Source organism: Myxococcus vastator (assembly GCF_010894475.1).
GTDB classification, from domain to species: domain Bacteria; phylum Myxococcota; class Myxococcia; order Myxococcales; family Myxococcaceae; genus Myxococcus; species Myxococcus vastator.
Map to the genome: position 1 here is coordinate 1 of NZ_JAAIYB010000011.1, position 43,104 is coordinate 43,104.

Below are 43,104 nucleotides of genomic sequence, written 5' to 3' on the forward strand. Positions count from 1 at the left end.
CGAGACGGCTGCCTGGCGGCGCGACGTCAACCGCCAGCACCTGCGCTTCACCTGGCGCTTCACCTCGCGCAAGGCACGCGCGACGTTCCACTACTCACGCCGCGACATGCTGCGGTCGAAGGACTAGATTCCCGCCAGTGAGTGCCCCCCTGGACCTGGAGCGCGTCCGCCGCAAGGTGGAGGCGGGTGAGATTCTGAGCGACGCGGAGCTGGTCTTGCTCCGTGCCGAGGCGCAGCGTGGCGTCGGCTCCGCCTTGCGGTTGGCTCTGGCGCACGCCCTCATCAACGCTGGCGCTGAGCGCGAGGCGCTGCCCCTGCTGGAGACCCTGCGGCGGGACTTCCCTCGCGACCTGCCCGTGCGGCTTGGACTGGCGCGGGCCCTGCTCGGACTGGAGCGCCACGGCGACGCGGAGCGGCTGCTGACCGAAATCCTGGCCCAGTCTCCGGGAGACCCCGAGGTGCTCAAGGTTCTCGCGGTGCTGGGACTGCGGCGCGGTGAAGCGGACAAGGCGCGCGCCTACGTCGCGGATGCGCTGGCCCGCGACCCCTTCGACGCCGAGGCCCGGCTGCTGAAGGAGGAGCTGGAGTCCGTGGACCTGCTACCTCCGCCCGCTCCCCAGGAGCAGGTGCTGCGCCCGGAGTTCACCGCCGCGCTCACCGCCGCGCTGGGCCGCGCCCGGGTGGCGTTCCGGCGGCAGGGGAAGGACCTGCTCGTGAAGCTCGCCACGGGCGGCGTCGGGCGCGTGGACGTGGGCTCGCTGTACGCCGCCTACCAGGAGTCCTCGGGCACGCAGGGGCTCACCGTCTACGCGGAGGCCCTGGCGGCGCGGCTCGGCGGGTTGTCCTCGGGCTTGAGCGCGGAGGTCGCGGCGTTGGAAGCGCGGCTGCGTCCGGTGCTGCGCCCAGCGGACTTCGCGGCGCGCGCCGTGGGCGCCTTGCACCGGCCCGGCCCCGCGGGCCTGGACGTCTTCTACGTGCTGGAGGACGCGGAGTTCGTGCGCTACCTGCCCGAAGCCGCCCTGGCCCCCGCGGGACTCACGCCCGAGTCGGCGGACGCGGCGGCCTGGCGCAACCTCGCCTCGCGGCTGGCCCCCGTGCGGCCCGTGCTCGTCGACCAGGGGGAGGTCCGGCTGGCGGAGGCCTTCTCCGGACTCTGGGCCGTGGCGGAGGGGGATGGCCACGACGCCGCGCGGCTGCTCCTTCCTTCGCAGCGCAAGGAGCTGGCGCTGCTCGCGGGAGAGGGCCCCCTTCGCGTGGTCCTCGGACGGCGGGAATTGGCGCTGGTCTGCCGCGAGTCGGATGCCGCCGCGTGTGAGGCGCTGGCGCGGCTCGTGCCCTCGCCAGATGGAATCCCGGGCGCCTTCCGCCTGACGGAAGCGGGCCTGTCCGCGGTGTGAGCCGGTCTCAGCCCGCCGTGCCCGCGGGGAGCTGGTCCACGAACATTACCTCGCGGTAGCCCAGCGTGAGCAGCAGCGCCCGCAGCGAGCGCTCCGCCGACTCCCGCGCCCGCCGCTGGAGTCGTCCGTCCGCGCGGACCTCCTGTTCGAAGGCGACGCGCGCCTTCTCCAGCAGCTGCGCCGTCTGCTCGCTGTCCAGGTTGGAGTCGATGACCTCCGTCTCCCCCGGGCGCAGCGCCACCTTCACCTCCATGGGCGGCAGCACCACGTAGACGCGCGTGCCCATCACCTGGAGATGGGAGCGGTCGAAGCGCTGGAAGTCGAAGCCCAGGTGCGCGTTCGCGAAGACGATGGCGCGGCCCCGCGGGTTCTGGAGCGCGTAGCGCGCCCAGTTCAGCACGTCCTTCCAGAGCGCATCCGTGGCCTGGGGCTCCGGCGTGAAGGACACCTTCTTGTAGAGCGCGACCTCCAGCGTCTCCAGCCGGGCCACGTCCCGCATCTGCTGCACGACGGAAGGCGTGTCCGGCAGCGACGGCGACGCGGGCTTCATCAACACCCAGGCTCCCAGCGCGCCGAGCGCCGCGGCCAGGACGACGGTGAGGACTCGCGAGAGGTGCGCCATGGGCCCCAGTGTACCTCCCCGGGCGGGCGCTTCCGGCGCGCTCATATCGAGGGCGCCAGCAGGACGACCGAGTAACCCACGGCCGTCCGTGCTCCAGGATTCTCGTACGAGTGCTTCTGGTCCCCCCGGAAGACGACCACGTCCCCGGGCTGGAGGTGGAAGCGCTCCCCGCTGGCCACGAGCACCAGCTCCCCCGTCTCACACGTCAGGTACTCCCGGGTGCCGGGGGTGTGGGGGACGCCGGTGACGCGCACCTGCGGCGGCAGCTCCACGCGGTCGAACTCCATGCCAGGCAACGGGTCCGGCAACAGCTTGCGCATCATTCCGCCACCGCGCGTCCGGACGGGCAGGGAGGCGCGCGGGTAGTGCCGGGCGCTGGCGCGGGGCTTGGCGATGAGCTCCTCCAGCGACACCTGGAGCGCGGCGGCCACGCGGTGCAGCACGGACAGCGTCGGGTTGGCGGCCCCGGACTCCAGGTGGGCCCAGGTGGCGCGTGGCACGCCCGCCAGCCGCGACAGCTGCGCCTGTGTGGCGCCTCGCGTCTCGCGCAGGGAGCGGATGTTGCGGGCCAGCCTGCCAGGCAGGTCATCGTCGTTCATGGATTGGCAATCTGCCAAGCCCTTGGCCCGCGCGCCAACAGAATGGCGAACGGCGTGTATCTCCCGTTGCAAGGAGGACGCACGAATGAATCGCATCGACAAGAGCATCCTGATGACGGGCGCGAGCCGGGGGCTGGGGCTGGCGTTGATGAACGGCTTCGCTCGCCGAGGCGCGCGGGTGGTGGGCGTGGCGCGCCACGCCGCGGAGATGGAGGCCGCCGCGGCGGCGCTGCGAAAGGAGGGGCTGGAGGCCCACGCGCTGGCCTGCGACGTGGGGGACCAGGAGGCCATCTACCCGCTGGTGGGCGCGGCCACCGCGCTGGTGGGCCCGCTGGACGTGCTGGTCCACAACGCGAGCACGCTGGGCCCCACGCCGCTGCCGCTGCTGCTGGACACCGCCTGCGAGGACCTGCAGCGCGTGCTGGAGGTCAACCTGGTGGGCCCCTTCCGCCTCACCAAGGCGGTGGCCGGGAACATGGCGATGCGGGGCAAGGGGCTGGTCATGCACGTCACCTCGGACGCGGCGGTGTCGGCCTATCCGCGCTGGGGCGCGTATGGCGTGTCCAAGGCCGCGCTGGAGCACCTGGGCCGCGTCTGGGCCGCGGAGCTGGAGGGCACGGGCGTGCGCTTCGTCTCCGTGGACCCGGGGGAGATGGACACGCGGATGTACCGCGACGCGGTGCCGGATGGGGACTACTCGCAGTTGAGCCGCCCGGAGGCGGTGGCGGCCCGGCTCGTGGAGTGGGTGGCGCTGCGGTCGGAGTCGCTGCCCTCGGGAGCCCGCCTGGAGGCGGCGAAGTTGGAGGCCGCATGAAGCCCGCGCGCTGGCCCGCGGACCGCCCCGAGGAGGGGCGCCTGCTGCATGTGGAGCCGAGCGCCCGCCGCTACCGCGACGCCCACGTGGTGGACCTCCCGTCGCTGCTTCGCGCCGGGGACCTGCTGGTGGTGAACGACGCCGCCACGCTGCCCGCGTCCCTGGCGGGGCGCACGGCGTCCGGAGAGCGAATCGAGCTGCGCCTGTTGTCGCGCGAGCCGGACGGCACCTGGACTGGCGTGCTCTTCGGCGCGGGGGACTGGCGGCGGCGCACGGAGGACCGGCCACCGCCGCCGGTGCTGGCCGTGGGCGCGAGGCTCGTGGTGGGAGGCCTGAAGGCGCGGGTGGTGGCGGTGCTGCCCCCGTCTCCCCGGTTGCTGCGCGTGGCCTTCGACGTGACGGGGGCGGCGCTCTGGTCCAGCCTCTACCGGAGCGGGCGTCCGGTGCAGTACGCGTACACGGAGGCGCCGCTGTCGCTGTGGCACGTGCAGACGGCCTACGGCGCGCGGCCCTGGTCCGTGGAGGCGCCGTCCGCGGGATTGCCCCTCACCTGGAGCGTGCTGCTGACGCTGCGGAGGCAGGGCGTGCGGCTGGCCTCGCTCACCCACGCGGCGGGGCTGTCCTCCACGGGGGACGCGGCGCTGGACGCGGCGCTGCCCCGGCCCGAGCGCTCCGACATCCCCGCCGACACGGTGGAGGCCGTCCTGCACACGCGGGCTTCCGGGGGACGGGTGGTGGCGGTGGGCACCACCGTGGTGCGGGCCCTGGAGGGCCGCGCGGCGCGGCACGGCGGCGGGCTGGTGGCAGGGGAGGAGGTGACGGACCTGCTGCTGGGGCCGGGCTTCGTCCCTCGGCTGGTGCACGGGCTGCTCACCGGCGTGCATGCGCCGGGCAGCAGCCACCACGCGTTGCTCCAGGCCTTCGCGCCGCTGTCGCTGCTCCAGGAGGTGGCCGCGCACGCGGAGGCGCGCGGCTACCTGGGGCACGAGTTCGGAGACTCGTGTCTGCTGCTGGACGCGTGAGGCCTACTGGAGCTGCGTGGGCTCCAGCTCCACCTTCACCCAGCCGGGCTTGCGCACGTCGAAGTTGCGGTACGCGTCCAGGGCGCTGCTCATGGGCTCCACGTGGGACAGGATGGCGGTGGGGTCCACCACGCCGGTGCGCACCAGTTCCAGCAGCTTGGGGATGTATTTGCGGTGGTTGCAGTTGCCCATCTTCATCGTGAGGTTCTTGTTCATCGCCATGCCAATGGGGAACGTGCGCACCTGCGCCGGGTAGACGCCGATGATGGACAGGGTTCCGGCCTTGGCCAGCCCCTCCACGGCCCACATCAGGGCCTGCGCGGGCGCGTCGCCGGGCACCCAGTTGTCGCCCTTGGGGTTCGTCTTGGGGGCGGCCTCCTTCACCTCGCGTTTGAACTCGGCCTTCTCCTGGTGGGCCTTCTTCGCGCCGGGGCCGTGGTGCGGGTGCATGGCGTCCACGCCCACCGCGTCGATGGCGCGGTCCACGCCGATGCCGTTGGTGAGGCGCTTGAGCGTCTCGAGCGGGTCCTCCTCCTCGAAGTTGATGATTTCGGCGCCCTGGGCCCGCGCCAGCTCCAGCCGGTCCTCGTGGCAGTCGATGGCGAAGACGCGGCCTGCGCCCAGCAGCTTCGCGCTGACGATGGCGAAGAGGCCCACGGGTCCGCAGCCGAACACCGCCACGGTGTCACCGGGTTTGATTTCCGCCAGCTCCGCGCCCATGTAGCCGGTGGGGAAGATGTCGGAGATGAGGATGGCCTGCTCGTCGCTGACGCCCTCGGGAATGCGCACCAGTCCCACGTTGGCGAAGGGCACCCGCACCTTCTCCGCCTGCATGCCGGGGAAGGGCCCCGTCTCCTGGGGACCTCCGAAGAAGGCCGTGCCCGCGCTGGGGCCGTTGGGGTTGGCGTCATTGCACTGCGCGTAGTACCCGGCGCGGCAGTACGAGCAGTTGCCACAGGCGATGGTGGACGGGATGACCACCCGGTCGCCGATGTTGAGGTTGCGCACGTCATCGCCCAGCGCCTCGATGACGCCCACGCCTTCGTGGCCCAGGATGGTGCCCGGCTTCATGCCCGGCATGGTGCCGCGAATCATGTGGAGGTCCGTGCCACAGATGGCGCTCGCCGTCAGGCGGACGATGGCATCCGTCGGCTTCTCGATTCGCGGCTCCTCCACGTCGTCGAGCCGGATGTCCCCAATCCCATGGAAAACGACAGCCTTCATTGCGTGCGCTCCTGCCCCCTTGGGGCCCCAGGTCGGAAAGGGCCTGCGCGGACGCAGACCCGCGTGACTTGGAGCCTGGACATCACCCCGGGTGAGGGCAAAGCGAACGCCGCTCCCTCTTCCGCCGGGTGGCCAGGGGAGCGGGGGCTAACGGCTGCTGGAGGTGTGGTGGACGTGGAAGGTGAGCCGCTTGCCGAAGACGCGGCGGAAGTTCAGGACCTCTCGGTCCGCGTTCCATAGCTCCAGGTCCACGGGGTGCCGGGTGTGCAGGTGCAGCGCCACGCCCTCGCGGCCGTTGGTGGCCTTGAAGTCCTTGATGGGCTGGTGGTGGCTGACGTCCAGCGAGTTGGCCACGCGCAGCAGGGTGGCCAGCTTGCGCACCGTCCGCGCTTCGACGGGGCTGAGGCCCGCCATGCCGGAGTGGGCCAGCTCCGGCGGGCTGCGCCGGTGGTAGCGGGCGACGCGGGCCACCAGCTCCCGCTCGCGGTCGGCGAGGCCCGGCAGGTCGGCGTGGCGGATGAGGTAGTACGTGTGCTTGTGGTGCCGCTCGTAGCTGACGGCGTGGCCCACGTCGTGGAGGAGGGCGGCGACCTCCAGGTAGGGGCGCACCGACAAGGGCAGCTGGTGCAGGGCGGCCAGGTTGTCGAACAAGGCGAGCGACAGCCGGGCCACCTGGCGGGCGTGCTTCTCGTCGAAGTAGAAGCGCTGGCCCATGGCCAGGGCGGCGTCCGCGAGGCTGTGGTCCTCGCGGTGCTCGTCCTGCCGGTAGAGCAGGTCCACGAGGATGCCGTCGCGCAGGCCGCGGTTGACGACGCTGACGGACTCCACGCCCAGGTGTTTGGCCACGGCCTCCAGGATGACGGCGCCGGAGACGATGATGTCCGCGCGGCGCGGGTCGAAGCGCTTGCGGCGGCGCTCGGGAGGCATCTGCGCCAGGGTGTTCACCGTCTGCGTGAGCTGACGGACGGTGGCGTTGCCGCTGCTCTCCGCGGCGGCGAAGGACACCACGGCGCTGATGGTGCCGGACGAGCCGAGCGCCACGCGGGGGACGTTGGTCACCGTAGGGGGCAGCGTCTTCTGCAGCACGTCCGCGACGAAGCTGCGCATGAGGCGCAGTTGCTTGGGAGGCACGGTGCGCGAGGCGTCGAAGACCTCGGTGAGGCGCACCGAGCCCAGCGCGAGGCTCCAGAGGTTGTCGGGCTTCTCGCCCGTGGCGGTGGCGACCTCGGTGCTGCCGCCGCCAATGTCGATGAGCAGCGAGCGCGTGTGGGGCGGCTTGCGGTGGAGCACGCCCAGGCAGATGAGGCGGGCCTCTTCCTTGCCGCTGACGACCTCCAGGTTGAGGCCGGCCTCCTCGCGCACGCGGCGGACGATGTCGGCGCTGTTCTTGGCCTCGCGCAGGGCGCTGGTGGCCACGGCGCGCACTTGGGCCTTGTGGCGGCGGCAGAGGGCGGCGTAGCGGCGCAGGGTGGCCAGCAGGCGCTCGGCGGTCTCATCCGGCATGGAGCCGGTGGCGAAGACGCCCTCTCCCGGGCGGATGGCGTCGCGCTCCTGGTGCAGGGTTTCGAGCGCGCCGTCGGCGTCTGGCCGCGCCAGCTCCAGGCGGACGGCGTTGGTGCCCACGTCAATGGCGGCGAGGACGGGCTGAGGGGGGCGGCGAGGAGGCATGTGCGGTTCTGGCCGGAGTGTACGAGGCCCTGGCGGTAATCGCAGCGGGAACCTCACCGGCAGGCTGGCCCCTCGCTTCAGCGCGTGACAGCCCTGTATCAGTCGCTCAGTCGAGGAAGCGGCGCTCCCAGCGGCGCGCAGCTTCGGGGTCGAGCCCCAGGATGGACTCGCCCTCCCCCCACAGCGTCCAGGGCTCCAGAATGCGCGCCAATTCCCGATAACCGGACAGTTGCTCGCCGCGCTCGCCTTCGCCTGCGTCGGGTCCAGGGCCCAGGGTGACCACGGCGCGTTCCCCTCCCATCGGCTGAACGGTGGTGCGGGGCGCGTGGAGCCGCGAGCGGAGTGAGGCGGCGCCCCCAAGTTGGTTCAGCACGGGCGCTCTCAGGAAGGTGAGCCAGGAGGGCCCCCGGACACACGTGCCGATGCGAAGGGAGGTCATGCCGGGCCGGAGGACATCCAGCCCCGGGCATCGAAGGCAATCGCGACGTACTTGGCGGAGGATGGCCGCCACGTCGAGTGAGCCGCTGAATGCCAGACCCGCGTTGCCTGAGGCAAAGGGGAGAGGCTCGGCAATGGCCAACAAGAGGTCTCTGACCTGCTGGGGGCCGTGCTGTTCCAGGTACTTGGTTGAGAACCAGAACGACACGGCGCTGACTTCGCCGAGACCGTTCACGAAGGACGAGTCGACGCGTTCACGCCCCAGATAGTCGAATCGGAAGGGCGCCTCCAGGGAGCCACCGGAGAGATGGACGTTGGCCCATGGCGCATCCGTCATGCCTTGATGGACCTTCTCCCATCCCTGTGAATCCAGGGGCTGCCACTCGCCCTCCTCGTCCGCGTACGACGTCAGGACGTATGGGCCCACGGCACGTTGATAGACGTCCAGCGAATGCAGCACCGCGGTCGTCACGGAGGTATGGGCATGGGGCAGATAGAAGCTCGCATGGAGCCCCGTGGGCGCGCTCATGGCAGGACTCCCAGGCGCGGTGTGATTTGGAGGGGCGCCTGCTTGGGCTTCAGTGCCCGTTGGTACATCGCGTCCTGCTGTTGGCCCTCGTGGGGATGTCCTTTGGGGTACCGGGGCCAGCTTGAGGGACGCGTGGGCGTGACACAGGGGAACTTGAAGTCATAGATGGCCAGAACCTGCAGCTCCGACCCCGTATGGATGACGACGTCCGGGGCAAGTGACCCCTTGAGCTCACTGCCCCGGCCCTGTCTCAGCAGCGTGCGCACGTCCTCGTTCCGCATGGGTTCCCATCTGCCTGAGTCCGGGTTGTAGCGGTAGCGGGGTTCGAGGCGAAAGCCCCCTGGACGGAACTGGTTCAGCCATTCGTGGGCGCACGGAAGCGCGACCTTGTGCATCTCCGTGCCGAGCTTCATCGCCAGCGTGATGGGGCGACCCTGGGCATCCACCGCGACCGCCGCACGGCATTCCTCCGGAGTCGGGTTCCTGCCGTTGAGCAAAGCGAGGAGCACGGTCGAACGCGCATCGTCCGCGCAGGCTTCCAGCGCCTCCTCAATGGCATCCCGCTCCTCGGCCCTCAGCACCCGCAGCGCCGCGTCGCCCGCGGTGCCAATGGAGGCCGCCACGCGCATGGCCTGGGTGCCCGGGAGGACGGCCTCCTCGCCCGCCATTCGCGCACACGCCGCCGGGTTCCGCCGGCACGCGCTGGTCGCTGAATCGAAGCCGTAGCGCTCCGGGCGCGCCGCGCAGCCGGCGGCCAGGCCACTGAGCACCAGCGCCATCCATTGACGTCGCGGCATGTCCCCTCCCGTGCGTGGCCATGAGGGCCGCGCACACACGAGGAGACACGCTACCGCTTCCGCCGCCAGCCCATGAAGCTGGCGAAGCGCTCCGCGATGCGGGCGACGGTCAGCCCCACGATGTCCAGCAGCCACTGCTGGAGTCCGGAGCGCGCGCAGTCCTCCAGGTACACCCGCCGCGAGCCGAGCAGGTGCTTGTCGAGCCACCGCTGCGCCTGCGCCGCGACGCCGGGCTCCTCCACCTCCACCAGCGTCTCCAGGTTCACCAGCGACAGCGGATCCAGATTGAAGCTGCCCACCAGCAGCTTCCTCCCGTCCACCAGCGCCGCCTTCGCGTGCAGCGTGGAGTCGGTCCACTCGTGGATGCTCACCCCGGCGCGCAGGAAGTCGCGGTACAGCCGCATGGTCGCCGCGCGCGCGAACACCACGTCGCTGCGCCCGGGCAGCAACAGTCGCACCGTCACGCCCCGCCGCGAGGCGCGCTTGAGCGACCGGATGAGGCCCTTGTCCGGCAGGAAGTAGGCGTGCGCCAGCACCACCTCGTGCTTCGCGCCGTCAATCGCCTGGAGGTACCGCTTGCGCAGCCGGTGTCCTCCCGCGACGCCGGACAGGAACAACTTCACCGCGCCCGACTCCAGCGCGGAGGCCCCCGCGTGCAGCCTGGCCCCCAATTGCCGGCAGATGTCCCCCCGCAGCTCCAGCGCCAGGTCCGCCCAGCCGGGCACGTCGCCCTTCGCCGCGTACGCGTCCCCGATGTTGATGCCTCCCAGGAACGCCACGGAGTCATCGACGAGGAGAATCTTCCGGTGGTTGCGCCACGCGCGGCCGGTGCACAGCGAGGTGAGCGGGTTGTACACGCGCACCTTCGCCCCCGCGGCCTTCAGCGTCTGTGTGAGGTGCCGGCTGGCGCCGATGCTGCCCCAGCCGTCCACCACCACCTTCACCGCGACACCCCGGTGCGCCGCCGCCACCAGCGCGTCGAGGAACCGCGCGCCAATGCCCTCCCGCTCGAAGGTGTAGACCTCCAGGTGCACCATCACCTGCGCGGAGGCAATGGCCTCCAGCATCCGCGGGTACGCCTCCGCCCCGCCGTCGAGCAGGGTGAGTCGCTCCTCGCGGACCTCGTCGATGGGAGGGCGGAGGCCAGGAGCGGTCAACGGCGGCAGTGAGGCCTCGGCACGCATGAGCGCCCTCCACCCTACCGCTCCCAGCGTCTCGACGGGACAGCCTCACCGTGACATGGGGCCGTCCCGCCGCGAGCCGTCATCACCCGTCGTGTTTGCGCGCGCCCTTGCCCTTGCCCTTGTGTTTGCACTCGGTGCCGTCCCAGTACTGGCTCGGGTGGCAGCGCTTGCTGCTCCGCTTGGACTTCTTCGACTTGGGCGGACGCGAGTCGTAGTGGTGATGGTGGAAGCAGCCACTGAAGGTGAAGAGCGCCAGAACGGGGAGGAGGAGGTGGGCTTTCATCGCGCGGGGCCAGGACATGAGTGCTCGGACCCGGCCCGGCGGCGCGCGGCCACATCCCCCCATCGACGCTGTGCGCCCGCTTCGATAGCCTGCGCGCCGTGCCCCCTGCCGCGAAGCCCGTTCGTCATCGGAAGATTGGAGCCTACCGCGTACTCGGAGAGCTGGGACGTGGTGGCATGGCCCTGGTGTACCGAGGCCTGCACGAGATGCTGCAGCGCGAGGTCGCCATCAAGGAGCTGCTCCCGGACGGCCAGCGTGACCGGGAGACGTTGTCGCGCTTCCGGCGCGAGGCGCTCGCGCTCGCGGCCTTCCGCCACCAGAACATCGTGACGCTCTACGACATGGTGGAGAAGGCGGAGAGCCTCTTCATGGTGATGGAGCTGGTGGACGGCCCCACGCTCCACACGCTCATCAAGGAAGGCCCGCTGCCGGCGGACGTCACCGGCGTCATCGCCGCGCGCATCGCCAGCGCGCTGGACCACGCGCACTTCCGCCACATCATCCACCGCGACCTCAAGCCCGCAAACGTCATGCTCACCAAGTCTGGCGAGGTGAAGCTGATGGACTTCGGCATCGCCAAGGACGTGGGCATGGAGGCGCTCACCCAGCAGGGCATGGCGGTGGGGACGCCGTCGTATATGTCCCCGGAGCAGGTGACGGGGGTGCCGGTGGATGGCCGCACCGACATCTTCTCGCTCGGCGTGCTGCTCTATGAGGCCCTCTCCGGCGCGCGCCCCTTCCACGGCAAGACGGCGGGCGAGGTCTTCGCGAGGATTCGCGACGGCAAGTACACGCCGCTCTCCAAGGTGGCGCCCAACGTCCCGGCGCCGCTGGTGCGCATCATCCAGCGCGCCATGGAGGTGAAGCCGGAGGACCGCTTCCCGGACGCCGCCGCCATGCGCCGCGAGCTGGACGTCTTCCTCGCGCAGGAGGTGCAGGTGTCCCACGCGGCCCTGCTGGTGGCCTTCCTGCGCCACCGGCAGAAGCTGACGGAGACGGAGGCCCAGCAGCTCATGCGGCCGCACGAGCTGGACGCCGCGGTGGAGGGGTTCGACACGGGGCGCTCCCGCCAGGGCGGGAAGCTGAAGTGGGCCCTGGCCGCCGCCGTCGCGCTGATGACGGCGGCGGGCACCGGGCTCTACTTCACCCAGGCCCAGTGGGCGCCGCTGGTGGAGCAGCTCACCCGCTGAGGCCCGGCGGGTGGTGGCTCAGGCCTGCTGCTTGGACTTGTCGTGCGTGACGGTGACGATGGTGCCGATGCCGCCGCGCACGAAGAAGTCGCCCACCACGGTGAGCTTGCGCGGCTGGATGGCCTTGATGATGTCGTCCGCGATGGTGTTGGTCACCTTCTCGTGGAAGGCGCCTTCATTGCGGTATGCCCACATGTAGAGCTTGAGGCTCTTGAGCTCGATGCAGGTCTGGTCCGGCACGTAGGTAATCTTGAAACGTGCGAAGTCAGGCTGGCCGGTGAGCGGGCAGAGACAGGTGAACTCCGGGACGTCGAACGCGATTTCGTAGTCGCGATCGGCGGCCGGGTTGGGGAAGGTCTGCAGTTCCTTGGACGGCTGCGAGGGCATGGCGCTGTCGTCTACCACACCAACGCCGCGTGTCATCCCTCCCTTCGATGTCCGCCTGCCAACGCGCCTGGCGTCCAGCGGGGGTGAATCCTGGGGGGGCTCCGGTTGCCACGTGGGCGCGGGCTCATAATCAAGGGGCGTCTCTTGCCCCCGCCCGAGCACATGCCGCTTCCCTCCGACGTCGAAGATGCATTCTCGTGCCTGCCGCTGGCGCTGGTTCGCGTCGGTCCGGACCTGCGCGTTCAGTGGTGCGAGGAAGGCTTCGCGCACAAGACGGGCGTGGCGCTGCACGCCGGGAGCGACCTGCGGGATGCCCTGGAGCGCACCCGGAGCCTGGACTCCCTGGAGCGCGCCATCCGGGACGGGGCGTCCCATACCGGCCACGTCATCACCCGGGCGCTGCGTCAGGTCCGGGTGCAGGTGAAGCCCGCCTCGGCGGGCGAGGCGGCGGGCGCCTGGCTGGTGGTGGAGCCCTCGGGCGTGGACGACGAGGGGGCCTTCTCCCAGGCGGTGCAGGAGATTGCCCGCTCCGTGGGGGAGACGCTGGAGGTGGACAGCGTCTGCGCCGCCGCCGTGGTGGCCCTGGTCCGCTGCGCGCACGTGCGCCGCGCCGAAGTCTATCTTTGCGAAGAGGAGGGCGGGAGCCTGCGCCGGGTGGCGGTGTCGGACCTGGCCGGCTCGGAGTCCCCCGAGGCGGCCTTCGACTCCCAGTCGGACCCGTTCCGGCAGGCGCTGGCGCTGCGTCAGGCGCAGCTGGGCATCCAGCGGGGCTATGGGGACTCCATGGGCTCCATCTTCGCCGCGGTGCCGCTGTGCGCGCCGCGCCGGACGGTGGGCCTGCTGCTGCTCTACAAGGAGCCGGGCACGTCCTTCTCCGTGCGGGAGCTGGACTTGTGGAGCGCCGCGGCGAACCAGCTCGCGGTGGCGGTGGAGAACGCGCGCCTGCTGCGCGAGGCCAAGGCGGCGCTCCAGGTGCGCGAGGAGTTCATCTCCATCGCCAGCCACGAGCTGAGGACGCCGCTCACGCCGCTGAAGCTGGGCCTCTTCACCATGGAGCGGCGCCTGTCGTCGGGCCAGCCGGTGGAGCTGTCCACGGTGCTCAAGTCCAAGCGGCAGGTGGACCGGCTGGTGGGGCTGGTGGAGGACCTGCTGGACGCGTCGCGCCTGGACGCGGGGAGGCTGGCGTTGGACCTGGCGCCGCTGGAGGTGGGGCAGCTGGTGGCGGAGGTGGTGGACCACTTCCGCGCGGCCTTCGAGCGGCCCTTCGCCGTGGAGGTGCCCCGCGAGCGCGTCTGGGTGCGCGGGGACCGGGACAGGCTGGAGCAGGTGCTGGTGAACCTGCTGGAGAACGCGCACAAGTACAGCGCGCCGGAGGAGCCCATCGTCGTGACGGTGGAGCGCTCCCAGGGCGAGGCGCGCATCCACGTCCAGGACCACGGCATCGGCATTCCGGGCGCGGACCAGTCGCAGGTGTTCCAGCGCTTCTACCGGGCGCGCAACGTGTCGCACCGCAACTTCGGCGGGCTGGGGCTGGGCCTCTTCATCAGCCACTCCATCGCCCGGCTCCACGGCGGCGCGCTGTCGATGCGCAGCGCGGAGGGGCAGGGCAGCACCTTCTCGCTGAGCCTGCCGCGCATGGCGGCGCACGACGTGCGGCGGCTGCCCCACCGGCTGTTGCTGCTGGACGAGGACCAGACCCAGGAGGCCGCGGCGGAGCAGGTGCTGCTCTCCGAGGGCTTCGAGGTGCTCACCGCGCGCGACGGGGCCGAGGCGCTGCGGCGGGCTACGCACCTGCCGGTGGACCTCATCGTCCTGTCCACCAGCGCCACGCAGGGAACGACCGGCGTCTTCCTGGAGACCTTCGCCACGCTGCCGCGCGCGCGGCCGGTGCCCATCCTGCTGGCCGGAGACGAGCGGCCCTGGTGGGCCCATGAGGGCACGTCGCTGTGTACGCGTCCCTACCGGCCCGAGGACCTGGTGACCCGGGTGCGCAACGCGCTCAGCGTGGAGCGGCGGCCCGCGGTCGAGGCGCCGCTGGATTTGCTCAGCTCCCGGACGTGAGCACGCGGAAGTCCACCGGGACGATTCCCGCCCGGGCCAGGGCTTCGCGGGCCTGGGGGTGGAGGAAGGTCTCCAGCTCGACCTCTCGCTGGGCCGCGTAGCCGCTCTTCAGCGTCTCCGGCCGGTAGCCCGGGTGGCACATCAGCTCGATGACGCCATCCTGGGGCAGGGCGGCGAGCTCCGACGCGAAGCGCTCCAGCGTCCAGTACGCCTCCGCGCCCGCGTCACCCACGAAGTGCGCGTTGGTGGCGACGCCGTGCGCCCGCAGCGTGCGCCGCATCTGCGCGTCAATGGAGCGCACCGGGACGCCCACGCTTCGCGCCGCCCGGGCCAGGCCCTCCAGGACGCCCGCGTGTTGGTGCAGGTGCTTGTGCACGTCCACGTGGGTGGCCGGCTGGCCCAGCAGGCCCGCGAGCCGCGCGAGCTGGGCGAAGGACTCCGCCTCCACCACGTCCGCCGGAAGGCGGCCCGCGCGGGCCTCCACGAAGCCGCCGTCCTCTCCGAGCAGCTCGCGCGGGAAGCCGCTCCACACGGGCGTGCCCCGGGCGAGGTTGAGGTGCAGGCCGATGGCGAGCCCCCGGGCCTCGCGCGCGGCGGCCTCCGAGAAGGGCGTGTTCACCATGAAGGTGGCCGACGAGACGACGCCCTCGCGCATGGACCGGAGGATGCCGCGCGTGACGGCCGGGTCGTAGCCCAGGTCGTCGGCGTTGATGATGAGGGCGCGTGAATGCATTGCGGGGCTCTTTTCGCGGTGGGCTCAGGGCCGGGGGCGTGCCTGGAAGAACTTCCAGGCTTCCCGCGTGGCGTCCAGGTGGGGCGTGCCGCCGTGGTTGAAGTCCGTGAAGCCGGGCCAGGTGTGCTGGCCGCCCTGCACCGTGCACAGCGACGCGGTGGCGGACTCCGGGCTGCACCCGGTGGCGGCGGTGCAGGTGCTGTCGCCCTGCTGGTACGTCTCCACGGTGGGGCCCGTGCAGCCGTTGCGCTCGGCCCAGCGGCGCACGGACGCCTCGGCGGACGGGTAGGTGCCGCCGAAGGGGCCCAGGTTGCTGCCGCCCTGGTAGCGGATGACCGGGTCGGCGGTGCCGTGCAGGTGCAGCACCGGCACGGGGCGTGACGGGGTGCAGGGCGTGGCGCCCTCCATGCCCGCCACGGGGGCGACGGCGGCGAAGCGGCTCGCGCGCTGGCAAGCCAGTTGGTACGAGAAGAAGCCGCCGTTGGAGAAGCCGGTGGCGAACGTCCGGCGCGTGTCCACGCACACGCGCGTGTCCAGGTCCGCCAGCAGCGTGTCCACGAAGCCCACGTCATCCACCTTGGCTGTCCACGCCGGGCCGCAGCACGCGCCCGCGTTCCACCCCCGGCTGGTGCCGTCGCTCCCATTGTTGTTGATTTCCGAGGCGCTGAGGCCCCGGGGGTACACGGCGAGGAAGCCCTCCGTGTCGGCCAGCATGGACAGGCGCATCAGCCCCTCCATCTCCACCTCATTGGAGCCGAAGCCGTGGAAGGCCACCACCGCGGCGGTGGGCCGGGTGGCGTCGTAGCCGGGGGGGACGTGGACGCGGTAGTGGCGGGTGCGCCCGTCGTGCTCCACCGTCCAGTCGTAGGTGCCGGGCCCCTCCGTGAGGCCGGTGCAGGCCGTGCGCTCCGGCACCGTGGGCTCCTCGCCGGGGGGAGGGGCGCTGCCGGCATCCTCCGTGGGCCGGCGGGACGTGTCCGAGGACGAGCACGCCGTGACACCGGCGAGCAGGACCCCAAGGGCGAGGCGAGTTCCGCGAAAGCGCATGACCCCGAAGTTAATGGGCCTGGCCCGGGACGCACGAAGTGTTGGCGTCATTTCACCGCGACGCACTCCGCGGCCAGGGCCTCCGCGCGCGTCGGGAAGCGCTCGGACAAGGCGCGCTTCACCTCGGTGACACCCGCGGTGTCTCCGGTGTGGGCGTGGAGCTGGCAGCGGGAGGCCAGCGCTCGGGGGTCCTCGGGGGCGAGCCGGTCCGCTTCGACGTAGGCACGCTCGGCGCCCGCGGTGTCGCCTTGCCGGAAGAGGACGGCCCCCAGGTAGTAGTGCGCCACGGCGAGCCTGGGCGCCTTTCGAAGCGCGCGCTTGAGCAGGGTGGCGGCCTCGTCCACGCGCTGCTGCCGGAAGCGCACGAAGCCCAGCTCGGCGAGGCTCGCGGCGTCATCGTGGGAGCGCGTCCAGGCGGAGAGCACGCTGGCGGCCTCATCCAGCCGGCCGCTCTGCGAGAGCAGCAGGCCGTAGCGCGGCGTCACGTCGGAGGAGCCGGGCTTCCGGGCATGGACCGTGGCCAGCGCGGCCAGCGCGCCCGGGATGTCCCCCTGACGCTCGCGCAGCTCGGCCAGCGCCAGCGGTGGGCGGAGGTCCTTGGGGGCCAGCGCGGTGGCGTCCTCGAGGGCGTGCTCGGCCCGCTTGCCCAGTCGCAGCTCCGTGGCGGCGCGCGCGGCGAGGAGGTGCCCCTCGACGTCCTTGGGAAAGCGCGCCACGAAGCCATCCGCCAGGGCCAGCGCCTCCTCGTGCGCGCCGGCTTCCATCAGCAGCGCACCCGCCCGGCGCAGCTCCTCCGCGCTCGCCCGGTCATCGGAGGCCAGTCCCTCCAGGGCCGCCGCCTTCGCCTCCGCCGTGGTGGCGGCCTCCGCCCGGGCCAGGCGCGCGGCGGGAGGCGCGGCGGGGCGCGTGAGGAACCACGTCGCGCCCGCGCCCACCGCGCACACCGCGAGCACGCCCGCGAGGAGTGGAACCCGTCGTGAGCGCCGCCTGCTCGTGGCGTGTTCACCCTGGGCGGTGGATACCGCCGTGCCCGCGAGGGCCTTCCGCGTGGCGCCCGCCACCGTCGCCGCGTCGGGGTTCGTGGTCCGGGAGACCTGGGGCCACGCGGTGGGCGCGTCGACCCCGCCCAGGAGGGGCCGGGGGTGGGGCGCCGGCGTGCTGCCGTGAGACGGGTCCGCGAGCCGCGCGCGCCGCAGGGCCAGCCGCTTGGGGTCGCGGTCCGGTGGGAAGATGGAGTCCACGTAGGCGGCCAGCTGCTCGGGCGTGGCCATCTCCGCGGCGCCACCAATCGATTCGATGGCGGCGATGAAGGCCTCCAGGCTGTCGAAGCGCGCGGCGGGCTCACGGGCCAGGGCGGTGAGGCACACCAGCTCCAGCGCGGTGGGTACGGACGGGTCGAAGGCGGTGGGCGGCCTGGGGCGTCCCTCCGCGATGCGGCCCAGCACCTCGTCGGCGGACAGACCGGTGAAGGGCCGGCGGCCACAGAGCTGCTCGTAGAGCATGACGCCCGCGGCGAACAGGTCGGCGCGGTGGTCCACCGGCTTGCCGGCGATCATCTCCGGCGACATGTAGAAGAACTTGCCCTTGAGGATGCCGGGCTCCGTGCCCGAGCCCAGTGCGTCCGCCTTGGCGATGCCGAAGTCGATGACCTTCACCGCGCCATTCACACCTACGTGGATGTTGTCGGGCGTGAAGTCGCGGTGGACGATGCGCAGCGGCCGGCCCGCTTCATCCACGGCGCGGTGCGCCGCGTCCAGCCCCCGGCAGGCCTCCACCAGCACGCGCAGGGTGATGCCCAGTGGCACGCGGTGTCCGTGCTCGGCGGCCTCCTGGCGCAGCTCGGCGAACGAGCGTCCCTCCAGCAGCTCCATGGCGATGAAGGGCTCGGTGCCCTCCATGCCCAGCTCGATGATGGTGACGACGTTGGGGTGTCGCACCTGCGCGGTGATGCGGGCCTCGTTGAGGAACATCTGCACCACGCGCCGGTCCGAGGCGAGGTGCGGCATCAACCGCTTCACCGCGACCGCCGGCCCACGGCTGCCGTCGTCCTCGACGCGGCGGCCCAGGTACACCTCCGCCATGCCGCCGGTCGCGATGCGCGCGGACAGTCGGTAGCGACCCACCTGATTGGGGTTCTGCGCCAGCTCCAAAGTGCGCGCAGTCTACGTGTAGGCGCCCCTCCGCGCACAGTGTTGTGGCCATTACGGCGGGTGGGGGCCCGCTACCTGCCCGCTCGCGCGAGGGAGCGGGAATGTTAACGTCCTGCCTGTCTCGTGGGCCTGGCGGGAGGTGGCCCAGACACACGCACGCGCTGCGGCCGGAGGGATGGTTGGGCACAGTCCTCAAGGGTGGTTATGTCGTCGAATTGGAGCCGGCGCTGGTCGAGCGCGTGGACCTGCGCATCGAAGGAGAGCGAATCGTCGCTCGCGGGCCGGACCTGACGCCTGGCGCGGAGGACGAAGTCGTGGCGCTGTCGGGCAAGCTCGTCTTCCCGGGGCTGGTGAGCGCGCACCACCGCCTGCACGCGGTGCTGGGCCGTGGCATGCCCCGCCCGCCGCTGGAGACCTACCAGGACATCCTCGAACAGGTGGCCTGGCCGTACGAGAACGCGCTCGACCTGGACGCCGTGCAGGTGGCGGGCTGTGCCGGAGGGCTGGAGGCGCTTCAGTGCGGCACCACCACCGTGTGCGATTTGCACTCGTCGCCCAAGGCGATTTCGGGCTCGCTGGTGCGCCTGGCGCGCGGGCTCCATGAGGTGGGCGTGCGCGGCGTGCTCGCCTACGCGGTGTCGGACCGGCAGGGGGCGCTCGGCCGCGAGGAGGGGCTGGAGGAGACGGTCAGCTTCGCGAAGAAGGCGAAGGGGCGCTTCCGGGGACAGGTGGGCGCGGCGCCGTGCTTCACGCTGGGGCCGGACGCGCTGACGGGCCTGTCGGAGGCGCTGAAGGCGCTGGGCGATGGCGGCCTGCACCTGCCGCTGGCGGAGGACCCGCTCGATGAGCGCCTGTCCAACGAGCACTACGGGGCCTCGCCGGTGTCGCGGTTGCTGGACGCGGGCCTTCTGTCACCCAAGAGCCAGCTGGCGCACGTGGGCCACCTGGACTGGGCGGACCTGGCGCAGGTGATTGCCACCGGCGCGTGGCTGGTGCACACGCCGCGCGCCAACCAGGGGCTGGAGGTGGGCTACGCGCCGGCGCTGAAGTTCGGGGCCCGGGCCACGCTGGGCGTGGATGGCGTGTCGGCGGACCTGTTCGCGGAGGCGCAGGCGGCGTACCTGCGCTCACGCGAGGCGGGGCAGCCCATCGACGTGCTGCGCTACCTGGCCAACGGGCACCGCCTGGCGTCGCAGGTTTTCGACGCGCCGGTGGGGCCCATGCGCGAGGGCTCGCTCGCGGACCTGCTCATCCTGGACTACCTGCCGGCCACGCCGCTGACGGCGGAGAACCTGGCCTGGCACGTGGTGTTCGGCCTGGGCAGCCGGCACGTGGAGGCGGTGATGGTGGATGGCGTGTGGCGCATGTGGGCGCGCCGGCCGCTGTCGGTGAGCCCCACCGTGGTGGCGGAGCAGGCCCGCGAGGCCGCGTCGGCGGTGTGGGCGCGGATGGCGGAGGCGGCGAAGAAGTAGCTCGCCGCTGGCTTGCTCCGGGGGCGGGATGTCCTGTCTAGTCCCGCCCATGCTCGTCCCATTGCTCGTCGCGGGGTTCTTCAGCGGTGCCATTCCCCAGGCCGGAGAGACGGCGCCGGACTTCACGGCGAAGGACTCCGCGGGGAACGTCTACACGTTGTCGGAGCTGGTGAAGAAGGGCCCCGTCATCCTGGCCTTCTTCCCCAAGGCCTTCACCGGAGGCTGCACCCGCGAGCTCAAGGCGTACCGGGACCGGTACGCGGACGTGGAGAAGGCGCAGGGGCAGGTGCTGGCCATCAGCATGGATGACGCGGAGACGCTCACGCGCTTCAAGGCCGAGCTGAAGGCGCCGTTCCCCTTCATCCCCGACCCGGACGGCAAAATCGTCTCCGCCTATGACGTGAAGATGCCGCTGCTGTCTGCTCCGAAGCGGTACACGTTCGTCGTGGGCGAGGACCTGAAGATTCTCAAGGTCGAGTCCGGCAGCGACGCCATCAACCCGAACGGCGCGATTGTCGCGTGCCCGCTGCGCAAGCCGGTTGGCGCGGACGCGAAGGCGCCGGAGTCGGGCACGAAGTAGCGTCAGCGCGGCGACCGTCCCTGCGCGCGCGCCACGCGCCGCCGGCTGTCGAAGACCTGGGCAGGGGCGCCATCGATGAAGGTGTCCTCGAAGGCGCCCCCCGTGTACTCGTCGATGACGCCGCGCCAGAAGGCGATGGCGGGGCGGTTGCGCGGCAGTTGGGACAGCTCCCAGATGCCGGGGAAGCGGTCGAACACGGCCCTGGCCGCGAGCCGGCCCAGGCCGAGGCGCCGCTCATTCCGCAGGATGAAGAACTCGCTCATCCGGAAGTCGCGTCCAGGCGTCATGTAGGGGAAGGGGGACTGCCCCACGAAGGCGAAGCCCACGACGCGGCCCTCCCAGCGCAGCAGCAGGGGGTGGACCTCGGGGGCGGGCACCAGCCACGTGGGCAGGAAGTCCGGCCGCCAGCGCCCCTGCTCGTCCAGGGCGTAGTCGACGCCGAACTCGCTCAGGTCGTGGAGGTAGAGCGGATAGAGGTTTCGAAGCAGCGTGTGCTCGGACGGAGTCGCTCGGAGAATCTCCATGGAGGGCCTCTCGTGTTCCCAGCATGACCCTTTGGACGTCCGCCGGCCAGGGTGTCTCCGCGTCCCGCCCTCCATCGGCTGTCATGCACGGAGGGGCGCGGTGGGGCAATCCTCCCATGGCGGCGCTCGGCCTACGTTGCCCTCCACGAGTCCGGGGCTCGGCGGGGGGGACACCATGAACAGTCTGCGGATGCGCATGGCGAGTGGAGCGGAAGGCCAGGAGCCCCATGCCCCACCCCATGGTGGCGGGCATGCGCGGGGCCATGACGTCACGTCGAGCCGGACGGTGCGGCGGGTGCTGATGACGGCCGACGCCGTGGGCGACGTGTGGACGTACGCGCTGGAGCTGACCCGGGCGCTCGCGCCGCACGGGGTGGAGGTGACGCTGGCGACCATGGGGGCGCCGCTCACCGGCGCGCAGTGGGCGGAGGCGCGAGGCCTCCCCAACCTCACCGTGGAGGAAGGGCGCTTCCGGCTGGAGTGGATGGAGGACCCGTGGGACGACGTGCGCTCGGCGGGTGACTGGCTGCTCGCGCTGGAGCGCCGGGTGCGTCCGGACGTGGTGCACCTCAATGGCTACGTGCACGGGGCGCTGCCGTGGCTGCACCCGCCCCTGGTGGTGGGGCATGCGTGCAGCCTGTCCTGGTGGCGGGCGGTGAAGGGCGAGGACGCGCCCGCGAGCCATGCGCGCTATCGCGAGGCCGTCACCGCGGGCCTGGGCGCCGCGGGCCGGGTGGTGACGCCGAGCCGGGACCTGCTCGACTCCCTCCAACTGCACTATGGCCCCCTGCCCGCCGCGGAGGTCATCCCCCATGCGCGGCGCGCGGACCGGGTGCCGCCCCGCTCGGAGCGGGAGCCCTTCATCCTCAGCGTGGGCAGTCCGTGGGACGCCGCGAAGAACGTCGCCGTGCTGGACGCCGCCGCGCCCCGCCTGGGCTGGCCGGTGCGGCTCGTGGGAGACGCGCGCCATCCCTCCGAGCGGAAGGCGGAGCCGCGTCACCTCCAGTGGATGGGGCACCTGGAGCCGCATGCCCTGGCGGAGTGGATGTCGCGCGCGTCCATCTACGTGCTGCCCGCCCGGTACGCGCCCTTTGGCCTCACCGCGCTGGAGGCGGCCCTGTCCGGCTGCGCGCTGGTGCTGGGCGACCTTCCGGCGCTGCGCGAGGTGTGGGGAGATGGGGCCGCGTGCTTCGTGCCCCCGGACGACGTGGAGGCCCTGGTGGAGACGCTGGAGCGGCTGCGCGAAGACCCCGGGCTGCGCACCCGGCTGGCCCTGCGCGCGCGGGCCTGGGCGCTGACGTACACGCCCCGGCGGATGGCCAGCCGCTACCTCGCCGCCTACGCCAGCCTCATGGGCACGCGGGAGGCGCTGACTCCCGCGGGCACCCCCACGCACTGAGCGGGTGGGGCGTCAGCTCGCCTCGGTGGGGCTAACGGGATAGTCGCCCGTCGCGTGGGCCTGGGCGTGCTGCGCGAAGAGGAACCTGCGCACCGCGGCGCGGGTGAGCAGCCCGCAGGTGGGGCTGCCCACCGGGACGCTGACGGGCAGGGCGTCCACGTCCTCGTGGTCCATGACGTGGAGGGCGTGGGCCAGGTTCGCGTCGGGGGCCAGCGCGGGCAGCTTGCGCGCCAGGTCGCTGGCCACCAGCAGCGGGTACACGGATTCGTCGCGCCACACCTCGCGCAGCTGCTCCACCTGCACGGTACCGTAGATGCGGCCCACGGTGTCCAGGATGGGCAGGGTGCCCGCCTCGGAGGTGAGCAGCAGGTCCGTCAGCGCCCGCAGCGGCGTGCCCGCGGGCACAGGGGTCAGGTGGGTCATCAGCGAGCGGACCGGGGTGGCCTCCAGCAGGTCCGCGTCGCTCTGGACCTTCGGTGTCTTCCGCTCGGTGAGGTAGTGGCAGAGCGCGGAGGCGATGGTGCACGTCACCATCAGCGGCAGGATGATGTCGTGGTTCCCGCTCAGCTCGTACAGCATCATCATGCCCGTGAGCGGGCCGCGGGTGAGCGCCGCCACCGCGCCGCCCATGCCCACCAGGGCATACGCGCCGCTGGGGCCGGTGCTCACCGGGAAGAAGTAGTGCACCAGGGTGCCGAAGGCGCCGCCCGCCATCGCGCCGATGAGCGCCGCCGGGAAGAACGTCCCGCCCGAGCCCCCCGAGCCGATGGTGACGGCCGTGGCCACCAGCTTCAGCAGGCACGCGGTGATGAGGAACAGGAAGGGCAGCCGGCCCAGCGCGGCCAGGTTGATGTAGTCGTGCCCGCTGCCCCAGACGGTGGGGCTGGCGAAGGCCAGGATGCCGGCGCACAGGCCCCCCAGGCCCGCGCGCAGGGAGAGCGGCTTGCTGCCCAGCCACGGGGACAGCCGGCTCTTCCCCTGGCCGTGGAAGAAGTGCTCCACGCCGTGCAGCAGCTGCACGAAGGTGAAGGCCAGCAGCCCACAGGTGATGCCCAGGCCCGCGTAGGCCAGCACCTCGCCGCCGCTGACCAGCTCGTAGGGGATTTGCCGGAGCATGGCGGACTCCCCCATGACGCCCTGGCTCACCAGGGTGCCGGCCACGCTGGCCAGGATGATGGGGGAGAAGACGCGCAGCTCGAACTCGCGGAGGATGATTTCCATCGCGAACACGGCGCCGGCGATGGGGGCGTTGAAGGACGCGGAGATGCCCGCGCCGGCGCCGCACGCCAGGAGGATGGACAGCTCCTTGCGGCTGAAGCCCAGCACCCGGCCCACGGTGGAAGCGAACGCCGCGCCGCCGTAGACGATGGGCCCCTCGCGCCCCGCCGAGCCGCCGCTGCCAATGGTGATGGCGGACGCCACCAGCTTCAGCAGGCCCCGGTCCGCCGGCAGGGCGTTGGCGCCGCTCTTCACCGCCCGCACCACCTCGGGGACGCCGTGGCCGTGCGTCTCGGGCCTGTCCCGCAGCAGCCGGCCCACCGCCACGCCGCCCAGCGTGGGCGCCAGCAGCATCAGCCACCAGGGCAGGTGGGGCAGCGCCTCGGGCAGGTTGTGGCTGTGTCCGAACACGCTGTTGAGCGCGGACAGCGCCACCAGCGGGTAGTAGAGCGACAGCCCGCCCAGCGTCAGCAGGGCCAGCAGGCGCAGCCGGCGCTTCACCTCGTCACGGGGCCCGCCCGGCTCGATGATGCGCGCCAGCACCAGCGCGCCGGCCGCCAGGGGCACGCCGACGAAGGCGTACTCCGGATGCCAGCGCGCCGCGGCGAACGCCTCCATGAGCGACTGGAACTGGCCCTGGCGGAGCGTGTGCTTCAGCGAGGCCGCTCCGAAGGTGAGCCCGCTCACCAACCCGATGAGGTTGGAGAAGATGCCCGCCGCCAGCCCGCTGTACAGGCCGACCACCGCGCCCGCCACCGGGAGGACGGAGGGGCCGGGCAGCCGCAAGCGGTTGGACGCTCTCAGCGTGGCGTGGGCGAAGCGGCCCATCGCCGCGCGCAGCTGCATCCAGATTGCGCGCTGGGCCGCCGCGCTTGATGCGGGTACATCCCCTGCATTCATTGCAGGTCCCACTAACAGTGGGATGGGCGCCGCTCAAGGTTCGTGACGCGGACGTGTGCAGGGCGGCCAGCCGTCGGGTCGCGCCCATGACAGGCGCGTCGCGGTTTCGCTCCAGCTTCGAACGGCTACCGGCGCTTGAGCAGGGCGGAGGGCGGCGGCGCGGAGGTGGGCAGGTGGTCCGCGGCGGCCGTCAGGGCCTCGCGCACCTTGTCGCCCGCGGCCTTCGCCGCGTCACTGGCGGCCCGGGCCGCGTCGCCCGCGGCCTTGGTGGCCACGAGCTGGGCGCGCGCGCCCGAAGCACCCCAGAAGCGGGTGGGGACCGCCAGCGCCGCGCGCTCCGCGTCGGTGTACTTCTGGAAGGCGTACTTCGTGGCCTGGGAGGGGCGCCGCAGCCCCTCCACCACCTTGAACCACGAGAGCACCTTCAGGGAGTAGTAGCTGAGGTCCACCTCCCACCAGAACCAGCCCTGGTTGGCGGTGTTCTGATGGAAGTGGTGGTTGTTGTGCCACCCCTCGCCCAGGGTGACGAGCGCCAGCAGCCAGTTGTTCCGGCTGGTGTCCGTCGTCTTGTAGCGGCGCTTGCCGAAGATGTGGCTGAGCGAGTTGATGGTGAAGGTGCCGTGCCACAGCAGGGTGGTGCTGACGAAGAAGCCCCACACCAGCATGGAGAAGCCGCCGATGAAGTAGAGGGCCACGGCCAGCAGGACGGGCGGCGCCAGGTGGAAGCGGTTGAGCCACACCAGCTCCGGGAAGCGGGCGAAGTCCTTGATGCCCTCCAGGCGGGTGTCGTTGTACTTGTCGGAGAGAATCCACCCCACGTGGCTCCACCAGAAGCCCTTCTGCAGGGGCGAGTGGATGTCCTCCGCGTGGTCCGAATAGCGGTGGTGGTGGCGGTGGTGCGCCGCCCACCACAGCACGCCCTTCTGCGCGGACATGCTGCCCACCAGGGCCATGATGAACTGGAAGACACGCCCCGTCTTGAAGGCCCGGTGGGAGAAGTACCGGTGGAAGCCCGCGGTGATGCCCCACATGCGCACGACGTAGAGGCCGACGCACACCGCCACGTCCACCGGCTTCGCGCCGACGGCGAAGACGAAGAGGCACATCAGGTGGACGGCGAAGAAGGGGACGGAGGAGCGCCAGTTGAGGCGCTCATCCGCCGCGGGCAGGGCTGGAGACGGTGTCTGCAAGGGAGCCTCGTGCGCTGGGTGGCCGAGCTGGAACCTGCTCAGCCTCGCCCCGCATCAACACCCCCGCCTGTCATCCCCTTGTCAGGAGGCGGCGGATTGCCGCAGCTCCGTCAGCCACTCCTCGAATGCGGGGTACCCATGGAGCGGCGCCAGGTCCTCGTCCGAGGCGGCATAGGCCCCATCGGTGAAGCCCAGCTCCGTGGCGCGGTGAAGGAGCCGCATCGCGTCAGGCACGTTGCGCGCGCGGGCATGGGCGCAGGCCGCGTCATAGGCCAGCGTGGCGCTGGGCGCGTGCTTCAGCGCCGCCTCGCCCACGGCCGCGGCCTCCGAGTACGCGCCCCGGATGAAGAGCACCCGCTCCGCGCAGGAGAACGCCGCCTCCGGGTCCAGGCCCGGCAGCTTCAGGGCCTCCGGCTCGCGGCCCATGCGGATGAGCGTGCCGGCGTACTCGTGCATCACCGTCCGGTCCGACGAGGCCTGCCACGCCTGCTTCCACCACTCCACCGCGCGGGCGTCATCACCCACCAGGGAGAAGGACGCCGCCACCGCGTGCGGCTCCACGGGCAGGCCCTGCACCTGCGAGAAGTGGTCCAGCGCCTGGCGGCCCTGGCCCTCCTTCAGGGCGAGCCAGCCCATCAGGTGGTGCGCATGGCTGGCCAGCGGCGGCGTCAGGCCCTCGGTGGCCTCCAGCACGGACGCGCCCAGCCGGCGCGCCTCGTCCATGCGGCCCGCGTCGAGCGCGGCCCGGGCCTCGCGCAGCGTCTCCGCCAGAGGGCCTTCCAGTGTGGCCTCGCGCTGGGCCTGTCCGCCGCGCAGCGCCTCCGCCACCACGCGGAAGGACTGCATGCCGTACATGGCGAAGATGAGGGTGAGCAGCAGCCAGCCCGACTTCAGGCCGAACACCACGGCGCCCACGCACACCAGCAGGGCCAGGCCCTGCGCCAGCACGAAGCCGCGACGGGGACCGAACACCCGCGTGGCCAGGGTGGTGGTGATGCGCCCGCCGTCCAGCGGGAGCACGGGCAGCATGTTGAGGACCGCCCAGAAGAAGTTGGCCAGCATGAAGGTGAACAGGAAGAAGTCGAGCGCGGGCGAGCGGCCCTCGAGCAGGGCGTAGCCCACCCCGCTCGTCACCCCCAGCATCAACCCGAAGAAGGGGCCGGCCGCGGTGATGAGCAGGTCCCGCTTCCACGGCAGGGGCCCTGGCGCGTCGGTGGGGAGCGTGTGGCCACCCATCCAGACGAGCGCGATGCTCGGCCGGTAGCCGAACAGGCGGCTGGCCAGCGCGTGCCCCAGCTCATGGATGAGCACGGACACGAAGACGATGAGCATCCACGACAGGATGTAGACGACCATCGCGCTGGCGTGGCCCAGGGTGGGGGCCCCATCCACCTGGCGGAACGGCCAGCCGTTCTGGGCCGCGGGGACGGAGCTCCAGGCCAGCATGCCGGACACGAGCAGGTGGCTGGGGTGGACTTCAACGGGAATGCTCCCGAGCCGAAAGCGGAACATGGGGACGGACCTTAACCGTTAGGACCCCCGAGCGCAGGCACTTGCGCACCGTCTCCTCCATGTCCCTGGCGAATCCGCTAGGTTCCCCGCCCCTCATGCCGCAGCTTGGTCCCTACACCCTGCCCAACCCGTACATCCTGGCCCCCATGGCCGGGGTGAGCGAGATGCCCTTCCGCGTGCTCGCCTTCCGCCTGGGCGCGGCGCTCTGCCCCACCGAGCTCGTCAGCTCGCGGGGCCTGATGCGCGCCAACCAGCGGACGTTGAAGTACCTGCGCTACGACGCCGAGGTGGAGCGGCCCTACTCGCTCCAAATCTACGGCGGAGAGCCGGACGCCATGGCCCGGGCCGCGGTGGTGGGGCGCGAGGCGGGCGCGCAAATCATCGACATCAACATGGGCTGTCCGGTGAAGAAGGTGGTGAAGAACGGGGCGGGCAGCGGCCTGCTCTGTGACGTGCCCCGCGCGGCGGACATCGTCCGGCGCATCCGCGAGGCCACCGGCCTGCCCGTCACCTGCAAGATTCGCTCGGGCTGGGACGCCCGCAGCCTCAACTACCTCCAGGTGGCCGGCGCGCTCCAGGAGGCGGGCTGCGCGGGGCTGGCCATCCACCCCCGCACGCGCGAGCAGGGCTATTCGGGGCAGGCGGACTGGGGCGTCATCGCCGACCTCAAGCGCCACTTCCCGGAGCTGCCCATCATCGGCAACGGGGACGTGAAGACGCCCGCGGACGCGGCGCGCATGCGGGAGACCACCGGCTGCGACTTCGTGATGATTGGCCGCGCCGCGCTGGGCAACCCGTGGATCTTCCGCGAGCTGCTCGGGGGCCCGCCCGCCACGCCGCGTGAGCGCTGCGAGCTGGTGCTCACCCACTTCCGGGCGCACCTGGACTTCATGGGGGACCCGCTGGGCGCCGTGCGCTCCTTCCGCAAGCAGCTGGCGTGGTACGCCCACGGCCTGTACGGCGCCGCGGCCTTCCGCGCGGAGGTGAACGGCCTGGACGTGCCGTCAGCGGTGGAGGACTGCGTGCGCCGCTTCTTCACCGCGGCCCAGGTGGACGCCGCGGGCCCCGGTGAAGAGCAGGACGTGGACTACCGCGCGGCCCTGGGTTGAGTGAGGGCACGGCGCCGCTCTCTATATATAAGGAGGGAGTCGGTGCCCTCCGTGGGCGGCGCGCCGCTCAAGCGCCCGAGGGGTGGAGCGCGTCCGGCGGCACCAGCTTCCGTCCGGTGGCCACGGCGCGGAAGTAGTCACACGCGGGCGTGGGGCTGCGGCGGAGCGTGTCGAAGTCGACATGGTAGAGGCCAAAGCGCGGGCCCCAGCCCTCCAGCCACTCGAAGTTGTCGAGCAGGCTCCAATAGAGGTAGCCGCGCACGTCCACGCCCTGCGCGCGCGCCGCCAGCACCTGGGCCAGGTGGGTGTGAAGGTAGTGGGGCCGGCGGGCGCCGCCGCGGTCGTCGATGCCGTTCTCCGTAATCCACACCGGCTTGCCGTAGCGCTTTACGTCGCGCAGCGTCTGGAGGAAGCCCTCCGGCCAGTCCTCCCAGCCGATGTCGGTGAGGCCCCGGCCCTGGACGTCCCGGTACTTGAACTCGATGAAGGGCGGGCGCGGCACGAAGCGCAGGTGCGCGCGGGTGTAGTAGTTCACCCCGATGAACTCCACGGAGTCCCGCGCGCCGGGGATGTCCGCGCGCGTGGAGGCCACGCCCGGCATGGTGACGCGCAGTTCGCCGGTGGACAGCGCCTCGTGGAACGCATGGTTGTAGGCCTGGGCCCCGAGCCTCACCAGCGCCCGGTCCAACGGGTGCCACCAGCGGTCCGGCGCGAAGGCGAGCATGTTCTGGGAGATGCCCAGCTCCACGCGGCCCAGCCGGGACAACAGCTCCTCCCGGGCGGCCACGTGCGAGCGCACCAGGTTCTCCATGGCCCGCATGGTGGTGGGGCCATCCGCGATGCCCGGAGGAATGGCGCCCTGCAGATAGCCCCCCAACAGCAGCACCATGGGCTCGTTGAAGGAGATGACCAGCGCGTCCAGTCCCTCCAGGAGCGCCGCGCACCGCTTCGCGTACCGGCGGAAGGCGTCCACGCTGGCCGGCTGATGCCACGGCGTGTCCCGGTGGAACCAGGTGGGGTGCGTGAAGTGGTGGAGCGTCACCACCGGCCGCAGGCCGTGGGCCTTCATCTTCAGGAGCCGCTCCCGGTAGGCCTCCAGCGCCGCCTCGTCGAAGCGCCCGCGCTCCGGCTCGATGCGCGCCCACTCCAGGGAGATGCGGAACGCGGTGGCGCCCACCGCCCGCGCCAGGGCGTAGTCCTCCTCGTAGCGGTTCCAGTGGTCCACCGCGAGGCCGCAGCGCGCGTCCGGCTCCTTCAGCCGTCCGGCCCGCTCCCACTCGGACCAGTCGTTCTCGATGCCGCCCTCCACCTGGTACGCGGCGGTCGCGACGCCGAAGGTGAAGTCCGCGGGGAAGGTCTGCTCGGAGGCGCTCATGTGGTGGCGCACCGTAGACGCCGCACCCCACGCGCGAAAAGCGCCGCGTGGCTCGCGCGCATGCGCCGCGGTGCGCGCCGACGCCGCGCCCGAAACGGGCCGGAACGTGTCCGGCGCCGGAAACTCGGCCTCGCGCGCGACACCTCGGATGCGCTCGCGAGTGTCCGCGAAGTGGCGTTCGGGACCTCCGGACGCGCTCGATGCCGAAAAATCGGCCTCGCACGCGATGCAATACATCACCATGCGTTGACACACTGGCATGTCGCCCGTACCATTCACTTCAAGCACTCACTCCCATCAAGAAGAGTGCAGGGCCTCGGTTGACTGGGGCCAACCACTGAACCGGAGGATTCTGATGGCCGCTAAGAAGAAGACCGCTGCGAAGTCCGCGACCAAGAAGGCTGCCAAGACCGCGAAGGCGTCGAAGTCGGCGAAGGCGGCGAAGTCGGCGAAGAAGACGACCGCTCGCAAGACGGCCGGCAAGACCGCGACCAAGAAGGCGGCTGCCAAGAAGACCACCCGCAAGGCGGCCAAGAAGGCCCCGGCTCGCAAGCGCACCACGAAGGCCAAGGCGGCGGCGGCCCCGGTCACCCCGGAGTCCTGAGCAGTCCCGTCGTCATGAGCGGACGGTAGTTGACGTCCGGTGAACGGCTCGGCGAAACCCGCCGGGCCGTTTTCGTTTTCAGGACCCGGAGTGCCCCATGTCGCTGCGTCCCGTGGAGCTGGAGCAGGTGGTGGCGGAGCTGGCGGAGCGCCTCACCGGCGCGGTGGCGCAGAAGGCCTGGTGTCCTCTTCCCAGGCTCGCCTACGTGGAGCTTCGCGTCCCGGGCAGATCCATCCTGTTGTGCCTGTGCGCGGAAGGTGACCTGGCCCGGGTGTCCGTGGCGGAGGAGCGCTTCCCCACGCCGGGCGAGCCCGCCCCCTTCCAGCGGTGGCTGCGCCAGGAATTGACAGGCTTCAAGCTCCAGGGCGCCCGCTTCATGGACGCCGAGCGCGTGGTGGCCTTCGACTTCGAGCGCGAGGACGTCCGCAGGCGGCTGATCCTGGAGGTGGGCGCGCCCGGGGGCCTGCTGCTGCTCAGCGACAACGGCCGCGTGCTGATGCTCTCCGGTGAGGGCTTCGCGCAGCGCCGGGGCCTGCATCCGGGCGCCGCGTGGACGCCGCCGGAGCCGCCGCCTCCCGAGGCCCGCGAGAAGGCCCGGAGCCAACCCTCGCGGCTCGCGCCCCAGGACGGGGATGCGCTGCCGTATTCCCAGGCCGCGGAGCGCCTGCTCGGAGCGCGCGACAAGGCCAGCCGCTCGGAGACCATCCGCCGCCGCCTGGCGCAGCCGTACCGCGCGCGCCTCAAGCGCGCCTCCCGCACGCTGGAGAAGGTGCGCGCCGAGGCGGCCCGCGGGCCGGACGCGGAGAAGCACCGCGAAGTGGGCGAGCTGCTGGCGCAGAACCTCTACCGCCTCAAGCGGGGCGCCACCGAGGCGGTGCTCACCGCCTATACAGAGGAGGGCGCGAAGGAGGTCCGGGTGACGCTGGACCCGAAGCGCACCCCGAAGGAGGAGGCGGACTGGCGCTTCCACCAGTACCGGCGGCTGCTGCGGGGCGTGGAGCAGGCGCGCCATCGCGAGGCGGAGCTGGCGCGCGAGGTGGCGCACGCGCAGGAGGCGCTCGCGCAGCTCGAGCGGATGGAGGACGCCGCGCTGCTGTCGCAGGCGGAGGTGCTGCAGCTCCCCAGTGGAGGCGAGAGCGCGCGGGAGGGCCGGCCCTTCAAGGAGTACGTGGGCCATGGCGGGGCGCGCATCTGGGTGGGGCGCGGCGCGGAGGACAACGACGCGCTCACCTTCAAGGTGGCCAGGCCCTGGCACCTGTGGCTCCACGCGCGCGGCGTGCCCGGCAGCCACGTGGTGCTGCCGCTGGAGAAGGGGCAGGAAGTGGCGCAGGAGGTGCTGCTGGACGCGGCGCACCTGGCGCTGCACCACTCCGGGGCCAAGGGCGAGCCGCGCGGCGAGGTGAGCTACGTGCCCGCGAAGTTCGTGCGCAAGGTGAAGGGCGGCGCGCCGGGGCAGGTGACCTTCACGCGCGAGAAGACCTTCGTGGTGCGCATGGAGCCCGAGCGCCTGGAGCGGCTCCTCAAGTCCCGGCACGCGGAGCCGCCCGCGCCGTGAGGCCCGCGTCGTACGCTCGCCTGCCGCTCCCTCCTGTAGTGGACGCTGCGTGTGAGCGCGGTTGACGGGCTGACGGTGAGGAGGCGGGCAGGGGACCGCCGCCCTTGAGTCCCCGGAAGTGCGGGGTACGATGCGCAGCCGCGTGTCCCCCGAGCCATTTCGCCAGACGTCGCTCTTCCCTCGAGGCCTCTCCGCCGCCAGCCGCGCGGCGGAGGGAACGGCTGTCGCCCGGCCCGAGGGGGGACCTGCCGCGTCCGGGGCGCCCGCGCCGCGTCCCGTCGCACCGCCCGTGCCGATGCCGCAGCGCAACCTCCTGCCCGACGAGGCGCCCCGCCTCGTCACGCGTCCGCCCACGCGGGAGGAGCTGTGGACCCGGGCGGAGTCGCTGGCGTGGCGGCTGAGCGCGGAGCTGGGCATGCCGGTGCGCCTGTCGGTGACGGACAACCGCTCCACCATGGTGTCCTTCCGCCGGGGCTCCGCGGTGCTGGCGCTGCGGCTGCATCACATGTTCCTGGACGCGCCGGAGCCGGTGGTGCGCGCGGTGGCGGACTACGCGGGCCGGGGACACCGCGCCGCGGGCGTCATCCTGGACGAGTACATCCGCGGTCAGCAGCCGCGCATCCGCCAGCTGCGCCGCGAATCCGACGCGGACCTCAACCCGCGCGGGCGCTGCTTCGACCTCCAGGCGCTTTACGACGCCACCAACCGCGATTTTTTCCAGGGCCTCATCCAGGCCCGGATTGGCTGGGGGCGCATGCCTCCGCGCCGCCGTCGCAAGTCCATCCGCCTGGGCGTCTACGACCACCAGACGCGTGAGATTCGCATCCACCCGGCGCTGGACACCCCCGACGTGCCTTCCTACTTCGTGGAGTTCATCGTCTTCCACGAGATGCTCCACCAGCTCTTCCCGAGCACGGGCCGAAGCGGTCGTCGCGTGCACCACCCGCGCGCCTTTCGCGAGCGCGAGAGAACATTCCCGCATTACGCCGCCGCACTGCGTTGGGAGCGGGAGAACCTGGGCGTGCTGCTTCGCGGCTGAGCGCAGCGCTGTTCGCTGGCTCATTTACCGTTTTACCGAGCGAAGCGGCCCATGCAGCGTGCTTGACGCTGCCGTAAGGGAAACCCATCCTCACGGGCTCTATGCGAAGAGCGAAGATTGTCTGCACCCTCGGTCCCGCCAGCCAGAGCCAGGAGATGCTCGAAGCGCTCCTGGAGAACGGCATGGACGTGGCTCGCCTCAACTTCTCCCACGGCAGCCACGAGCAGCACGCGGAGAACATCGCGAAGCTGCGCGCCGCGTCGCTGAAGGTCCGCAAGGCGGTGGGCATCCTCGGGGACCTGCAGGGCCCGAAGATTCGCACCGGCCGGTTCGTGAAGGGCAGCACGGAGCTGAAGGAGGGCGGCACCTTCCACATCACCACGGATGAGACAGTCCCGGGCACGGACGAAATCGTGTCCACCACGTACCCGTTCCTGGCCGCGGACGTGAATCCGGGCGACCGCATCCTCCTGGATGACGGCCTGCTGGAGCTGAAGGTCCTGGAGACGGACAAGCAGAAGCTCATCCGCACGCAGGTCATCCACGGCGGCACGCTGAAGAACAACAAGGGCATCAACCTGCCCGGCGTGGCGGTGCGCGCGGAGGCGCTGACGCCGAAGGACCGCGAGGACCTCGTCTTCGGCATCAAGGCGGGCGTGGACTTCATCGCGCTGTCCTTCGTGCGCCAGCCGTCGGACATCGACACCGCGCGCCAGGCCATGGCGGAGGTGGGCCGCTCGGTGCCCATCATCGCCAAGCTGGAGAAGCCGGAGGCCATTGCCCGGCTGGACGCCATCCTGGACAAGACGGACGGTGTCATGGTCGCGCGTGGCGACCTGGGCGTGGAGATTCCCCCCGAGGAGGTGCCGGCCGTCCAGAAGGACATCATCCGGCGCTCCAACCTGCGCGGCCTGCCCGTCATCGTGGCCACGCAGATGCTGAACTCCATGATTGACAACCCGCGCCCCACGCGCGCCGAGGCCAGCGACGTGGCCAACGCCGTGTTCGACGGCGCGGACGCGGTGATGCTGTCGGGCGAGACGGCCAGCGGGAAGTTCCCCATTGAGTCCGTGCAGATGATGGAGCGCATCATCCTGGCGGCCGAGTCCTCCGCCCGCACCACGCATTCGCTGATGCGCGCGCTGGAGACGCCGCTGGGGCTGCCCGACCACTTCCCGGACGTGATTGCGCGCGTGGCGTGCGAGGCGGCCAAGGCGAGCAACGCCTCGCTGATTGCGGCCTTCACGCTGTCGGGGGTGACGGCGCGCCTGCTGTCGCACTACCGGCCCACGGTGCCGATTGTCGCCTTCAGCCCCAACCAGGAGGTGCGCCGCCGGCTGGCGCTGCTGTGGGGCGTGGTGCCGCGCGTGCTGGAGCCCATCCAGGACACGGAGGCCATGGTGAAGCGCGTGGAGGAGGAGCTCCTGGCGCGGGGCCTGGGCCGCAAGGGCGACCGCATCGTCATCGTCTTCGGCGCGCCGGTGGGCCAGCCGGGGAAGATCAACAGCCTGCGCCTGCACACCATCCAGGGCTGAGCGGCTACTTGACTCCCTGGAGGACCTTCCGGGGGATGTCGGCCTCGATGAAGACGGCATAGAGCGCCGGGTCCAGCTGCCCGGCGTCGGACTCGCGGCGGAGGATGTCGAGCGCGAGCGTGTGCGGCACGGCCTTCTTGTAGGGCCGGTCGCTGGCGGTGAGCGCGTCGTAGATGTCGCAGATGGACATCATCCGGGACTGGACGGGGATGGCCTTCTCCGCGCGCGGGTAGCCGGTGCCATCCAGCTTCTCGTGGTGGGCGTAGGCAATCTCCGGCACCCGGCGCAGCGTGCGCGTCCACGGAATCTGGGACAGGAAGCGGTAGGTGTGCTCGACGTGGCTCTCGATTTCGCGGCGCTCCTCGGGAGAGAGCGTGCCGCGGGCGATGGAGAGCGACTGGATTTCCCCGGGCAGCAAGAGCGGCTGGGCCTTGTCGTGGGCATCCAGGAAGCGCAGCGCGCCCAGCTCGTGGAGCCGCTCGAAGTTGCCCTGCGCGAGCACGGTGGGGCGGTTGCAGGAGAGGATGAACTCCAGCACCTCGTCCAGCTGCCACGACTCGCGGGCGAGCCGCTCCTCCTCCTCGGCTTCGATTTCCGCCAGGTTCGCCTGGCCGCGCAGCTTCACCGCCGCGATTCGGCGGCGGTAGCTCTGCAGCTGCAAGTCCTTGCGGGCGAGCTGGAAGCGGGCGCGCAGGCCTTCGAGCTCGTGGGGGTAGAGCTTCTCCGCCTTCACCAGCACGGGCTCGCGCACGCCCACCTTGCCGAAGTCATGGAGCAGCGAGGCGTAGCGCAGCTCCTGAATCTCCCCGGAGGAGAAGCGCGTGTGGGCGTAGGGACCGGTGGACAGGTGCTCCAGCGCCTGGGCCAGGGCCACGGTGAGGTCGGCCACGCGGCCGGAGTGGCCGGCGGTGGTCGGGTCTCTGGATTCAATGGCGACGACGGAGGCGGAGACGAAGCCCTCGAAGAGGCGGTTGATGTCCTCGTGGAGGAGGGCGTTCTCGATGGCGCCCGCGGCCTGGGCGCCCAGGGCGAGCAGCAGCTCCTCGTCCTCGGCGTTGAAGCTGGCGCCGTCCAGCTTGTTGAGGGCCTGGAGGACGCCCGTCACCTCGCCGCCGGCGTCGCGCATGGGGACGCAGAGGATGGTCTTCGTCTGGTAGCCGCTGGAGACGTCGAACGAGCGGTTGAAGCGGGCGTCGGCGTAGGCGTCGGGGATGTTGATGACGGCGCCTGTCTGGGCCACCTGTCCGGCGACGCCGCTGCCCACCGGGAGGCGGATTTCGCTCTTGGAGCCCTGGGCCACCTTGCTCCACAGCTCGTTGCGCTCGCGGTCCAGGATGAAGAGCGAGCAGCGGTCCGCCTCCACCACCTTGGTGGCCTCGAAGAGGATGAGCGGCAGGAGCAGGTCGAGGTCGCGCTCGGCGCTCATGGCCTTCGCGACATCCAGGATGGACGTGAGCTTCGCCAGGCGACGGTTCAGCTCGGGCAGTGGGGCGGGTTGAGCGAGCACCAGCGGCTCCGTGAGAAGCGGCCGGCGGGCCGCGAAGGGCTACAAAGTTCTATCATGGGTAGACAGCACGTTGCCCTTTGGGGGCCGCCTGGCGGGTGACTGGCTGTCGAGTGGGCGTCGCCGCGGTGCGTTCGGCCTTAGCCAACGCGCGGGTTGCGGTTATGAAGCGCGGCATGAGCCGCCGCCCCGTCCGCATCTCTCCTTCGCTTTTGTCCTGTGACTTCGGCCGCTTGGCCGAAGAGGTCCGCGCCATTGAAGCCGCTGGTGCGGACTGGGTTCACGTAGATGTCATGGATGGCCGGTTTGTGCCGAACATCACGATTGGGCCTGTGGTGGTGGAGGCCATCAAGCGGGTGGCGACGAAGCCGTTGGACGTGCACCTGATGATTGTGGAGCCGGAGCGCTACGTAGAGGCCTTCGCGAAGGCGGGGGCGGACGTGCTGACGGTGCACGTGGAGGCCAGCCCGCACCTGCACCGGACGCTTCAGCAGATTCGCAATGCGGGAGCGAAGCCGGCGGTGGTGTTGAACCCGGGCACGCCGCTGTCGGCCATTGAAGAGGTGCTGGGCGACGTGGACATGGTGCTGTTGATGAGCGTGAACCCGGGCTTCGGGGGGCAGGGGTTCATCGAGTCCACGGTGGAGAAGGTGCGCCGGCTGCGCGGGATGTTGGATGCGCGCGGGCTGAAGGACGTGGACATCGAGGTGGACGGCGGCATCAACGCCACCACGGCGAAGCGGGTGGTGGAGGCCGGGGCCACGGTGCTGGTGGCGGGCAGCTACGTCTTCGGCGCGAAGGACTACGCGGAGGCCATCCGCTCGCTGCGCCCGTGAGGCGCGGCGGACGTCAGGTGCGAGGCCGCGCCACGGAGGAGGCGAGCCGGGCGACGCGGGTCATGAAGGTGGGGTCGAAGGGCTTCACCTCGTAGTCGTCGGCGCCGAGCTCGAAGCAGACGTGGCGGGTGAACTGGTCCTCGACGGCGCTGAGGATGATGACCTTGCAGTCGCGGGTGTTGGGGTCCTGCTTGAGCTGGGCGAGCAGGTCGCGCCCGTCCTGGTGCTGGTTGATGTCCAGGATGATGACGGCCGGCCGGTGCTCGCGGGCGAGCTCCAGGACGCGCTCGGACGTGGTGTCGGAGATGCAGTTCAGCCCAGAGCGCTTCCCCTCGCGGGCGAGGGCGGAGACGATGAGGGGCTCGTCATCGGAGATGAGGACGACGGGGGGCGGCGTCATGGCATCGCGGTGCAACAATGCAGTCTGCCTCATGGATGTCGCAGGGGGGTAAACTCTCCGGGAGTACAGGAAATTCTTGTCCTTGGGAAGCGGAGTCGGCGGTCACCCGGGCAGGGCCCGGCCGGCCGCTCGCTCTGGGCGGGGAGGGGCGGAAGAAAAGGTGATCCGAGGACGTTGACTCGGCTGGGCGGCTCGGGTACTACCGCCCGCACTTCGCCGGTCCCGAGAAGGACCGTCCGGCGAGGCGACATATCGGGGAGTGGCTCAGCCTGGTAGAGCACTTGGTTCGGGACCAAGGGGTCGCAGGTTCAAATCCTGTCTCCCCGACCATTAAAAGCCCTGGAGTTTCGCTGACTTGCAGCGAGGCTCCAGGGCTTTTTCTTTTCCCGCAGTGCCCCTCGGCAGCAAGCGGCGGGGGCTCGCCTCTGGCCGCCGTCCGGGCCGGGCCTTCGTTGTCCGTGCATGGGGCGGGGCTTGAACTTCTGCTCCATGGCGACCAAGGAAGAACTCCTCACGGATGTGCTGCGGCTGCCTCCCGAGGAGCGCGCCGAGGTTGCCCACAAGCTCCTGCTTAGCTTGGAGGAAGGGGCCGAGGACCCGGGGGCCCAGGCCGAGTGGTCCGCGGAACTGGAGCGCCGGGCCCGTGAAGTGCTCGACGGGAGCGTGAAGACGGTCTCCTGGGAGCAGGTCGAGGCGCGCATCAGCGCCCGCCTCGATCAGCGGCGGTGAAGGTCCGTCTCGAACTCCACCGTGAAGCTGTCCGTGAGCGTGCGCGGCTATTGCGGCAGCGTTGAAGCATCGGCTCCAACTCGGCTTCAGCTATTCCGTAGCCGCGCCATGCGGTGGATGGAAGTCGAGCTGGCCGTACACCTCCGTGGTGATGGACGGGTCGGAGTGGCGCAGGATTGCGCTGCACGGTGACGGTGGCCAGCGGGACGCTCGCCTTGTGCAGCAGGGTGGCCGTGGATGCGCACCTTCCCTGCTCGGATGAACTCAAGCAGCTTCGCGATGCTGTGCGTCTTCGTCTCGACTCCTCCAGCCACGGCTCCGCCCCCCGCTTGAGGAGATTCAAGCTGTGTCTCGAATGGCCCCGGCGGCGACGGGGTCGAACCCATCGGGCCAGATGGTCTCGTCGTCGAAACGAGCATCGCGAAGTGAGGCACCTTCAAGCACCGCTCCCTTGAAATTGGTGCCATGCAACCAGGCCGAGGCCAATGAGGCCTTCTTCAGGGTCGCATTTACGAAAGACGCCTTCGTCAGTGTGGCGTCGGTCAGGTTCGCCTCAGTGAACGTGGCGTGATCCCCATTTACGAGTTCCATCGACGCGCCATCCAGCATTGCCTTGGCGAAAAACGAGCCGCGGATATCCGCTCCCACGAGCAGGGCCTCCCGTAAAGAGGCCCCTTCGAAAAGGCATCCAGACAAGTTCGCGTTCGTCAGCCGAGCACCGTCGAGTGTGGCTCTCGCAAAGCTCGTGAAGAAGTGGACGACCTCACTTGCGATATGCCTCGGCTGCAAGGTGGTCTGCGAGAAATCAGCCCCTTGCAAGTTGGCTTCGCTGAAGTCAGCGCCTCGAATGGTCAGATTTGGCATCGAAGCCCCAACGAGGGACGCCTTGCGCGCGACGATGATGGGGCCGATGCGCATCAGCCAGAACCAGGCAAGCATCGACCTCATGGTCAGCTTGTCATGTTGCTTCATGCCGGGACTGTCCCGTAGGGAACTTCCAATTGCGAGCGCCGCTTCGCGCAGCCAGGGACGCCTGTCATCGCGTAGCGACGGTGGTCGGCTACGCCCACCGCGAGCGGACGATATCGGCGCTTCGGGTTCTTCCGACTCGAAGCGATCCTGAGCCCATTGGAGCAGGGAGCGGCGGTCGAATTCCGTCAGACCGAAGGGGGCTGCCTCACGCTTGGGATGCGGTTCGCCGTCCAGCATCTCCAGCAGGAATTCAAACGTCCGGTCCTCCCGACTGAGCAGCCTCCCTCCCAGTAACGGGAGCTCGATTTCCTCCCAGTCACGAGAGGGCGCGTGGGCAAGCGCCTTCATCCGGTCCGCCCAGTAGCGGGCCACCAGGAACTCCCTGAAGGACTTGTGGCCGAAGAGGAGCTGACTTGCCGCCCCGGAGCGCAGGTGGGCCTGGAGTGTCAGGAGCAGCCCGACCTGGATGGCATCAACGGTGTCCGAGGCACTGCCATCCATCCCCAGTTCATTGATGAGCAGGTTCGTGATGCCGTGCTTCGTCAGCACGTCGGCCTTGCGCAGGGGCTCGAGCATCTGGTGCTGGTCGAGCTTCGTGGCTTCCCAGGCTACACGTCCCATGAGCCAGAGCATGGCATCCGGCGGCTCGGTTGCCTCCGCCACCCATCCCCCCTGCACCAGATGCCGATGCAGCTTCGTGGACGCATCGAAGACATTCTGGTGCAGCTTGCGGTCCGCCTCATGCTTCCCCCTGGCAATCCGCCAGAAGAACTCCTCGTACAACGCTGAGCGGCTTGCGCTTGCCTCACGGGGCTGGCCGCTCCAAGTCTGCGCAATCATGAAGAGGAGAATGGGAGTCGTGGCCAGCTCTCCCAGTCGACGCGCTTCCAGTTCGGGAGGGGTCGGGCCGGCTTCTCCATTCAGGGCACGCCATGCATCGAGCCAGGCAGCAATCTGCGGTTCATTCCACGGCTGTATTTCAAGCACCGGAATGCCCTCCATCTCCCGCTCGCCCGGGAGTGCGCCGGGACGCGAGAAGATGATGAACCGGTGCTGCTCCGAGGCCTCATCCTTGATGCGCTGGAAGAATGACTCCAGGCGCCGCTCCCCAAGAATGACCTCGTCCAACCCATCAAGGATGAAGAGCGCTCGCTGCATGCGGCCTGGAGGTGCGAGGGCAGGGTCCTCGAGCTTCAGGCGAAGGCCCAACTCGCTAGCTTCACGCTTCCATGCCCTCCGGACAAACCCATTGAGATCGAACCCCTCCTCGGTAAGGTCTTCGGCACACCGGATGAAGACCGGTATCTCCTCGTTGGAAGATGGAGTACGTGCATCCAGAAACCGCCTCGCGCGACGCTGCGCAAGGGTCCGTGCCGTGAGCGACTTCCCCATTCCGAAGTCCGCCCGGACGATGACAACGTTCGTCTCCGATTTCTGAAGCCAGTGCTCGATGAGCGAGAGCACCGGTTCCCGCGGAGCGTCCTCGTCCTGCTGCGCCTTCGTCACCATGCGCGCGACAGGTTCGACGTACACCCTCCCCAGCGGCATGAAGGGAATGGGGTCGTCCTCCGGCCGGTTGTGCCGCTCCAGGTTGCCGAAGGTGTGGCGCTCGTTCCACCCGGCCATGTCCCGCAGCAGCAACTCGCGCAGAGTCCCCGCGCGGAAATCCCCCGTCACGCCCTCGACATACTGCTGGAGCCGCTGACCTTCGGAGGACGCCAGGACCTGCTGATAGGCCAGCAGGAAGTCACGCTCGAAGCCCAGCCGTCCCTTCTCCATGTCGATGAGGGGAACCCGTGCTTCGTCGCCCTCATCCAGCTTCGGGTGGGTGAAGGAGCTCCAGAGCGCCTGGTAGTAGGGCGTCGACAAGGGGGCGGAGAGCGCATCCGCTGCTCGGACCACTTCCACGCTCGCGGGCAGGTCCCCCGACTGTTGAAGCGCGGCACCGAACTTTGGAAGTGAGCTGGCGGCGAGCCTCATCCGAAGCTCAATTTCGTCCGCCCGCTCCCGCTGCTCCTTGTCCATGAACAGCCGAAGCCCGGTCGGCGCCAACTTCTTGTTGAATGCCCACTGACGCCCAATCGCGTAGCCGAAGCACTGCGTGACGATGCCGAAGTGCAGAGCCGTCATGTTCGTGGGCTCCTCGGAGCGCTTCCCTCCGAGGTCTCCCAGCAGGTCCGTCGCCAGTCGTAGGGCGGCTCCCTCCTTGCCGTCGATGCCCCTGCTCTGGATTGCATCCCACGCGGCCATCCCCGCCTGAAGCAGCTTGCTAAGGACCTTGACCCAACCCGGCACTTCCAACATGGCGTCCCTCACTCCAGATGCTCCAGCTCCGTCACAGCCAACTCTCGGTACCGGGGAATGGCTTCGCTGGCGATGTACTCCTCCAGCACCTTCCGCGCACCAGCGGCATCGCCTGCTTCCTGAAGGTCATGCACGTCGTTGAACGTGCTGGAGTACCGCTTGCCGGCCTCCCTGACGCGACGGCGAATCTCGCGCAGCAGCGATGCCAGCCCCTCGGGCGTGCGCAAGGACGTGTAGACCTCCGCCTCCGCAATCATCACCTCCAGTGCGACGTCTTGAACCTGCGCGCGGTCCTCACCGGGCAGGGCCAGCCCTCCCTCGGGAGAAGTCCTCCGTTCCATCGCGATGACGTGCTCCCATGCGGGCACTCGCGGTCCCACGTTCCACCCCGGGATGAATCCAGCACGTGTGTGCTGGAAGAGTTTGCCCGCCTAGCCTCGCGGGCTTGACGTGTGAGCGTGCGCGAAGAGGGCCACGGCAGACAAGAAGGTGGAGTGAAGTCGGCTGCGACTCATCCACGACGCGGATGCGGTCCTCGACCCAGGGCGCCTGTCGTGCCACCCTTCGGCCGCTCTCAATCCACCGCTCGCCGCAGTGCTCCCCATGCCGAAAACGATGATGCTGTCCGAGGTGATGAAGCAGCTCGAAAGCCAAGGTGACGAGAAGGTGCGGCAGCGCTACGTGCGCGACGGGGTGGGCGACAACGTCTTCGGCGTGCTGCTCGGCAAGCTGCGTGGCCTGGCAGCGACGCTGGGGACGAACCACGGGCTCGGACTCGAGCTGTGGGGGACTGGCAATCACGATGCGCGCATCCTCGCGTGCATGCTGCTCGACCCCGCGGAGCTCACCGAGAAGGAGGCACGCGGGCTCCTCGAGCCGCTCTCGAACGCGAACCTGGTCGACGAGCTCGTCAGTCGCGTGCTCGTGCATGCGCCCGTCGCCCCGAGGCTCCAGGCAAAGTGGATGGATGGCAGCAAGGAGCTCCCGCGCCGCGCCGGATGGAAGCTCCTCGCCGGGCGCATCGCGCGAGGACTCGAGAAGGAGCTCGACGTAGGCGCGACGCTCAAGCGCATCGAGCGTGAGCTCCCGGACGCACCGTACCGGGTGAAGGAGGGCATCAACTTCTGCCTGGTCTGGATTGGCCTCCACCTGCCTGCGTACACCCCGGAGGCCATCGCCATCGGCGAGCGCCTCGGTCGCTGGGACCCGCGACCGATTCCGAAGGGTTGCACTTCAAGCTACGCACCGGAGTGGATCGCCGCGGCGCTCGCGCTGCGGAAAGGTGAGAAGACCGAGGCCCGAAAGGCGATGGAGGCGTCAGCCAAGGCGAAGGCGACGCGCGGAGAAGGGAAGCCGGCATCCGCGAAGAAGGCGAAGGCCGCTTCGACCAGGAAGAAGCCCGCCGCGAAGAAGCCTTCAGCCGGAGCGCGGGCGCGCTGACGTCGGGGGGCGCAGCGCCGACTCCGGAGGCGCCGGGGCACACTGCTCGATACGCGCGAGGATGCGCCAGCCGGGTTCGACAACACTTCCTCGGCAAGACGGGTCAGCGGCCCACGCGAGCGCGTCAAGGCGACCGTGTGGTGGACGCGCTATCGTCGCGCCGATGATGAGCTCTCTCGACTTCACTTCCTGGCGGGGCCTCGCGGCGACGATGGCCAGCCTCGTGCTGGTGTCGATGGTCGTCGTCGGCATCCGCCTGCTGGTGATGCAGACCGTCCAGCGCCGGCGAGAACGCGAGAACCGTCAAATCAACGAGCGGCTGAAGACGCTGATCTCCGCATACAAGACGCTCGGCGGCTCATTCACCGGTGAGCTCGTCGTGGACCCGACCCACCTGCGCGACATGCGCCGTCGGCTCGCGGCGGGTGAGCCACTCGAGCAGGAAACCGACCCAGGCCTCGTGCTTGCTTCGCCGCTCGACCACCCGGGGCTCGAACGCCGTCGGCGCACGCGCGACGCGGTCGAGGCGGCGCTGTCGGATGTGATGTTGCTCGGCACCGAGGAGCAGGTGCGGCTCGCCGCGGAGGCTGCCGCGGACATGGTCACCGGGCGGAAGGTCGGCACCGCGCGGCTGGTCGTGTCGCTGCGCGATTTCATCCGCCGGGCGCTCGACCTGGAACCCATTCCCCACGGGCTCGTGATTCCCGACCAGGGCCCACTGCGTCCCAGCGGCGGGGGAGGGGGCAAGGGCGGCGACAAGGG

General features: G+C 70.6%; 38 protein-coding genes and 1 tRNA gene. 18 read left to right on the forward strand and 21 right to left on the reverse strand.

All coding sequences use genetic code 11. From position 1 onward, the window contains the following. Positions 1 to 137 precede the first annotated feature (137 nt). On the forward strand, positions 138 to 1,397 hold the full coding sequence (locus G4D87_RS02030) for a tetratricopeptide repeat protein (RefSeq protein ID WP_163777902.1): 1,260 nt from the start codon (positions 138 to 140) through the stop codon (positions 1,395 to 1,397). Between the two features lie 7 nt (positions 1,398 to 1,404). On the opposite strand, the gene G4D87_RS02035 is transcribed toward G4D87_RS02030, so the two are convergent. Together G4D87_RS02035 and G4D87_RS02040 are read right to left on the reverse strand one after the other, a co-directional pair. Then, entirely contained in the window at positions 1,405 to 2,019 is a 615-nt protein-coding gene (locus G4D87_RS02035) for a DUF4230 domain-containing protein (protein WP_205507384.1), read from the reverse strand. Between the two features lie 41 nt (positions 2,020 to 2,060). Next, positions 2,061 to 2,618, reverse strand: coding sequence for a helix-turn-helix domain-containing protein (locus G4D87_RS02040; RefSeq protein WP_163777906.1), 558 nt, complete (start codon positions 2,616 to 2,618; stop codon positions 2,061 to 2,063). A gap of 85 nt (positions 2,619 to 2,703) precedes the next feature. Here G4D87_RS02040 and G4D87_RS02045 point away from each other — a divergent pair, with 85 nt between their 5' ends. Both G4D87_RS02045 and G4D87_RS02050 read left to right on the forward strand, forming a co-directional pair. Then, complete coding sequence (locus G4D87_RS02045; RefSeq protein ID WP_163777908.1) at positions 2,704 to 3,432, forward strand: SDR family NAD(P)-dependent oxidoreductase; 729 nt, start codon at positions 2,704 to 2,706, stop codon at positions 3,430 to 3,432. After that, positions 3,429 to 4,454 (forward strand): S-adenosylmethionine:tRNA ribosyltransferase-isomerase, encoded by a 1,026-nt coding sequence (locus G4D87_RS02050; protein ID WP_205507385.1) that lies wholly within the window; start codon positions 3,429 to 3,431, stop codon positions 4,452 to 4,454. The genes G4D87_RS02045 and G4D87_RS02050 overlap by 4 nt, the downstream gene beginning before the upstream one ends. Before the next feature lie 3 nt (positions 4,455 to 4,457). On the opposite strand, the gene G4D87_RS02055 is transcribed toward G4D87_RS02050, so the two are convergent. From G4D87_RS02055 to G4D87_RS02080, 6 genes are all read right to left on the reverse strand, one after another. Next, the gene (locus G4D87_RS02055) at positions 4,458 to 5,678 is read right to left on the reverse strand and encodes a zinc-dependent alcohol dehydrogenase (protein WP_163777915.1); all 1,221 of its coding nucleotides are present in this window, start codon (positions 5,676 to 5,678) and stop codon (positions 4,458 to 4,460) included. A gap of 147 nt (positions 5,679 to 5,825) precedes the next feature. Then, on the reverse strand, positions 5,826 to 7,346 hold the full coding sequence (locus G4D87_RS02060) for a Ppx/GppA phosphatase family protein (protein WP_163777919.1): 1,521 nt from the start codon (positions 7,344 to 7,346) through the stop codon (positions 5,826 to 5,828). A 106-nt stretch (positions 7,347 to 7,452) separates the two neighbouring features. Continuing rightward, positions 7,453 to 8,256, reverse strand: a complete 804-nt coding sequence (locus tag G4D87_RS02065; protein ID WP_240357946.1) for a type VI immunity family protein — start codon at positions 8,254 to 8,256, stop codon at positions 7,453 to 7,455. A gap of 53 nt (positions 8,257 to 8,309) precedes the next feature. Continuing rightward, positions 8,310 to 9,110: a hypothetical protein gene (locus tag G4D87_RS02070; protein ID WP_240357947.1), complete on the reverse strand. Its 801-nt coding sequence runs from the start codon at positions 9,108 to 9,110 to the stop codon at positions 8,310 to 8,312. A 50-nt stretch (positions 9,111 to 9,160) separates the two neighbouring features. Beyond that, positions 9,161 to 10,294, reverse strand: coding sequence for a phospholipase D-like domain-containing protein (locus G4D87_RS02075; RefSeq protein ID WP_163777924.1), 1,134 nt, complete (start codon positions 10,292 to 10,294; stop codon positions 9,161 to 9,163). 82 nt (positions 10,295 to 10,376) lie between these two features. After that, positions 10,377 to 10,595 carry a hypothetical protein gene (locus tag G4D87_RS02080; RefSeq protein WP_163777929.1) on the reverse strand — a complete coding sequence of 73 codons (219 nt, stop codon included), beginning with the start codon at positions 10,593 to 10,595 and terminating at the stop codon, positions 10,377 to 10,379. Between the two features lie 158 nt (positions 10,596 to 10,753). On the opposite strand from G4D87_RS02080, the gene G4D87_RS02085 reads away from it, so the two are divergent. After that, positions 10,754 to 11,767, forward strand: coding sequence for a serine/threonine-protein kinase (locus G4D87_RS02085; RefSeq protein WP_240357948.1), 1,014 nt, complete (start codon positions 10,754 to 10,756; stop codon positions 11,765 to 11,767). An 18-nt stretch (positions 11,768 to 11,785) separates the two neighbouring features. Here G4D87_RS02085 and queF read toward each other — a convergent pair whose 3' ends face one another. Continuing rightward, complete coding sequence (gene queF / locus G4D87_RS02090; RefSeq protein WP_163777936.1) at positions 11,786 to 12,154, reverse strand: preQ(1) synthase; 369 nt, start codon at positions 12,152 to 12,154, stop codon at positions 11,786 to 11,788. Positions 12,155 to 12,316: 162 nt separating this feature from the next. Here queF and G4D87_RS02095 point away from each other — a divergent pair, with 162 nt between their 5' ends. Further along, positions 12,317 to 14,215: an ATP-binding protein gene (locus G4D87_RS02095; RefSeq protein ID WP_163777940.1), complete on the forward strand. Its 1,899-nt coding sequence runs from the start codon at positions 12,317 to 12,319 to the stop codon at positions 14,213 to 14,215. Here the strand turns inward: G4D87_RS02095 and G4D87_RS02100 are convergent. The 3 genes from G4D87_RS02100 to G4D87_RS02110 are packed head-to-tail and all read right to left on the reverse strand — an operon-like array spanning position 14,199 to position 18,145. Next, on the reverse strand, positions 14,199 to 14,948 hold the full coding sequence (locus tag G4D87_RS02100) for a carbohydrate deacetylase (protein ID WP_163777942.1): 750 nt from the start codon (positions 14,946 to 14,948) through the stop codon (positions 14,199 to 14,201). The two genes, G4D87_RS02095 and G4D87_RS02100, sit on opposite strands and share 17 nt — an antisense overlap. Before the next feature lie 24 nt (positions 14,949 to 14,972). After that, a complete protein-coding gene (locus G4D87_RS02105; RefSeq protein WP_163777946.1) occupies positions 14,973 to 15,995 on the reverse strand; it encodes an extracellular catalytic domain type 1 short-chain-length polyhydroxyalkanoate depolymerase in 1,023 nt (340 codons plus the stop codon). Positions 15,996 to 16,042: 47 nt separating this feature from the next. Further along, the gene (locus G4D87_RS02110) at positions 16,043 to 18,145 is read right to left on the reverse strand and encodes a protein kinase domain-containing protein (RefSeq protein ID WP_163777949.1); all 2,103 of its coding nucleotides are present in this window, start codon (positions 18,143 to 18,145) and stop codon (positions 16,043 to 16,045) included. A 179-nt stretch (positions 18,146 to 18,324) separates the two neighbouring features. Here G4D87_RS02110 and G4D87_RS02115 point away from each other — a divergent pair, with 179 nt between their 5' ends. Both G4D87_RS02115 and G4D87_RS02120 read left to right on the forward strand, forming a co-directional pair. Next, positions 18,325 to 19,617, forward strand: a complete 1,293-nt coding sequence (locus G4D87_RS02115) for an amidohydrolase family protein (RefSeq protein ID WP_163777952.1) — start codon at positions 18,325 to 18,327, stop codon at positions 19,615 to 19,617. A 49-nt stretch (positions 19,618 to 19,666) separates the two neighbouring features. After that, entirely contained in the window at positions 19,667 to 20,197 is a 531-nt protein-coding gene (locus G4D87_RS02120) for a peroxiredoxin (RefSeq protein ID WP_163777955.1), read from the forward strand. 2 nt (positions 20,198 to 20,199) lie between these two features. On the opposite strand, the gene G4D87_RS02125 is transcribed toward G4D87_RS02120, so the two are convergent. Beyond that, a complete protein-coding gene (locus G4D87_RS02125) occupies positions 20,200 to 20,721 on the reverse strand; it encodes a GNAT family N-acetyltransferase (RefSeq protein ID WP_163777958.1) in 522 nt (173 codons plus the stop codon). Positions 20,722 to 20,911: 190 nt separating this feature from the next. Between G4D87_RS02125 and G4D87_RS02130 the strand changes: the two genes are divergently transcribed. Further along, the gene (locus tag G4D87_RS02130; RefSeq protein WP_163778010.1) at positions 20,912 to 22,120 is read left to right on the forward strand and encodes a glycosyltransferase family 4 protein; all 1,209 of its coding nucleotides are present in this window, start codon (positions 20,912 to 20,914) and stop codon (positions 22,118 to 22,120) included. 12 nt (positions 22,121 to 22,132) lie between these two features. Here G4D87_RS02130 and G4D87_RS02135 read toward each other — a convergent pair whose 3' ends face one another. The 3 genes from G4D87_RS02135 to G4D87_RS02145 all read right to left on the reverse strand — a co-directional run bounded on the left by G4D87_RS02135 (position 22,133) and on the right by G4D87_RS02145 (position 26,940). Next, positions 22,133 to 24,166 carry a chloride channel protein gene (locus G4D87_RS02135; protein WP_163778012.1) on the reverse strand — a complete coding sequence of 678 codons (2,034 nt, stop codon included), beginning with the start codon at positions 24,164 to 24,166 and terminating at the stop codon, positions 22,133 to 22,135. Between the two features lie 197 nt (positions 24,167 to 24,363). Continuing rightward, on the reverse strand, positions 24,364 to 25,428 hold the full coding sequence (locus G4D87_RS02140; protein ID WP_163777961.1) for an acyl-CoA desaturase: 1,065 nt from the start codon (positions 25,426 to 25,428) through the stop codon (positions 24,364 to 24,366). An 81-nt stretch (positions 25,429 to 25,509) separates the two neighbouring features. Continuing rightward, on the reverse strand, positions 25,510 to 26,940 hold the full coding sequence (locus G4D87_RS02145; protein WP_163777964.1) for a M50 family metallopeptidase: 1,431 nt from the start codon (positions 26,938 to 26,940) through the stop codon (positions 25,510 to 25,512). Between the two features lie 95 nt (positions 26,941 to 27,035). On the opposite strand from G4D87_RS02145, the gene dusB reads away from it, so the two are divergent. Further along, positions 27,036 to 28,049 (forward strand): tRNA dihydrouridine synthase DusB, encoded by a 1,014-nt coding sequence (gene dusB / locus G4D87_RS02150; protein WP_163777967.1) that lies wholly within the window; start codon positions 27,036 to 27,038, stop codon positions 28,047 to 28,049. A gap of 67 nt (positions 28,050 to 28,116) precedes the next feature. On the opposite strand, the gene G4D87_RS02155 is transcribed toward dusB, so the two are convergent. Further along, positions 28,117 to 29,424, reverse strand: a complete 1,308-nt coding sequence (locus tag G4D87_RS02155; protein ID WP_163777970.1) for a glycoside hydrolase family 1 protein — start codon at positions 29,422 to 29,424, stop codon at positions 28,117 to 28,119. A 355-nt stretch (positions 29,425 to 29,779) separates the two neighbouring features. Here G4D87_RS02155 and G4D87_RS02160 point away from each other — a divergent pair, with 355 nt between their 5' ends. The 4 genes from G4D87_RS02160 to pyk all read left to right on the forward strand — a co-directional run bounded on the left by G4D87_RS02160 (position 29,780) and on the right by pyk (position 34,157). Continuing rightward, entirely contained in the window at positions 29,780 to 30,028 is a 249-nt protein-coding gene (locus G4D87_RS02160; protein ID WP_163777973.1) for an excinuclease ABC subunit A, read from the forward strand. A gap of 97 nt (positions 30,029 to 30,125) precedes the next feature. Beyond that, positions 30,126 to 31,583 (forward strand): NFACT RNA binding domain-containing protein, encoded by a 1,458-nt coding sequence (locus G4D87_RS02165; RefSeq protein WP_163777977.1) that lies wholly within the window; start codon positions 30,126 to 30,128, stop codon positions 31,581 to 31,583. 118 nt (positions 31,584 to 31,701) lie between these two features. Next, entirely contained in the window at positions 31,702 to 32,622 is a 921-nt protein-coding gene (locus G4D87_RS02170) for a hypothetical protein (protein WP_163777980.1), read from the forward strand. 101 nt (positions 32,623 to 32,723) lie between these two features. Next, positions 32,724 to 34,157 (forward strand): pyruvate kinase, encoded by a 1,434-nt coding sequence (pyk, locus tag G4D87_RS02175; protein ID WP_163777983.1) that lies wholly within the window; start codon positions 32,724 to 32,726, stop codon positions 34,155 to 34,157. A 4-nt stretch (positions 34,158 to 34,161) separates the two neighbouring features. Here pyk and G4D87_RS02180 read toward each other — a convergent pair whose 3' ends face one another. Beyond that, positions 34,162 to 35,664 carry a GAF and HD-GYP domain-containing protein gene (locus G4D87_RS02180; protein WP_163777986.1) on the reverse strand — a complete coding sequence of 501 codons (1,503 nt, stop codon included), beginning with the start codon at positions 35,662 to 35,664 and terminating at the stop codon, positions 34,162 to 34,164. 173 nt (positions 35,665 to 35,837) lie between these two features. Between G4D87_RS02180 and rpe the strand changes: the two genes are divergently transcribed. After that, positions 35,838 to 36,497, forward strand: coding sequence for a ribulose-phosphate 3-epimerase (gene rpe, locus G4D87_RS02185; RefSeq protein ID WP_163777990.1), 660 nt, complete (start codon positions 35,838 to 35,840; stop codon positions 36,495 to 36,497). 13 nt (positions 36,498 to 36,510) lie between these two features. On the opposite strand, the gene G4D87_RS02190 is transcribed toward rpe, so the two are convergent. Next, on the reverse strand, positions 36,511 to 36,897 hold the full coding sequence (locus G4D87_RS02190; RefSeq protein ID WP_044276566.1) for a response regulator: 387 nt from the start codon (positions 36,895 to 36,897) through the stop codon (positions 36,511 to 36,513). A 253-nt stretch (positions 36,898 to 37,150) separates the two neighbouring features. On the opposite strand from G4D87_RS02190, the gene G4D87_RS02195 reads away from it, so the two are divergent. Together G4D87_RS02195 and G4D87_RS02200 are read left to right on the forward strand one after the other, a co-directional pair. Beyond that, positions 37,151 to 37,227 (forward strand) — tRNA-Pro (locus G4D87_RS02195). A gap of 159 nt (positions 37,228 to 37,386) precedes the next feature. Then, complete coding sequence (locus tag G4D87_RS02200; RefSeq protein ID WP_240357949.1) at positions 37,387 to 37,626, forward strand: addiction module protein; 240 nt, start codon at positions 37,387 to 37,389, stop codon at positions 37,624 to 37,626. A 339-nt stretch (positions 37,627 to 37,965) separates the two neighbouring features. On the opposite strand, the gene G4D87_RS02205 is transcribed toward G4D87_RS02200, so the two are convergent. Continuing rightward, complete coding sequence (locus G4D87_RS02205) at positions 37,966 to 40,902, reverse strand: NACHT domain-containing protein (protein WP_163777996.1); 2,937 nt, start codon at positions 40,900 to 40,902, stop codon at positions 37,966 to 37,968. Between the two features lie 8 nt (positions 40,903 to 40,910). After that, entirely contained in the window at positions 40,911 to 41,282 is a 372-nt protein-coding gene (locus tag G4D87_RS02210) for a DUSAM domain-containing protein (protein ID WP_338044877.1), read from the reverse strand. A 223-nt stretch (positions 41,283 to 41,505) separates the two neighbouring features. On the opposite strand from G4D87_RS02210, the gene G4D87_RS02215 reads away from it, so the two are divergent. Both G4D87_RS02215 and G4D87_RS02220 read left to right on the forward strand, forming a co-directional pair. After that, positions 41,506 to 42,342 (forward strand): DNA alkylation repair protein, encoded by an 837-nt coding sequence (locus tag G4D87_RS02215; protein ID WP_163778001.1) that lies wholly within the window; start codon positions 41,506 to 41,508, stop codon positions 42,340 to 42,342. 163 nt (positions 42,343 to 42,505) lie between these two features. Further along, positions 42,506 to 43,104, forward strand: a 599-nt coding sequence (locus G4D87_RS02220; protein ID WP_163778004.1) for a hypothetical protein, incomplete at its 3' end; no start/stop codon positions are given.

Excerpts from the sequence above, each read along its gene's own strand:
- G4D87_RS02035 (WP_205507384.1), bottom strand. The coding sequence starts at position 2,019 with ATGGCGCACCTCTCGCGAGTCCTCACCGTCGTCCTGGCCGCGGCGCTC.
- G4D87_RS02040 (WP_163777906.1), bottom strand. The coding sequence starts at position 2,618 with ATGAACGACGATGACCTGCCTGGCAGGCTGGCCCGCAACATCCGCTCC.
- G4D87_RS02045 (WP_163777908.1), top strand. The coding sequence starts at position 2,704 with ATGAATCGCATCGACAAGAGCATCCTGATGACGGGCGCGAGCCGGGGG.
- G4D87_RS02050 (WP_205507385.1), top strand. The coding sequence starts at position 3,429 with ATGAAGCCCGCGCGCTGGCCCGCGGACCGCCCCGAGGAGGGGCGCCTG.
- G4D87_RS02055 (WP_163777915.1), bottom strand. The coding sequence starts at position 5,678 with ATGAAGGCTGTCGTTTTCCATGGGATTGGGGACATCCGGCTCGACGAC.
- G4D87_RS02060 (WP_163777919.1), bottom strand. The coding sequence starts at position 7,346 with ATGCCTCCTCGCCGCCCCCCTCAGCCCGTCCTCGCCGCCATTGACGTG.
- G4D87_RS02070 (WP_240357947.1), bottom strand. The coding sequence starts at position 9,110 with ATGCCGCGACGTCAATGGATGGCGCTGGTGCTCAGTGGCCTGGCCGCC.
- G4D87_RS02075 (WP_163777924.1), bottom strand. The coding sequence starts at position 10,294 with ATGCGTGCCGAGGCCTCACTGCCGCCGTTGACCGCTCCTGGCCTCCGC.
- G4D87_RS02080 (WP_163777929.1), bottom strand. The coding sequence starts at position 10,595 with ATGTCCTGGCCCCGCGCGATGAAAGCCCACCTCCTCCTCCCCGTTCTG.
- G4D87_RS02085 (WP_240357948.1), top strand. The coding sequence starts at position 10,754 with ATGGCCCTGGTGTACCGAGGCCTGCACGAGATGCTGCAGCGCGAGGTC.
- queF (WP_163777936.1), bottom strand. The coding sequence starts at position 12,154 with ATGCCCTCGCAGCCGTCCAAGGAACTGCAGACCTTCCCCAACCCGGCC.
- G4D87_RS02095 (WP_163777940.1), top strand. The coding sequence starts at position 12,317 with ATGCCGCTTCCCTCCGACGTCGAAGATGCATTCTCGTGCCTGCCGCTG.
- G4D87_RS02100 (WP_163777942.1), bottom strand. The coding sequence starts at position 14,948 with ATGCATTCACGCGCCCTCATCATCAACGCCGACGACCTGGGCTACGAC.
- G4D87_RS02105 (WP_163777946.1), bottom strand. The coding sequence starts at position 15,995 with ATGCGCTTTCGCGGAACTCGCCTCGCCCTTGGGGTCCTGCTCGCCGGT.
- G4D87_RS02120 (WP_163777955.1), top strand. The coding sequence starts at position 19,667 with ATGCTCGTCCCATTGCTCGTCGCGGGGTTCTTCAGCGGTGCCATTCCC.
- G4D87_RS02125 (WP_163777958.1), bottom strand. The coding sequence starts at position 20,721 with ATGGAGATTCTCCGAGCGACTCCGTCCGAGCACACGCTGCTTCGAAAC.
- G4D87_RS02130 (WP_163778010.1), top strand. The coding sequence starts at position 20,912 with ATGCGCATGGCGAGTGGAGCGGAAGGCCAGGAGCCCCATGCCCCACCC.
- G4D87_RS02135 (WP_163778012.1), bottom strand. The coding sequence starts at position 24,166 with ATGGGCCGCTTCGCCCACGCCACGCTGAGAGCGTCCAACCGCTTGCGG.
- G4D87_RS02145 (WP_163777964.1), bottom strand. The coding sequence starts at position 26,940 with ATGTTCCGCTTTCGGCTCGGGAGCATTCCCGTTGAAGTCCACCCCAGC.
- dusB (WP_163777967.1), top strand. The coding sequence starts at position 27,036 with ATGCCGCAGCTTGGTCCCTACACCCTGCCCAACCCGTACATCCTGGCC.
- G4D87_RS02155 (WP_163777970.1), bottom strand. The coding sequence starts at position 29,424 with ATGAGCGCCTCCGAGCAGACCTTCCCCGCGGACTTCACCTTCGGCGTC.
- G4D87_RS02160 (WP_163777973.1), top strand. The coding sequence starts at position 29,780 with ATGGCCGCTAAGAAGAAGACCGCTGCGAAGTCCGCGACCAAGAAGGCT.
- G4D87_RS02165 (WP_163777977.1), top strand. The coding sequence starts at position 30,126 with ATGTCGCTGCGTCCCGTGGAGCTGGAGCAGGTGGTGGCGGAGCTGGCG.
- pyk (WP_163777983.1), top strand. The coding sequence starts at position 32,724 with ATGCGAAGAGCGAAGATTGTCTGCACCCTCGGTCCCGCCAGCCAGAGC.
- rpe (WP_163777990.1), top strand. The coding sequence starts at position 35,838 with ATGAGCCGCCGCCCCGTCCGCATCTCTCCTTCGCTTTTGTCCTGTGAC.
- G4D87_RS02190 (WP_044276566.1), bottom strand. The coding sequence starts at position 36,897 with ATGACGCCGCCCCCCGTCGTCCTCATCTCCGATGACGAGCCCCTCATC.
- G4D87_RS02200 (WP_240357949.1), top strand. The coding sequence starts at position 37,387 with ATGGCGACCAAGGAAGAACTCCTCACGGATGTGCTGCGGCTGCCTCCC.
- G4D87_RS02205 (WP_163777996.1), bottom strand. The coding sequence starts at position 40,902 with ATGTTGGAAGTGCCGGGTTGGGTCAAGGTCCTTAGCAAGCTGCTTCAG.
- G4D87_RS02215 (WP_163778001.1), top strand. The coding sequence starts at position 41,506 with ATGCCGAAAACGATGATGCTGTCCGAGGTGATGAAGCAGCTCGAAAGC.